This window comes from Pseudomonas sp. M2 (genome assembly GCF_015751845.1).
Taxonomy (GTDB): domain Bacteria; phylum Pseudomonadota; class Gammaproteobacteria; order Pseudomonadales; family Pseudomonadaceae; genus Aquipseudomonas; species Aquipseudomonas putida_E.
In genome coordinates, this window is sequence record NZ_JADOUD010000001.1 from 1,645,172 (window position 1) to 1,702,842 (window position 57,671).

The following is a 57,671-nucleotide window of genomic DNA, read 5'->3' on the forward strand; positions in this document are numbered from 1 at the left end:
CGCCGGGGTACGGCCGCCAGTGATGTCGTTCTGCAGTTCGTCCAGGGTGTAACCAATGGCCAGCTTGGCGGCGATCTTGGCGATCGGGAAGCCAGTTGCCTTGGAAGCCAGCGCCGAGGAACGCGAAACACGCGGGTTCATCTCGATCACGACCATGCGGCCGGTGTTCGGGCAGATACCGAACTGCACGTTGGAACCGCCGGTTTCAACGCCAATTTCACGCAGCACCGCCAGCGAGGCGTTGCGCATGATCTGGTATTCCTTGTCGGTCAGGGTCTGCGCTGGAGCAACGGTGATCGAGTCACCGGTGTGCACGCCCATCGGGTCGAAGTTTTCGATCGAGCAGACGATGATGCAGTTGTCCTTTTTGTCGCGGACCACTTCCATCTCGTACTCTTTCCAGCCGATCAGCGATTCGTCGATCAGCAGCTCTTTGGTCGGCGACAGGTCCAGACCACGGGTGCAGATTTCTTCGAACTCTTCACGGTTGTAAGCGATACCACCACCTGTGCCACCCATGGTGAACGACGGGCGGATGATGCATGGGAAGCCAAGCTTCTCAAGGACCGCATTGGCCTCTTCCATGCTGTGGGCGATACCGGAGCGCGGGCACTCCAGGCCGATGTCCTTCATGGCCTTGTCGAAGCGCGAGCGGTCTTCGGCCTTGTCGATGGTGTCGGCGTTGGCACCGATCATCTCTACGCCGAACTTCTCCAGAACGCCGTGGCGCTCCAGGTCCAGGGCGCAGTTCAGTGCGGTCTGGCCACCCATGGTCGGCAATACGGCGTCCGGGCGCTCTTTTTCGATGATCTTGGCCACCGACTGCCACTTGATCGGCTCGATGTAGGTGGCGTCGGCCATGGCCGGGTCGGTCATGATGGTGGCTGGGTTGGAGTTCACCAGGATGACGCGGAAACCTTCCTCGCGCAGGGCTTTACAGGCCTGGGCGCCGGAGTAGTCGAATTCGCAGGCCTGGCCGATCACGATCGGGCCAGCGCCGAGAATCAGGATGCTTTTGATGTCTGTACGTTTTGGCATGGTGGTCACTCAAATCCGGGGTCAGTCGGCAAGCCGCTTTGAACAATCTGGGTCAGGCGCTTCCGGGCGCGGCATGTGCCGGCCCGGGGCCTTGAAGCAGGATGCTCAGCGGCGCTTGGCCATGGCATCGGTGAAACGATCGAACAGTGGCGCGACGTCGGTCGGGCCCGGGCTCGCTTCAGGGTGGCCCTGGAAGCTGAACGCGCTCTTGTCGGTACGCTCGATACCCTGCAGGGTGCCGTCGAACAGCGACTTGTGGATGGCGCGGACGTTACCCGGCAGGGTGGCTTCGTCTACGGCGAAACCGTGGTTCTGGCTGGTGATCATGACCACACCGGTGTCCAAGTCCTGGACCGGGTGGTTGGCACCATGGTGGCCGTGGCCCATTTTCACGGTCTTGGCGCCAGAGGCCAGCGCCAGCAGCTGGTGGCCCAGGCAGATGCCGAACACCGGAATATCGGTGTCGAGGATCTCTTTGATCGCCTGGATTGCGTAGTCGCATGGCTCCGGATCACCAGGGCCGTTGGACAGGAACACACCATCGGGGTTGAGCGCGAGCACTTCGCTGGCCGGGGTCTGGGCAGGCACCACGGTCACGCGGCAGCCACGGGCGACCAACATGCGCAGGATGTTCAGCTTGACGCCGTAGTCGAAGGCAACAACGTGGTACGGCAGCTCGGAAGCTTCCAGGGTCGGGTGGCTGTCGGTTTTCAGCTCCCACACGCTGGAGCGCCACTCGTAACGCTCCTTGGTGGAAACGACCTTGGCCAGGTCCATGCCCTTGAGGCCAGGGAAGGCGCGGGCAGCGGCGATGGCGGCTTCTTCGCTGATGTTGTCACCGGCGAGGATGCAGCCATTCTGAGCGCCCTTTTCACGCAGGATACGGGTCAGGCGACGGGTGTCGATGCCGGCGATGGCAACGACATTGTTGGCCTTGAGGTAGTCAGGCAGCGACTGGGTGTTACGCCAGTTGCTGGCCAGCAGCGGCAGGTCACGGATGACCAGGCCAGCGGACCAGACACGGTTCGACTCGGCGTCTTCCGGGGTGGTGCCGGTGTTGCCAATGTGCGGGTAGGTCAGAGTAACGATTTGCTGCGCGTAGGAAGGGTCTGTAAGGATTTCCTGGTAGCCGGTCATAGCGGTGTTGAACACCACCTCACCAACGGTCTGACCGTCGGCTCCGATGGCTTCACCGCGAAAAATACTGCCGTCGGCAAGGGCGAGTATGGCTGGCTTTGTCAAGAAGACCTCCCGTAAATCAAGCATGAAAGGGCGATCGCAGGTTGCAAAAAAGCGGAGTGACGTATGGACACGTCACCCCGCTTCTATGTGCTGAATTCAATTCGCTGCGCGCTTTTAGTGGACACACTAAAGCTGTAGCTTACAGAAAAGTGCTTTTTTGGTCTACCGCAAATGTGCCTCTAAAACACATGATTGCGACAGACTGACCTTCTTGGGCAATGAACACGCGTGTAGGAGCGGCCTTGTGTCGCGAAAGGGTCGCAAAGCGGCCCCAGGGATCTCGGCAGCGCCGCAGAAAGCTGGGACTGCTGCGCAGTCTTTTCGCGACACAAGGCCGCTCCTACCAGGGATCACATGTACCCCGAGGGAACGGCTTAACGCAGCTCCAGCACATCCTGCATGTCGTACAAGCCCGCCTCACGCCCATCCAGCCACAGCGCGGCACGCACCGCACCCTTGGCGAAGGTCATGCGGCTGGAAGCCTTGTGGGTGATTTCCAGGCGCTCACCTTCAGCGGCGAACAGCACGGTGTGGTCACCGACCACATCGCCGGCACGCACAGTCGCAAAGCCGATGGTCTGGCGATCACGCGCGCCCGTCTGGCCCTCACGACCATACACCGCCACTTCCTGCAGATCACGGCCCAGGGCATTGGCAACCACCTCACCCATGCGCAGCGCAGTGCCTGACGGCGCATCGACCTTGTGGCGGTGGTGCGCCTCGATGATCTCGATGTCGACATCATCGCCCAGCACCCGCGCCGCCATGTCCAGCAACTTCAGGCTGAGGTTGACGCCTACGCTGAAGTTGGCGGCGAAGACGATCGGGATGTCCTTACCCGCCTCGGCCAGCAGCTGCTTCTCCTCGCTGGTGAAACCGGTGGTGCCGATGATCATCGCCTTGCCATGTTTGCGGCAAAACGCCAGGTTCTTCAGGGTCACCGAAGGGTGAGTGAAGTCGATCAGCACATCGAAATCGTCGGCAACCTTGGCCAGGTCATCCGACAGCAGCACGCCGATACGACCGAGCGCCGCCAACTCACCGGCATCCGCCCCCACCAGCGAGCTGTCCGGGCGATCAATCGCCGCCGTCAGCCCAGCACCCTGGGTTTGCTGCACGGCTTCGATCAGGGTCTTGCCCATCCGCCCTGCCGCGCCCATCACTGCAATACGTCGCATAGCCTGTTCCTTGTCAGAGATCGCCGAAGAAGCGCTTCACGCCATCGAACCAGCCATTGGCCTTGGGCGAGTGGGAGCTGTCGCCTTCGAGCGAGTCGCGCAGCTCTTCGAGCAGTTCACGCTGGCGACGGCTGAGGTTGACCGGGGTCTCGACCGCAACGCGGCACAGCAGGTCACCCGCACCACCACCACGCACCGGTGCCACACCCTTGCCACGCAGGCGGAACTGCTTGCCGGTCTGCGTGCCTTCCGGGATCTTCAGCTTCACACGACCATCGAGGGTCGGCACTTCCAGCTCGCCACCCAGAGCGGCATCGGTATAGCTGATAGGCACTTCGCAATACAGGTGCTTGCCGTCACGCTGGAAAATCTCGTGCTCACGCACGTTGATCACCACGTAAAGGTCGCCGGTCGGGCCACCATGGGTGCCTGCCTCGCCTTCGCCGGACAGGCGGATGCGGTCGCCAGTGTCGACGCCGGCCGGCACCTTGACCGACAGGGTCTTGTATTCCTCGACACGGCCTTCACCGTGGCACGAACCGCAAGGGTCGGTGATGATCTTGCCTTGGCCATGGCAGCGCGGGCAGGTCTGCTGCACCGAGAAGAAGCCCTGCTGCATGCGCACCTGGCCGATACCGCCGCACGTCGGGCAGGTCGACGGGGTCGAACCCTTCTTCGCACCACTGCCGTCACAAGGCTGGCAGTTGACCAGGGTCGGCACCCGAATGCTGACCGTGGTGCCGCGCACGGCTTCTTCCAGGTTCAGCTCCAGGGTGTAGCGCAGGTCGCTGCCGCGCGAAGCACCACCACGACCACCGCCACGACCACCACCGAAGAAGTCACTGAACACATCGCCAAAGATGTCGGAGAAGTTGGCGCCACCGAAGCCTGCACCGCCGCCACCCATGCTCGGGTCGACGCCGGCGTGACCATACTGGTCGAACGCCGCACGCTTGCTCGCGTCAGACAGTACTTCGTAGGCCTCGTTGGCCTCCTTGAACTTGTCTTCGGACTCTTTGTCGCCCGGGTTGCGGTCCGGGTGGTACTTCATCGCCAGGCGGCGATAAGCCTTTTTCAGGTCTGCTTCACTGGCGCCGCGCTCGACACCCAGGACCTCATAATAATCACGCTTGGACATAGGTCATTTGCACCTTGTTGGGCGTTCGGCATCCGCGCCGCGCCGTCAGCACCCGCCTGAAGACCCGATGCGGCCCAGACAAATGCTGTAAAAATTCTCGAATTCCAGATACGCCAACGCGGGAGCAAGCCCCCGCGCGGCGACATCCTACCAGCTCACCGCCAAACGGCGGTGGGCTGGCCGACAACATGCAACGATTACTTCTTGTCGTCGCCTTTCACTTCTTCGAACTCGGCGTCAACCACGTCATCGTGCTTGGCTTCCGGCTCGGCCTGCTGAGCGCCGCCCTGAGGCTGTTCGGCCGACTGCTCGGCGTACATCTTCTGGGCTACCGGCGCGGAGACCTTGGACAGCTCTTCGACCTTGGCATCGATGGCAGCCTTGTCGTCGCCTTTCACAGCAGCTTCCAGGGCAACCACGGCCGCTTCGATGGCAGTCTTCTCTTCGGCAGTGACCTTGTCACCGGCGTCAGCGACCATCTTGCGGGTCGAGTGAACCAGCGCATCACCCTGGTTGCGGGCAGCGGCCAGCTCTTCGAACTTGCGGTCTTCCTCGGCATTGGCCTCGGCGTCACGCACCATTTTTTCGATCTCTTCGTCGGACAGACCGGAGTTGGCCTTGATCACGATCGACTGAGTCTTGCCGGTGGCCTTGTCTTTGGCGCCGACGTGCAGGATGCCGTTGGCGTCAATGTCGAAGGTCACTTCGATCTGCGGAACACCACGCGGTGCTGGCGGGATGTCAGCCAGGTCGAACTTGCCCAGCGACTTGTTCTGCGAAGCCTGCTTGCGCTCACCCTGCAGCACATGAATGGTCACTGCGCCCTGGTTGTCGTCGGCAGTCGAGAACACCTGCGACTTCTTGGTCGGAATGGTGGTGTTCTTCTCGATCAGCGGGGTCATCACGCCGCCCATGGTTTCGATACCCAGGGTCAGCGGGCTGACGTCCAGCAGCAGTACGTCTTTCACGTCACCGGCCAGTACGGCACCCTGGATGGCAGCGCCCATGGCAACTGCTTCGTCCGGGTTGACGTCCTTGCGGGCTTCCTTGCCGAAGAAATCGGCAACGGCCTTCTGAACCAGCGGCATACGGGTCTGGCCACCGACCAGGATCACGTCGTCGATCTTGCTGGCGTCGATGCCTGCGTCTTTCAGGGCGATGCGGCAAGGCTCGATGGTACGGTTGACCAGGTCTTCCACCAGCGACTCCAGCTTGGCGCGGGAGATCTTCACGTTCAGGTGCTTCGGACCGGTCGCATCTGCAGTGATGTACGGCAGGTTGACGTCGGTCGACTGAGCGGAGGACAGTTCGATCTTGGCCTTTTCCGCGGCTTCTTTCAGACGCTGCAGGGCCAGAGGGTCGTTCTTCAGGTCCATGCCCGACTCTTTCTTGAACTCGTCGACGAGGTAGTCGATCAGGCGCATGTCGAAGTCTTCGCCACCCAGGAAGGTGTCGCCGTTGGTGGCCAGCACTTCGAACTGGTGCTCACCGTCGACTTCGGCGATTTCGATGACCGATACGTCGAAGGTACCGCCACCCAGGTCATAAACGATGACAGTGTGGTCGCCCTTGGCCTTGTCCATGCCATAGGCCAGCGCAGCAGCGGTCGGTTCGTTGATGATGCGCTTTACGTCCAGACCCGCGATGCGACCGGCGTCTTTGGTGGCCTGACGCTGGCTGTCGTTGAAGTAGGCCGGAACGGTGATGACCGCTTCGGTGACTGGCTCGCCGAGGTAGTCTTCGGCGGTCTTCTTCATCTTTTTCAGAACTTCGGCGCTGATCTGCGGCGGCGCCATTTCCTTGCCGGCAGCCTCGACCCAGGCGTCACCGTTGTTAGCCTTGACGATCTTGTACGGCACCAGCTTGATGTCTTTCTGCACGACATCTTCTTCGAAGCGGCGGCCGATGAGGCGCTTCACTGCGAACAGGGTGTTGTGCGGGTTGGTGACGGCCTGGCGCTTGGCCGACTGGCCAACCAGGATTTCGCCATCATTGGCGTAGGCCACGATCGAAGGGGTGGTACGCGCACCTTCGGCGTTTTCGATGACCTTGACGTTACCGTTTTCCAGAATGGAGACGCACGAGTTGGTGGTCCCCAGGTCGATACCGATGATTTTGCCCATGTTTACTCTCCCGAAACTTGAATTTGGTAGCAGCGACTACTTTGGCCAACTGCGGTAATACTTGAAGGCTTGACACCTAGATGGGGATGGCCCGTCAGATTTCAAGCCTTTTCATCGATAGAAGGCTGCGGCGCGCTCGGCGCCTTGCTGACCACCACCATGGCAGGGCGCAGCAGGCGGCCGTTGAGCAGGTAGCCCTTCTGGAACACGTTCAGCACGCTGTTGGGCTCTACCTCGGCGCTTTCCTGCATGGCCATGGCCTGATGGTGCTCGGCATTGAACGGCTGGCCGTGCGGGTCGATGGCTTCGAGGTTGTAACGCTTGAGGGTGTCCTGGAACATCTTGAGGGTCAGTTCGACGCCTTCACGGATCTTCTTGACCTGCTCATCTTCAGCGCTGGAGTGCGCCAGAGCCAGCTCCAGGCTGTCGATCACCGGCAACAGGTCGCCGGCAAACTTCTCCAGGGCGAACTTGTGCGCCTTCTCGACATCCTGCTCGGCGCGGCGACGCACGTTCTGCAGGTCGGCGACGGCACGCAGGGACTGATCCTTGGCGGCGGCCAGCTGCTCCTCGAGCTCTTGAACGCGGGCGCCGTTATCCACTGCACCAGCCTCTTCGGCGTTAAGGTCTTTCTCATTCAGCTGTTCGTCAGCCATGGGGTCTCTCCTCCGCAATCTCTGTAGTACGAGCAAAGCTCGCCGTGTCTGCCGGCTATATGGGGCCGGAAAAATCAGCTTCAAGGGGCAAAGCGGTTTTCAGGTCGACGATGGAAACTGCGAGCAGGCATTGGCAGGCTCGAAAAAAGTACTGTATAAATAACCAGACCTGACTTCTCGGGAGCCGCCCCATGCTGGTGCATCTGTCCATTCACAACTACGCCATCGTCGAACACCTCGATCTCGAACTCGCCCGCGGCATGTCCGTCATCACCGGCGAGACCGGCGCAGGCAAATCGATCATGCTCGACGCCCTCGGCCTGGCCCTTGGTGATCGCGCCGACAGCGGCGTGGTGCGCCCTGGCGCGGACAAGGCGGACATCCTGGCCACCTTCGATCTGGTGGATATCCCCGAAGCGCACACCTGGCTGGCCGAGCGCGACCTGGACGACGGCGGCCCGTGCATCCTGCGCCGCGTCATCACGGCCGAAGGCCGCAGCCGCGGCTATATAAACGGCACGCCCTGCCCACTGGGTGACCTGAAGGCGCTCGGTGAACTGCTGATCGACATCCACAGCCAGCATGAGCACCAATCGCTGCTCAAGACCGACACCCACCGCCGCCTGCTCGACGAATATGCCGGCGCCATCGACCTGTCCCGCCAGGTCCAGCTCGCAGCCAAGCGCTGGAACCAGACCCGCCTGGAGCTCGAGCGCCTGTCCAACTCCGGCGATGAGCAGCGCGCCCGCCAACAGTTGCTCAGCTATCAGCTGGAAGAGCTCGACAACCTTGGCCTGGGTGAAAACGAACTGGAGCAACTGGAGCAGGAGCACAAGAACCTGACCAACGCCGAGGCCCTGTTCGGCATCTGCCGCCAGGTCATCGACCAATGCAGCGAAAGCGACTCAGGCAATGTGCTCGGCGCCCTCACCTCCAGCCTCAATCGCCTGGGCGCCGCAGCCAACACCCCCAAGGCGCTGGGTGAAGCCGCCAACCTCATCGCCAGCGCACAGATCCAGATAGAAGAAGCCGTAGGCGAACTCAACCGCTTCCTCGACAATTTCGACGCCGACCCCATGCGCCTGCAGGCCCTGGAAGAGCGCCTCGACACCATCTACACCCTGGCGCGCAAACATCGCGTGCACCCGACCGAACTGCCCCACCTGCAGCAGCAGTTGATGGAGGAGCTGGAAGGCCTGAATGCCAGCGACGAATCCATAGAGCGCCTGGGCGAAGAACTGTCGGCCTATGCCAAGCACTATCAGGAAAGGGCGATCGAGTTGAGCGCCCTGCGCCAGCAGGCGGCCCAGCAGCTCGCCATCGCGGTCGAACAGGAGATCCAGCGCCTGGGCATGCCTGGCGGGCGGTTCTGCATCGAACTCACACCCAACGAAAGCAGCGACCTGTCGCCACACGGCCTGGAGCAGATAGAACTGCTGGTCAGCGCCAACCCCGGGCAGCCGCTCAAAGGTTTGGCCAAGGTGGCCTCGGGCGGCGAACTGTCACGGATCAGCCTGGCGATCCAGGTCATTACGGCGCAAACCTCACGCATCCCGACACTGGTCTTCGATGAGGTTGACGTGGGCATCGGTGGCCCGACGGCCGAGATCGTCGGCCAGCTGTTGCGCCGCCTCGGTGAGCGCGGCCAGGTGCTGACCGTCACCCACCTGCCGCAGGTCGCGGCGCAGGGCCATCATCATTTGTTCGTGCACAAGGTGCGCAACAGCGACACCACGCACACTGCCGTGGCCAGCCTTGGCAAGCGCGAGCGGGTCGAGGAAGTGGCGCGGATGCTGGGCGGGATCGACCTGACCAAGGAATCGCTGGCGCATGCGCGCAAGATGGTGGTGTCCGGTAAGGCGTGATACTTGGCGTCATCGCCGACAGCCGGCTCACGCAGCTACCCCTGCAGCAGAAAGCACAAAGGCGACCCCAGGGTCGCCTTTGCTCTTAATAACGACCGCAATCGTTACTTTTTCTTACGCACGTAGAGGACCAGATTGTGGTCCACCAGCTCGTAGCCATGCTCGGCCACGATCTCTTTTTGGCGCCGCTCGATTTCGGCGTCCATGAATTCGATGACTTCACTGGTCTCCACGTTGACCATATGGTCGTGGTGACCGCCGTCCGCCAGCTCGAAAACTGCGTGACCGCCATCGAAGTTGTGCCGTACCACCAGCCCAGCAGCCTCGAACTGGGTGAGTACGCGATAAACGGTTGCCAGACCGACGTCCTCGCCAGCCTCCATCAGCGCCTTGTAGACATCCTCGGCGCTCATGTGACGTTGCTCGGTCGAGTCGAGCATCTGAAGGATCTTGACTCGAGGCAGTGTCACCTTGAGACCGGCTTTGCGCAATTCGCTATTTTCAACCATGGTCAGCTTTCTCGCCGATGCTGCTTCGCAGCTTCTCTTAATACGGGTATGATCGGGGTTTACGTTGTCCAGCCAAGATAGTGGAAGTCGCCCACCGATGCAAAACAACACCAAGCTCTTGCTAACCAGCCTCACCTTCGTGGGACTGCTCGCACTCGCCGGTTGCTCGTTTCCCGGGGTTTACAAAATCGACATCCAGCAGGGCAATGTCGTTACGCAAGACATGATAGACCAATTACGCCCCGGAATGACCCGCCGGCAAGTAAGGTTTATCATGGGCAACCCTCTGCTCCAGGATACTTTCAACACCAATCGTTGGGATTACCTGTACAGCCTGCAACCCGGTGGCGGCCAACGCCAGCAGGAGCGCATGAGCATATTCTTCAACGACAGCGACCAACTGGTCAGCCTGTCGGGCGACTTCATGCCAGGCGTGAGCCGCGACCAGGAAATCCTGGGCGGCAGCAGCGATACCACTGTCAGCCCGGCCACCCAGCCAGGCCAGCCAGCATCGCAGCCGGAAGAGGCGCCGGCCAAGCCAGGCTCGGTGGAGGAATCCATCCAGCGCGAGATCGACACCATCGAGACCACACCGGTGCCGACACCTGCCCCGCTGGATACCTCGCCGCAGTAAATGCAGGCGTAAAAAAGCCCGGATCAGTCCGGGCTTTTTTGTGCCTGATGACTTGGCAGCATCACGTATTGAGCTGTTTGGCACGCTGGCAGAACGCATCCACCAGCGTGTTGGCGGCCTGGTTGAACAGCGGCCCCAAGGTCGCCCGCACAATCGGCCCGGCGTAATCGAAGGACAGGTCCAGGCTGATCTTGCAGGCTTTTTCACCCAGCGCCTTGAATACCCACACGCCATGCAACTGGGTGAACGGCCCTTCCTCCAGGTTCATCTCGATGGACTGCCCGGGCACCAGCACATTGCGGGTCACGAACTGCTGGCTCATGCCACCTTTGGCCACCTCCAGCTTGGCGCGCATGTGCGTGTCACTGGCTTCGAGCACAGTCGAGGCCGAGCACCAAGGCAGGAACTGCGGGTAGCTGGCTACATCATTGACCAGGTCGTACAGCGACTGGGCAGGGTACGGCAGCAGGGCGGAGCGTTGAATATGGGTAGTCATCCAGGCGTCACTTCCAAGGCTGGGTGGCGGGCTTCGCAGCGTGCCAAAAACAGGTTCTGTGCGTAAGACAGGGCCTGTATTGTCCGGTATTCATTGCGGTGGCTCAAGCGCACCTAAATCCCGTAGCCGACCACGCGGTGACTTGCCTATAATGCCGCCCCTATGGCTAAACAAAAGAAACATCCGACCGGGACCATCGCGCAAAACAAAAAGGCGCGACACGATTACTTCATCGAACACAAGTTCGAGGCCGGGCTGGTCCTGTCCGGTTGGGAAGTAAAAAGCCTGCGGGCCGGCAAGGCGCACCTGACCGACAGCTACGTGCTGCTCAAGGATGGCGAAGCCTGGCTGTTCGGCAGCCACATCACCCCGCTGACCACTGCCAGCACCCACGTCATCGCCGACCCTATCCGCTCGCGCAAGCTGCTGCTGAACAAGCGCGAGCTGGAGCGTGTGGAAGCTGCGGTGGCGCAGAAGGGCTACACCTGTGTGGCCCTGGCGCTGTACTGGAGCAAGCACCTGATCAAGTGCGAGATTGCGCTTGGCAAGGGCAAGAAGGAATTCGACAAGCGCGACACCGTGCGCGAACGCGATTCCAACCGCGAGCTGCAGCGTGCGGTGCGCAACAAGGGCAAGGAAGACTAATTCCCGCCCTTGCGCGGCCGCCGTAGGAGCGGCCTTGTGTCGCGAAAGGGCTGCGTAGCAGCCCCAGCTTTCTGCGGCGCTGCCGAGATCCCTGGGGCCGCTTTGCGGCCCTTTCGCGACGCAAGGCCGCTCCTACAGGGCGCGCATTCAGCGGCAACCGATCAGCGCCCGCTGCGCCGCTCTGCCCGCGCTACGCGCTGGGCTTCGTTCTGCGCCTCTTCCAGCACCTCCTGCACATACAGAATGTGCCGGCTGGACACCTCCCGCGCATCGTCCGCCCTGCCCTCGACAATCGCCTGGTACAACTCACGGTGCTGGCTGATCAGCATGTCCCGCGTTTCGGTACGCTGCTGGTACATGCCCCCGATGTTGGTCACCACGTTGCGCTTAAGCAGGTCGAACAACCCGCGAATAGTATGCAGCAGCACGGCATTGTGGCTGGCTTCGGCAATCGCCAGGTGGAATCGCGCATCCGCCGCGCCCTCCTCTGCACGCGTGACCTGGTCAGCCCGCGCATAACAGTCCTGCAGGGTGTCGAATGCAGCCTTGAGGCGCGCCCGATCTGGCTCGGTGGCGCGCTGGGCAGCGTAGTAGGCGCATGACGCCTCCAGGGTGTGACGGAACTCCAGCAAATCGCGCTGCGCCTCGGCGCTGTGCTCCAGCAGTTGCAGCAATGGGTCACTGAAGGTTGAACCGAGCGATTCGGCCACATAGTTACCGCCACCCTGCCGGCTGACCAACAGCCCCTTGGCCACCAGCTTCTGGATCGCCTCGCGCAGTGAGGGGCGCGACACACCGAACTGCTCGGCCAGGGCGCGCTCGGCCGGCAGCCGCTGGCCTGAGGTCAGCGTGCCTTCGAGAATCATCCCTTCCAACCGATCGACGATGTCGTCGGACAGGCGCCGCTGGCGGACCTGATCAAAAACCATCACATGCTCTCCACAAACCCCCGGCAAAGTTCAGGGGGCGTCTATTCTCGCCGATCCGGGCCACGCCGACACCCGTCAGGCGACGATTTTCAAACACCATCAGCCGCCCGCTCATCGGCACACGACCAAAGTTTTGCACGGGACAAATTGACACACCCATGACAGCGCTTTTAACCTAGCGTCCAGCCATTGTAAATTGGTCTTACCAATTATCCAATGCCAGTGCCTGACCAACAACAATTAGGGGCTACCCCATATGCAAACCTGGCAACAACTCTATTCCCCGCTTGGTAGTCTTGGCCTGTCCGCACTGGCGGCGGTCATACCCATCGTGTTCTTCTTCCTGGCCCTCGCCGTGTTCCGCCTCAAAGGCCACGTCGCCGGCAGCATTACCCTTGGATTATCGATGCTGGTGGCGATCTTCGCCTTCCAGATGCCGGTCGACATGGCCCTCGCTGCCGCGGGCTATGGCTTCCTCTACGGCCTCTGGCCAATCGCCTGGATCATCGTAGCCGCGGTGTTCCTGTACAAACTCACGGTCAAGAGCGGCCAGTTCGAGGTGATCCGCAGCTCGGTACTGTCGATCACCGACGACCAGCGCCTGCAGGTGCTGCTGATCGGCTTCTGCTTCGGTGCCTTCCTCGAAGGCGCGGCCGGCTTCGGCGCACCAGTGGCAATCACTGCCGCGCTGCTGGTGGGCCTGGGCTTCAACCCGCTGTACGCCGCCGGCCTGTGCCTGATCGCCAACACCGCCCCCGTGGCGTTCGGCGCCCTGGGCATCCCGATCATCGTCGCCGGCCAGGTCACGGGCATCGACGCCTTCCACATCGGCGCCATGACCGGCCGCCAGCTGCCTCTGCTGTCGTTGTTCGTGCCGTTCTGGCTGGTGTTCATGATGGACGGCCTGCGCGGCGTCAAAGAAACCTGGCCTGCAGCCCTGGTGGCCGGCCTGAGCTTCGCCGTCACCCAGTACTTCACCTCCAACTTCATCGGCCCGGAACTGCCGGACATCACCTCGGCCCTGGCCAGCCTTGTCGCCCTGACCCTGTTCCTGAAGGTCTGGCAGCCCAAGCGCTCGTTCGCCGAAGCCAAAGGCAGCGTCGGCGCCGCCGTGGTCAGCAGCGGCGGCAGCCAGCCAAGCCCTTACAGCTTCGGTGAAATCTTCAAGGCCTGGTCGCCGTTCCTGATCCTCACCGTGCTGGTCACCATCTGGACCCTGAAACCGTTCAAGGCGGCGTTCGCCCCGGGCGGCGCGATGTACAACTTCGTGTTCAACTTCGCCATCCCGCACCTCGACCAACTGGTGATCAAGACCGCGCCGATCGTCGCCGCGCCGACCGCCATGCCAGCGGTGTTCAAGCTCGACCCGATCTCCGCCACCGGCACAGCGATCTTCCTGTCCGCGCTGATCTCCATGGCCGTATTGAAGATCAACTTCAAAACTGGTCTTACCACTTTCAAGGAAACCTTCTGGGAGCTGCGCTGGCCGATCCTGTCGATCGGTATGGTCCTGGCCTTCGCCTTCGTCACCAACTATTCGGGCATGTCTTCGACCATGGCCCTGGTACTGGCCGGCACCGGCGCCGCGTTCCCGTTCTTCTCGCCGTTCCTGGGCTGGCTGGGTGTGTTCCTCACAGGCTCCGACACCTCGTCCAATGCCCTGTTCGGTTCGCTGCAGGCCACCACTGCCCACCAGATCGGGGTCAACGACACCCTGCTGGTAGCAGCCAACACCAGCGGCGGCGTGACCGGCAAGATGATCTCGCCGCAGTCGATCGCCGTGGCCTGCGCAGCCACCGGCCTGGTCGGCAAGGAGTCCGACCTGTTCCGCTTCACCGTCAAGCACAGCCTGTTCTTCGCCACCATCGTCGGCCTGATCACCTTGGTTCAGGCCTACTGGCTGACCGGCATGCTGGTCCATCACTAAAGTGAAAGGGGCCGGGCGCCACCGAGCGCCCGGCATCTCCTTCAACCCACGCTGCGAGAATCCATGATCATTTCCGCCTCCACCGACTATCGCGCCGCGGCCCAACGCAAGCTGCCCCCCTTCCTCTTCCACTATGCCGACGGCGGCGCGTACGCAGAGCACACCCTGCGCCACAACGTCTCGGACCTGGCCGGCATTGCCCTGCGCCAGCGGGTGCTGAAGAACATGTCCGAGCTGAGCCTGGAAACCCGGCTGTTCGACGAAACCCTGAGCATGCCCGTGGCCCTCGCCCCGGTCGGCCTCACCGGCATGTATGCCCGCCGCGGCGAAGTGCAGGCAGCCCGTGCGGCAGCCGCCCATGGCATCCCCTTCACCATGTCTACCGTGTCGGTCTGCCCGATCGAAGAAGTGGCGCCAGCCATCGACCGGCCGATGTGGTTCCAGCTGTATGTGCTCAAAGACCGCGGCTTCATGCGCAACGCGCTGGAGCGGGCCAAGGCCGCCGGGGTCAAAACCCTGGTGTTCACCGTCGACATGCCGGTGCCAGGTGCCCGTTACCGTGATGCACACTCCGGCATGAGCGGTGCCAACGGGCCAATGCGCCGCGTGTTGCAGGCCATGACCCACCCCGAATGGGCCTGGGACGTTGGCGTGATGGGCCGCCCGCACGACCTGGGCAACATCTCCAAATACCGCGGCAACCCCACCGGCCTAGCCGACTACATCGGCTGGCTGGGTAGCAACTTCGACCCGTCGATTTCGTGGAAGGACCTGGAATGGATCCGCGAGTTCTGGGACGGCCCGATGATCATCAAAGGCATCCTCGACGCCGACGACGCACGTGACGCGGTCAAGTTCGGTGCCGACGGCATCGTCGTCTCCAACCACGGCGGCCGCCAGCTCGACGGCGTGCTGTCCAGCGCCCGTGCGTTGCCAGCGATCGCCGACGCAGTGAAAGGCGACCTGAAAATCCTCGCCGACTCCGGCATCCGCAGCGGCCTCGATGTAGTGCGCATGATCGCCCTGGGCGCAGACACCGTGCTCATCGGTCGCGCCTTCCTCTGGGCCCTGGCCGTGCATGGCCAGGCCGGGGTGAAGAACCTGCTCGAACTGTTCGAAAAGGAAATGCGCGTAGCCATGGTGCTCACGGGCGCCAAGGCGATCAGCGAGATCAGCCGCGACTCGCTGGTACGCGAACTGGGCGCTTGAGCGCCTGCAAAAACACCGCCTGTATGACCGGGCATGCGGCGCGCCAGACGCCGTGGCCCGGTGAGGAGATAGCATGAGCCTGCCCGCCGCATTCCTGCGTGATGCCGAGCGCCTGATACCCGCCGATCGCCGTTTCGACGACGCCACGTCCACCCTGGCCTTCGGCACCGACGCCAGTTTCTACCGGCTGATCCCCAAGCTGGTCGTGCGCGTGGAGTCGGAAGACGAAGTGGTCGGGCTGCTGCAACTGGCCCAGCGCGAGCGCGTACCAGTGACCTTCCGCGCCGCGGGCACCAGCCTGTCCGGCCAGGCTATCAGTGACTCGGTGTTGATCGTGCTCGGCGATAACTGGGGCAGCAAGGAGATCCGTGGCCAGGGCGAACAGATCCGCCTGCAACCCGGGGTTATCGGTGCCCAGGCCAACGCCTGGCTGGCCCCTTACGGGCGCAAGATCGGCCCGGACCCGGCCTCGATCAATGCCTGCAAGATCGGCGGCATCGTTGCCAACAACGCCAGCGGCATGTGCTGCGGCACCGCACAGAACACCTACCACACCCTGGCCGGCCTGCGCCTGGTGCTGGCTGACGGCACGCGCCTGGACAGCGAGGACCCGGCCAGCGTTGCCGCCTTTGAAAACAGCCACGCCGACCTGCTCGAAGCGCTGGCCCGGCTTGGCCGCGAAACCCGCGCCAACACCGAACTGGCAGAGCGCATCCGGCACAAGTACCGGCTGAAGAACACCACCGGCCTGTCACTCAACGCCCTGGTGGACTACGACAAGCCCCTGGATATCCTCCAGCATTTGCTGGTTGGGTCTGAAGGTACGCTGGGCTTCATCAGCGCCGTCACCTACGACACCGTGCCCGATCACCCGCACAAGGCCAGCGCGCTGCTGGTGTTCCCCAGCGTGGAAAGCTGCTGCCGCGCGGTGACCGTGCTCAAGCGCCAGCCGGTGTCCGCCGTGGAGCTGCTCGACCGCCGCAGCCTGCGTTCGGTGCAAAACATGCCGGGCATGCCGCTGTGGGTAAAAGGCCTGTCGGGCAATGCCTGCGCGCTGCTGATCGAGTCCCGCGCCGCCAGCCAGAGCCTGCTGCACGAACAACTGCAACAGGTCATGGCCTCTATCGCCGAATACCCGCTGGAACAGAAAGTCGACTTCAGCGAAGACCCGGCGGTGTACAACCAGCTGTGGAAGATCCGCAAGGACACCTTCCCCGCCGTCGGCGCCGTGCGCCGGACCGGCACCACGGTGATCATCGAAGACGTCACCTTCCCCGTCGAGCAACTGGCCGAAGGCGTCAACCGCCTGATCCAGCTGTTCGACAAGCACCACTACGACGAAGCGATCATTTTCGGCCATGCGCTGGAGGGCAACCTGCACTTCGTCTTCACCCAGGGTTTCAACAGCGCGCAAGAAGTCGCGCGCTACCAGGCCTTCATGGATGACGTGGCGCAACTGGTGGCCGTGGAGTTCGGCGGCTCGCTCAAGGCCGAGCACGGCACCGGCCGCAACATGGCGCCGTTCGTGGAGCTGGAGTGGGGGCATGACGCCTATCAGCTGATGTGGACGCTCAAGCGCCTGCTCGACCCCAACGGCATCCTCAACCCCGACGTGGTGTTGAGCGAAGACCCGGACATTCACCTGAAAAACCTCAAGCCGCTGCCCGCCGCCGACGAGATCGTCGACAAATGCATCGAGTGCGGCTTCTGCGAACCGGTCTGCCCCTCCAAAGGCCTGACCCTCAGCCCACGCCAGCGCATCGTCATGTGGCGTGACATTCAGGCGAAAAAACGCGCCGGCATCGATACCCGCGCACTGCTGCAGACTTACCAGTACCAAGGCATCGACACCTGCGCCGCCACCGGCCTGTGCGCCCAGCGCTGCCCGGTGGGCATCAATACCGGCGAGCTGGTGAAGAAGTTGCGCAGCCAGGCCGCCGAGCATGCAAAGACCGCCGACTGGCTGGCCGAGCACTTCCCTACTGCACTGGGTGGCGCCCGCCTGACCCTGACCGCCGCCAACACCGCCCGCAAGCTGCTCGGCGCCCCGCGCCTGGGCCGCCTGAGTGCCTCGTTGAGCAAGGCCAGCAAAGGCCGCCTGCCGCAATGGTCCCCCGCCATGCCGCAGCCGTTGCGCAGCATCGATTTCGGCCCGGCGAGCAACGATGCCCGGCCACGGGTGGTGTACCTGGCGGCTTGCGTGTCACGGGTGATGGGCCCGGCCTATGCCGACCGCGAGCAAAGCTCCCTAATGGACAAGACCCGCGCCCTGCTGGAAAAGGCCGGTTACCAGGTGGTGTTCCCCGGCAACGCCGACAGCCTGTGCTGCGGGCAGCCGTTCGCGTCCAAAGGTTACCCCGAGCAAGCGGAGCACAAGCGCCAAGAGCTGATCAACGCGCTGCTGCACGCCAGCCGCGGCGGCCTCGACCCCATCTACTGCGACACCAGCCCCTGCACCCTGCGCCTGGTGCAGGACCTGGGCGACACCCGCCTGGACCTGTACGACCCGGTGCGCTTCATCCGCACCCACCTGCTGGACAAGCTGGAGTTCACCCCACAAAACGAACCGGTGGCGGTGCACGTGACCTGCAGCACCCAGCACCTGGGTGAAAGCCAGGCGCTGATCGACCTGGCACGGCGCTGCAGCACGCAAGTGGTGATCCCGGAAGGGATTCACTGTTGCGGGTTTGCCGGTGACAAGGGCTTTACCACACCAGAGCTCAATGCCCACTCACTGCGCAGCCTGAAGGACGCAGTGCAGTATTGCAGTGAAGGGATTTCCACCAGCCGGACCTGTGAGATCGGGCTGTCCAGCCACAGCGGGATCGATTACCACGGGTTGGTTTACCTGGTGGATCGCGTCACCCGCCCACGTACCCTCTGATCTGTCCTCGATTCGCCGGCAAGCGCTGCCCCCGGTGGTAGCAACTGTCTTGCTCAACCTCTAAAAGCTGGCGCGATCCAGGTGGGAGCCGGCTTGCCGGCGATGGGCCGCAAAGCGGCCCCAGATGCTCGCTGGTCCCGTCGAGCGCGCTCGGGCTATTACAGCTCCGCTATGGGGGCTGCTGCGCAGCCCATCGCCGGCAAGCCGGCTCCCACCGCGACCGCGCAGTTCTTCAGCCCTGCGCTTTACCTGTGGAAGCAACTGTCTTGCTCAACTTCTAAAAGCTGGCGCGCCCCTGGAGCAACAGTCTCACCAATTTCTAAAAGTTAACGCAGCTCCTTGTGGGAGCCGGCTTGCCGGCGATCGAGGGCGCAGCCCTCGCCTACCCCCTCCACCCGTAAGACATTTCCTAACCTGCAACCAAATGCTTCTGGATTAAATGCTTTGGGATTTATCCTACGACCGCCGCTGCCGTTTCGCTGTTGTTGCTCACAACCATCAGGGCTAACTTCCCTGGGTCGTCATCTTTGACGATTTGGGTGTGAGAGCCCGCAAACTTCGGCAGTACTGCTATGGCAGCCGCAACGCGGGCAGGCTTCGGCCTGGCTGGCTTATGCCGATCTTTGCCGGTCTCTCACCCCGCGTTCGGCTGCCACCCTATTCTGTGAGAGGAAGACGAAGGGCAGCTCAAATCCAGCCACGATCGGATCTGCACCATGAAGAAAATCGTACCCGACCCACCCCGCTCCAAACTTCTCACCAACCCTTACTTCTCCATCCACAGCGACATGCCCCCTCCAGACGCCCTGGCCCACGCCAGCGAACTGCTGCGCGGCGTCGCCGAAACCATCGACGAACACTGCCGCACCCACGCCGGCGAACCGGGCCTGAGCATGCTCAGCAACGCCGAGCATGCCTGCGAGACGTCCAGAGCCCTGATCGAGCATGCCTTGACTGGCCTCTACAACGCGCAAAGGCAGAGGTGATTCAATGAATGACGCGTTGAAAAACCTCACCACAGCCGGCAGCGAAACCTTCGACCTGTTTCGCCTGCAACCGGGCGTGCCTTTCGAGCACGCCTTCAGCCAGCTATCAGTACTGCTCGGTTGCATCCGCCATCTCACCACCGAAGCCGAAATGGAACACGACCGCCAGGCCGGCAGCGCGGCGCGCATCCTGAGCGAGATGGCCAAGGCGCTGATCGACGACATCGAGCTTGGGCTGAACAAATCCCACTGATGCCACCCGGGCCGCGCTGCGGCCCAATTGCCGGCGATCGAGGGCACAGCCCTCACCTAAGCCCTCCACCCGTAAGACATTTCCTAACCTGCAACCAAATGCTTCTGGATTAAATGCTTTGGGATTTATCCTACGACCGCTGCTGCCGTTTCGCTGTTGTTGCTCACAACCATCAGGGCTAACTTCCCTGGGTCGTTTTCGAACGACAGGGTGTGAGAACCCCGTAAACATGACAGCAGCCTCGTAATGGCGGCCCTGCGTGGGCAGACCTCGGTCTGGCCGGATTTCCCATGTTTACCGGTTTCTCACCCCACGCATGGCTGCCACCCAATCCCGTGAGAAAGGATCGCGTAGGCAGCTCCTGTTGAGTAATCAAACTGGGATCTGCACCATGAAGAAAATCGTACCCGACCCACCCCGCTCCAAACTCCTCACCAACCCTTACTTCTCCATCCACAGCGACATGCCCCCTCCAGACGCCCTTGCCCACGCCAGCGAACTGCTGCGCGGCGTCGCCGAAACCATCGACGAACACTGCCGCACCCACGCCGGCGAACCGGGCCTGAGCATGCTCAGCAACGCCGAGCATGCCTGCGAGACGTCCAGAGCCCTGATCGAGCATGCCTTGACTGGCCTCTACAACGCGCAAAGGCAGAGGTGACTCAATGAATGACGCGTTGAAAAACGTCACCACAGCCGGCAGTGAAACCTTCGACCTGTTTCGCCTGCAACCGGGCGTGCCTTTCGAGCACGCCTTCAGCCAGCTATCAGTACTGCTCGGTTGCATCCGCCATCTCACCACCGAAGCCGAAATGGAACACGACCGCCAGGCCGGCAGCGCGGCGCGCATCCTGAGCGAGATGGCCAAGGCGCTGATCGACGACATCGAGCTTGGGCTGAACAAATCCCACTGATACAACCCGGGCCGCGCTGCGGCCCAATCAGCGGCCACACCCCGCCGCACACCATCATGTCGCCAAGCCAGCACCCCGATTGAACCCTCGGCAAACCCCAACAGTCCACCCTTACAGGCCCACCTTCCAGAGGCCTTCAAGGAGACACCCATGAAAGGTACCGCGCTTTCGGCCCTCTTCGCGGCCGCTACCCTCCTGGCTTCACCGGTGTTCGCTGCTGACGACCTGTGCACTATCAACCTGCAGAAGATCGACGACCAGATGGCCACCGCCGGCGCCACCTCCGAAGGCCTGGACAAGGCCATCACCGAACACGTCGACAAGGCCAAGGCCGCACAGGCGTCGGGCGACACCAAAGAATGCATTGCCATCTCCACCAAAGTGCTCGAACGCCTGGAAAAAACCGACAAGGGCAGCGGCTCGGCCGGTGGCAGCGGAAGCTAAGCTTTGAGCGGGCGGCAAGAAGCGGCTGTCGACGCCGCCCGCGCAAAGGCGTATACTCAGCAGCACGTGCCGAAAGGTACGTCAGCTAGAGCTGAGTGTGGGGCCGATTAGGATTCGACGCCGGTAGCGAAACTCTAGGTGCATGCCGAGTTGGTAACAGAACTCGTAAATCCACTGTTGCAACTTTCTATAGTTGCCAATGACGAAAACTACGAGGGTTACGCTCTCGCTGCGTAAGCAGCTGAGCCCGCTCTCCTGGTAGCTTCGGCTCCAGCAATCATCAGGGGATGCCTGTAAACCCGAAATGATTGTCATACAGAACAGGATCGTCGTGTAGCACGTTGGGGGCAAAGCGACTAAAACTTACCCAACTCGTCCAAAGCACCCTGCCCGTCGGGCGGCTGCGGATTAACTCAATAGACACGGCTAAGCATGTAGTACCGACAGCGGAGTACTGGCGGACGGGGGTTCAAATCCCCCCGGCTCCACCAAATCCTAAAGAAGAAGACGCCCTCGGGCGTCTTTTTTTGTGCCTGAAATAATCACATCGCACCTGCTTGACGTTACAGATCGTTTCGAAATGCAGCGAAAAAGTCAGATTTATCCCCTTTCTTGTAGTCCATTTCCCAAAGATACTCTACAACCCTGTTTTCCGTTGCGGTCGCTTTTCCAGGGTCTTAGTCTCGGTGCGTCGTTGCACATCAACGGCATGACTTTGACAGGTCGCGACGGTAAACAACAAAACGGTTCGTCGTTATGGCGGCTGTACGTGCGGGCACGCTTGCGTGCGCCGGAACTTGTTGTTTCCGCCGGTCTGTCAACCCGCGTACAGCTGCCACCCTCTGTTTGACAGCAGACGGTGACGGCCCTGAAATGGAAGCAATCATGTTGAAGATAGTCCCCGATCCACCCCACCTACTCCACTCCCTGGAAGACACACTGATGATGGCCGCTGACTACGCCTTGTGCGCCGAAGCCGTCGCCCAGCAGGCGATGCAGATGCAGATGCAGCCCAAGTCACCTGTGTCGTTGTTGATCATGATCTCAATGCACGAGCTCGAGGCGCTACGCACATTGCTTGAAGCGGCGCTGGTCCAAATCCAGAAATCCACCGATCCGCAAACGCTGCACTGACCCGCATCATGACCTGCCTGGCCTGACTCTCCCGCACAACGATGAACTTGTAGGCGTCCGGCTTGCCGGCGATAGGGCTAGGCCAGGCGACTACGACTTCAGGGAGATCAAACAGTGACCACCGAAGAAACCAAATTCACCGTCGGCAAAACCACCTTCTTCCAAGGTGAAAACCAGACCCACGCCCTTTTCCGCATCGCAGCCGGCATCCCATGCCAGGCCGCTCGCGAGCAGGCCTCGGAACTGATGGGCTATGCCCGCGACCTGAGCATCGACGGGCTGATGGAAGACAAACCGCAGTTGCTCTGGGCCTCGCACTACCTCTGCGCCCTGGCCAAGGCCCTGCTCGATGATGCAGAACTGGGGATGATGAAAACTTGAGCGCTACTCTGTGCAGGCCAAGCGTGCTCCCGTCGTAAAAGCTAGCTTGGCCAAGTTGCTCCCCGTGTTTTCCACTACCCCTATCGGGCCAATACAAGCGCTGCCATTGGCGGTTCCCAGGTACCAAAGTCTTCAATACCCATCCCACTCGATGCGGTGGTTCTTCCAAGGGCGATCAGTATTCGACAGCACACCCAGTGACCTCCTCGGTGTTGGGGGCTCTCTAACCTCATGGCCATCGCGCGCCAGCTAAACAGTACAGCACTGCACTGCAGCAACCTCCTCGCTAGGCCGGCTATTGCGCCAACGCCGCCCGTCTCTCTCAGTGGAAAGAGACGGGCGCCTTAACACTGCCGTAGCCCTGATCGCACAGTCCTTTGCGGCAATCCCCCCTCATGACAATCGGCAGGACAAACACCGATGTCACAAGCAACAACTTTGTAGATGATTGTGATGAAGCCACAAGCATGCGCGGTGCGTCCATTTTCAGGCGGTAAGGCGTTGTTTCGATTCCTAGTGACACGCCAGTCAGGTCGGACGCCGCTGGCAGTCGCGATATAGATCTTCGACGATTCCAGTGCGTCGCCGCGGCAGTCAACATCCTGTCGCCAATTGCCAGACCTGAAACGGCGGAGGCTGTCGCTAGACACTGGAAAATTCGCTTAAGGCGACTCACGCGCCCCTCAAATGACGTAACGAATGCAGGCAAGCAATTCGGCTGGCAGGAAGTGAGCGAGAGAAAAACAAAAAGCCTGCGTCAATAGCGAAAGGCCTTACAATGCTAAGCCTGATTTCCTACATGCCTTCGGCCCCTCGCTGATACCCAAGAGATAGTCCCGTGAGTGACTCAGACAGATCATCCACGCCACTGGTTGACACAACGAAGCTCGCCGCATCCCTCCAGCGTTTCGCAGATGATCGCGACTGGCAGCAGTTCCACTCCCCCAAAAATCTCATCCTTGCTCTCACCGGCGAGGTAGGCGAGCTGTGCGAGATTTTCCAATGGATGAGCGATGCCGACTCGATCTCCGCCGCAACAGATCCCGAAATCGGCCAAGCCGTGAAGGACGAACTGGCGGACGTACTGATGTACCTGGTTCGCCTGAGCAGCGTACTCGGCATTGACCTCAACGAGGCCGTGACACAGAAACTCGCCTCGAATGGCCAGAAGTACCCCGTAGAGAAAGCCAGAAGCAACAGCAAAAAGTACGACCGACTCTGACTAACACGCACCTAAGGACAATCCGTGATCGTTTACGCTGCGACCAAACAGCAATTTCTCAAAGACAACGATAACGATGACATTGAGGAGGTGATCCTCAGGCATTACAAGGAAGCAACCGGCAAGAACGTTGGCACCTCGGAAATCAGGTCGTGGCAAGGGTCCCTAACGTACATGGCCAAGGTCCTTAGAGATGATGGCCTGCCGAGCGATGCGGGCCTGGCCATTGAATTGCACATTCCGCAGTCGTCGAAGCGAATCGACTTTCTACTCACCGGTCGCGACGAAAAACAGGCAAAAAAGGCCGTACTGATTGAGCTGAAGCAATGGAGCAAGGCCAACGCCACGACCAAAGACGCCATCGTCAAAACGGCGTTGGGTGGCGGCCTCATTGAGACCATTCACCCGTCCTATCAGGTATGGTCCTATGCAGCGCTGCTGGAAGGCTTCAACGAGGCGGTGTATGACAAAAGCATCGAAATCCGTCCGTGTGCCTACCTTCATAACTATGTCAGCGACGGCATCATAGATTCGGCTCACTACGAGCCCCACATCAGCAAGGCTCCACTGTTCCTGAAAGGCCCGGAAGAGCTCAGTAAACTCCGAAGCTTTCTGAAAAAGCATATAACTCATGGCGACAACAAAGAGGTTCTTTACGAACTGTCCGAAGGAAAAATTCGCCCGTCCAAGGCGCTAGCCGAGGCCCTCGCGGGGTTGATGAAAGGCAAACCCGAGTTCGTATTGATTGACGATCAGAAAGCAATTTTTGAGTCGGCGCTGGCGGCAGCAAGCGAGGCCACGGACCAAGCACCCAAGGTGATGATCATCGAAGGTGGGCCGGGCACCGGAAAAACTGTTCTGGCTATCAATCTGCTGGTGAAGCTCACCGAGTTGAAGCTGATGAGCAAATACGTCTCCAAGAATGCTGCCCCTCGCAAGGTCTACGAAAGCAAACTGGTTGGCACCATCAAGCGCAGCCATTTCTCAAATTTCTTTTCGGGCTCTGGGGCATTCATCGACACTGAGCCGAACACATTCGATGCGCTTATCGTGGACGAAGCTCATCGGCTGAATGAGAAAAGCGGGCTTTATGGAAACCTTGGGGAAAACCAGATCAAGGAGCTGATTGATTCAGCGAAATGCTCCATTTTCTTTATCGATGAAGACCAGCGGGTGACCTTGAGCGATATCGGCAGCAAGCAGGCGATTCGCGCCTTTGCGAAAGCCAAGGGCGCTGTGGTTGAAGAATACGTGTTGTCTTCGCAGTTTCGCTGTAGTGGCTCTGACGGTTACCTGGCATGGCTGGATGACACGCTTGGCATTCGCTCGACGGCAAATCCGACGCTTGAGACCCAAGAGTACGAGTTTAAGGTGTTCGACTCACCTCAGGCGATGCATGACGCGATCAACGAGAAAAACCACGGAAACAAAGCTCGTGTGGTCGCGGGCTATTGCTGGCCTTGGTTGAGCAAGAAAGACCCCACCGCTGCTGATATCGTGATTGGTGACTACAAACGCCAATGGAACCTGGATCAGGATGGCAGCCTATGGATCATCGCTGAAAACTCCATCGAGCAGGTTGGCTGCATTCATACCTGCCAAGGTTTGGAAGTCGACTACATCGGGGTGATTATCGGACCAGATCTGGTCGTACGTGACGGTCAGGTAGTGACATCCCCGGATGAGCGCGACAAGCACGATAAATCGATTCGCGGCTGGAAAAAAATGATGAAAGAGCAACCTGCCCTCGCGAAAAGTGAAACAGACCTGATCATCAAAAATACGTATCGAACCCTGATGACACGCGGGATGAAGGGTTGCTACCTGTACTGCACCGACAAAGAGACTGCGCGATACTTCGAGAGTCGGCTTAGCCAACACAGCAATCATTGAAAGTATCGTTCGCCAAGAGCCCCTGTACCTACGGGCGCAGGGGCGACACAAACACGTCTCCGGCAGTCTTTTTTGACTGCCTCCAATCCATGTTTATGTCCGAACCTAAACCTTTGGCGTATCCCCCACCCCATCCCCAACTATCCTAACCATCCAAGCCCCCACCCCCGCCCTCCCCTTGGAGAACCAACCGTGCCCAACGCAGGAAGCGCCCCCCACCGCCCCGGCGCAGTAATCTGGCTAACCGGCCTCTCCGGCAGGCAAATCTTCCTTGGCCAACGCCCTAGCACTCCGCCTGAACCAATTAGGCCACCCCTGCTACGTTCTCGACGGCGACGTCCTGCGCAACGGCCTAAACGCCGACCTTGGCTTCTCCCCCGCCGACCGTCATGAAAACAACCGCCGTACCGCCGAGGTGGCTGCGCTGTTCGCCGATGCCGGGCTGATCTGCATCGCCGCGCTCATTTCGCCTTACCGCGCCGACCGCGCAGCCGCGCGCCGGGCGTGCAAGGCCGGGTTCCATGAAGTGCATGTCAAAGCAGACCTGGCCACCTGCGAAGCGCGCGACCCCAAGGGGCTATACCGTCGGGCACGGGCGGGCGAGCTGAAGGGGTTCACGGGCATCGATGCCCCCTATGAAGCGCCGCAGCACCCCGAACTGGTAGTGGATACCGCTGGCACCACGCTGCAAACGGCGCAGGACCTGCTGTTGGGTTATGTCCTCAAGCAGGTCTTGGCGCCCCAAGGTCTCATGACTCCGGCGTGATCTCGCCACGCTGCCAGCGGGCCTCGCTGTTGCCCAGCGCCTGGGCGATGTCGGCCAGCTTGTCGGACGGCAAGGTTTCCGGCAGCGGATCAAGGCCGGCACTGGCGAACAGTTGGCCGTAGCTGTTGCGCAACTCGGCGTAGGCCAGGTCGCGGCGCAAGTCTGCCTGCAAGGCGTTGAGCTCACCCTGGATCAGTTCCAGCTCGCCAATACCCTGGGCCTGGTGGCGGTTGCGCAGCTGCTCGACGATCTGTTGATCAAGGGCGACCATCTGCTGGCTGGTGGCGAACTGGCGACGCGCCTCGCTGTAGTTGGCGTTGGCCACGTAAAGTTGGGCCAGAATGGCCATCGACATGGCCTGGCGGCGTGCCTCTACCACCTGCTCACCGGCCTTGGCCACATCGATCGAGGCAGGGCCGGACAACACATTGAACAGGTTCCAGGTGACCTTCACGCCGTAGTCGGCCCAGTGCTGGTTGGTCAGGAAGCTGTTGCTGTCGTAATGGCCGCCAGCGGAGAACTCCAGGCCAGGCAACATGCGTAGCATCGACTTACGCACCTCGGCGGCGCTGATGCGTGCCTGGTAGTCCTGTTCGCGCAGTTCGGGGCGTGAGGCAAGCGCCTGCTGCTCAAGGCTGTCCAGCCCGACCTTGAGCTCGGGCACGCTGTAGTCGTCGCTGGCCGCCAGGGTCAGCTCGGTGCCCGGCGGCAAGTTGATCAGCGCGCCCAATTCGGTCTTGGCCAGCGACAAGGCGCGGCGCTGTTCCTCCAGTTGGCGTGTGGCTTCTATCAGCGAACGCTGGTAGTTGAGTGCCTGGATCTGGTCGCCAATGCGCTGCTCGCCCATACGCTCGCTGTTGTCACGCGCCTGCTCGACCCGCACCATCAGCGCATCGATCTGCTTGAGCAGGCGTTCAGCGGCAACCGCCCGCCAGTAGGCCGAGCGCACGTCCTGGATGATGGTCTGCACCACCTTGCGCCGGCGTTCCTGCACGATCAGGCGCTGGTCGCCCTGCTGTTTGGCGCTGACATAGCTGACACCGAAGTCCAGCACGTTCCACACCATGGTCAGGTCCGCCACGTCGCGGTCGCGGTCCTGGGAGGTGGAGGGTTCCAGCGACTGGGTGTTGGTCAGCACGCTGCGGCTGCTGGCGGCGCTGGTGTTGCTGCGCCCTGCATACCCCGCCGACATCGCCATGCGTGGCAGCATGTCGAACGTGGCCAGGTCTACCTGGCGCTGGGCCAAGGCTTCTTCCATCACCTTCAGGCGCGCCTCCAGGTTGTACTTGACCGCGCGGGCCATTGCCTGGTGCAGGGTCAGCGGACCTTGCAGTGCCTCCTGGCCCTTGAACATGCTGGCTAGGTCGTCACGCGCGCGCTGTTCGCTGACGCTGCGCTCGATCGGCTGGGTCTTGACCGCACAACCGGTCACTGTCAGTGCCAACATGCTGATCGCAAATATCCTTGATGCCTTGCTCATCCCCACCGCCCCCTGGTACTGCTTTTTGATATCCATTGTGTTGTTATCCGCCATGGCTCCGGCTCACGCCTCGGGCACGGGTGTATTGATCTGCCCGAGCGCCAGCGCCAGCTCCCTGACCTGGCGCTGCTCGCTCTCCTTGAAAGCCTGCAACTGCTGCCCCAGCGTCGGCGCACCTGACTGCCCTTCGCCACCCTGGCGCCAGGGTTTGCCACCGCTGAGCTCATACTGGCCGCCATCGTCCGGCAGCGTCTTGTCGAAAATATTGGCCAGGCTGCTAGCGCCGAACACGCTGGCATCACCACCGCCAAAGCCGAGGAAACCTGCCCCGGTGCCGTTGCCGATGGCGGAGCCGCCCTGCTGACCTGCGAACACCTGGGCAAGGTAGCTAGGCGCCAGGGCCCCCTCGCGGATAAAGATGCTGCCCAGCGGCGGCAGCCCACCGCCAGCACTGGGCACTTCGAACAACGGTACTGGCAGCAAAGGTGACTGGAACGCCGAGAACGCTGGTGCGGGTGTACCGGGCAGTGGTAGAGGCTGGCCGGCCAGACTTGGCGGCGTGGCCGGGTAGGCCAGGAACTGCGGGTCACCGCCCGTGCTCTGCAGCACACTGCCCTGGCCGACGAAACCGCCCTCCAGCCCGTTGCCAGCCATGTCACTGATAGCCGTGCCGCTGGTGTTCAAGGCCAATGCCAGGCTGCCGCTGCCGGCAACCCCGGCGATATTCACCTGCCAGGTACGGCTGTCGAGCTGCACCAGTGATTGCAGGGTGCCGCTGGCGTTGCCGCTCGATACCAGTTGGAAGTCGCTCAAATCAACGCCGCGAACCTCTTCACTGAAGGTCACGGTGAACCCCTGGCTGCCGTTGCCATTGGCAGGCGTCGGCACGATCGACTCGACGCTCGGCAAGCGTGTATCGACGATGATTCCAGCACTATCGCCAACCGCCCCCAGCCCTGGCTGCAAGGCATTGCCGGTAGCGTCGTGCAAGGTCGCGCCATTGGCTGCCAGCCCCACTACCTGAATGCCGTCGGCATCGTTGTCGCCAGCCTGGATGCGGTACTGGAACACCAGCGTCGGCGTGCCGGAGCCAGCGACGAAATCGGCATACACCGTACGCCCACCAACATCCAGTGCCAGTTGCGGGGCGCCATCGACGATCACCGCTTCGCTGGTATCGACCACGAAGGTCAGCGTATCGCCGGTGTTGTAATGCACTCCCACCGGCACGCTGACGCTATTCACCGTGGGGGCGTCATGGTCGATGTTGTACACCGCGCCGGTCAGGCCACCCGTCAGCACGTTGCCGGCCACATCGCTGATCGCAGTGCCAGCGGCCTTCAGGTTCAAGCCCAGGGTACCGGTGCCGCTGACACCGCTGGCGGTGATCTCATAGACGCCATCGCTTATCTGGCGCAGGCCACTGAGCGTAGCGCTGGCGGTACCGCTGGCGACCAGGCTGAAGTCGGCCAGGTCAACGCCGTTGACGCGTTCGCTGAAGGTGACGGTGACGCGTACGCTCTGCGCGTTGCTCGGGGATGGGTCGAGGGTGACGATGCCGACGGCTGCAGGTGCCAGTGTATCGACCAGCACCTTGCTGGTGTCGGCGACGCCATTCAAGGCCAGGTTCATTGCATTACCCTGGGCATCGCTCAGGGTGGCTCCATTGGCCGACAGGCCGGTCACGCGGATGCCGTCGCTGTCATTGTCGCCGGCCTGGACGATGTACTGGAACACCAGCGTCGGCGTGCCAGCACCCGCCATCAACTCGGCGAACACCGTGCGCCCGCCGACTTCCAGCGCCAGGCGTGGCGAACCGGCCACCTGCACTGCTTCACTGGCATTGACCACGAACACCAGCGCATCGCCGGCGTTGTAGGAAACGCCCGCCGGCCCACCGACGCTGGTCACGCTAGGGACGCGTGTGTCGATGGCGTAGTTGTTGGAAATGCTGCTACCCACACCGGCGTTGCCAGAGGCCGTGGCAACTACGCCACTGTTGTCCAGAGAAACAAGGTTACTGGTGTCTTCGACATTGCTGGTCGGTGTCAGCGTTGCGGTCCAGGTGATGCCACCGTCCTGGCTGCTCAGATTGGTCAGCACACCATTGGCCGCGCTCATGTCAGCCAAGGTAAAGCCGCTGACCGCTTCGCTGAACGTGATGGTCACCAGGCTAGATTCGCCCGCCCGCAACGCGTTGTCGGCCACCACGATGGTCGCGGTAGGGACAATGGTGTCGACCGCGTAGTTGCCCGACGAGGTAGTGCCGCTGCCAGTGTTGCCGGCAAGGTCGGCGATGCCCGTGTTGGCCAGGGTGATGACATTGCTGGTATCGCGCACACCCACGGCCGGGGTGAAGGTGGCTGTCCAGGTGATGCCGCCGTCGGCACTGGAAAGCGCGCTCAAGGTGCCATTGGCAACAGTCAGGTCGGCATTGCTCAAGCCCGTCACCGCTTCGCTGAAGGTGATGGTCACCTGGCTGGTTTCGCCCACGGTCAGGTTGCTGTCGGTGACCACGATGGTGGCGGTCGGGCGCTGGCTGTCGATGGCGTAGTTGTTCGAGTCGGTACTGCCGGAACCTGCGTTGCCCGCAAGGTCCGCCACGCCGGTATTGTCCAGGGTGATCAGGTTGCTGGTATCGCTGATACCAGCTGAGGGTGTCAATGTCGCCGTCCAGGTCACGCCACCGTCGCTGCTGGAGAGCCCGCTGAGGGTACCGTTGGCCCCGCTCAGGTCGGCCAGGCTGAGGCCGACCACCGCCTCGCTGAAGGTGATGGTCACCAGCGACGTCTCGCCTGCCGCCAGTTGGCTGTCGGCCACCACGATGGTTGCCGTCGGGCGCTGGGTGTCGATGGCGTAGTTGTTCGAATCGGTCGTGCCGACACCGGCGTTGCCGCCCTGGCCGACCACTCCGGTATTGTCCAGGCTGATCAGGTTGGTGGCATCGGTGATATTGCCGGTAGGCGTGAAGGTGGCGGTCCAGGTGATGCCGCCATCGGTACTGGAGACCGTGCTCAGGGTGCCGTTATTCACCGTCAGGTCGGCATTGCTGAAGCCGCTCACCGCCTCGCTGAAGGTGATCGTTACCACGCTGGTTTCGCCAATGCGCAAGGCAGTGTCGGCCACCACGATGGTCGCGGTAGGGACAATAGTGTCGACCGCGTAGTTGCCCGACGAGGTAGTGCCGCTGCCAGTGTTGCCGGCAAGGTCGGCGATGCCCGTGTTGGCCAGGGTGATGACATTGCTGGTATCGCGCACACCCACGGCCGGGGTGAAGGTGGCTGTCCAGGTGATGCCGCCGTCGGCACTGGAAAGCGCGCTCAAGGTGCCATTGGCCACCGTCAGGTCGGCATTGCTCAAGCCCGTCACCGCTTCGCTGAAGGTGATGGTCACCTGGCTGGTTTCGCCCACGGTCAGGTTGCTGTCAGCGACCACGATGGTGGCGGTCGGCCGCTGGCTGTCGATGGCGTAGTTGTTCGAGTCGGTGCTACCGGTGCCGGCGTTGCCAGCCGAGTCCATCACGCCGGTATTGTCCAAGGTGATCAGGTTGCTGGTATCGCTGATGCCAGTTGTGGGCGTCAGTGTCGCAGTCCAGGTCACGCCACCGTCAACGCTGGAGAGCGCGCTGAGGGTACCGTTGGCCACGCTCAGGTCGGCATTGCTGAAGCCGACCACCGCCTCGCTGAAGGTGATGGTCACCAGCGACGTCTCGCCAATCGCCAGTTGGCTGTCAGCCACCACGATGGTTGCCGTCGGGCGCTGGGTGTCGATGGCGTAGTTGTTCGAATCAGTCGTGCCGACACCGGCGTTGCCGCCCTGGCCGACCACTCCGGTATTGTCCAGGGTGATCAGGTTGGAGGCATCGGTGACATTGCCGGTGGGCGTGAAGGTGGCGGTCCAGGTGATGCCGCCATCGCTGCTGCTCACCGCGCTGAGGGTTCCGTTGGCCACGGTCAGGTCGGCATTGCTGAAGCCGGACACCGCCTCACTGAAGGTAATGGTCACCAGCGACGTCTCACCAAGGCGCAACGCAGTGTCGGCCACCACGATGGTTGCTGTGGGGACGATGGTATCGACCACGTAGTTACCCGAGGAAGTGGTGCCGCTGCCAGTGTTGCCGGCCAGATCAGCCACCCCTGTGTTGCTCAAGGTGATGACGTTGCTGGCATCCTGCACGTTGCTCGACGGCGTGAAAGTGGCCGTCCAGGTGATGCCGCCGTCGCTGCTGGTCAGCCCGCTCAGGCTGCCGTTCGGCGCCGACAGGTCGGCCAGGGTGAAGCCGGCCACCGCTTCGCTGAAGGTGATGGTCACCAGGCTGGTTTCGCCCACGGTCAGGTTGCTGTCAGCGACCACGATGGTGGCGGTCGGGCGCAGGCTGTCGATGGCGTAATTGTTCGAGTCGGTGCTACCGGTGCCGGCGTTGCCAGCCGTGTCCATCACGCCGGTATTGTCCAAGGTGATCAGGTTGCTGGTATCGCTGATGCCAACTGTGGGCGTCAGTGTCGCAGTCCAGGTCACGCCGCCGTCACCGCTGGAGAGCGCGCTGAGGGTACCGTTGGCCACGGTCAGGTCGGCATTGCTGAGGCCGACCACCGCCTCGCTGAAGGTGATGGTCACCAGCGACGTCTCGCCAATCGCCAGTTGGCTGTCGGCTACCACGATGGTTGCCGTCGGGCGCTGGGTGTCGATGGCGTAGTTGTTCGAACTGGTGGTGCCGAAGCCCGCGTTGCCACTGCTCTGGCCCACCACACCGCTGTTGTCGAGGGTGATCAGGTTGGAGGCATCGGTGACATTGCTGGTGGGTGTGAAGGTGGCGGTCCAGGTGATGCCGCCGTCTGCACTGGCAAGCGTGCTCAGGGTGCCGTTGGCCACTGTCAGGTCAGCAGTGGTGAAGCCGGCCACCGCCTCGCTGAAGGTAATGGTCACCTGACTGGTCTCGCCGATACGCAGGGCCGCATCGCTCATCACGATCGTCGCCGTGGGTTGCAGGGTGTTGACCGTGTAGTTGCCGGAGTCGGTGCTGCCGCTGCCAACGTTGCCGGCAAGGTCGGCGATGCCCGTGTTGGCCAGGGCAATAACGTTGCTGGCGTCCTGCACGTTGATCGACGGCGTGAAGGTGGCCGTCCAGGTGATGCCGCCGTCGCTGCTGGTCAGCCCGCTCAGGCTGCCGTTCGGCGCCGACAGGTCGGCCAGGGTGAAGCCGGTCACCGCTTCGCTGAAGGTGATGGTCACCGTGGTGGTTTCACCCACGGTCAGCGTCGTGTTGGCCATCACGATGGCCGCAGTTGGCCGCTGGCTGTCGATGGCGTAATTGTTCGAGTCGGTGCTACCGGTGCCGGCGTTGCCAGCCGTGTCCATCACGCCGGTATTGTCCAAGGTGATCAGGTTGCTGGTATCGGTGACATTGGTAGCGGGCGTGAAGGTGGCGGTCCAGTTGATGTTGTCGCTGGTGCTCAGGCCGCTGAGCGTGCCGTTCTGTACCGTGAAGTCGGCCAGGGTCAGGCCGGTGACGGGTTCGTTGAAAACGATGGTGACGGTGCTGGTTTCGCCAATGGCCAGGCCGCTGTCGGCGACCACGATGGTCGCGGTCGGCCGCACGGTGTCAACAGCGTAATTATTGGAGTCGGTGGTGCCGCTACCGCTATTGCCGGCAGCGTCGGCCACGCCGGCGTTATCCAGGGTGATCAGGTTGGTGGCGTCAGTGACAGTGCTGGCGGGCGTGAAGGTGGCGGTCCAGGTAATGCCGCCATCGCTGCTGCTCACCGCGCTGAGGGTTCCATTGGCCACGGTCAGGTCGGCATTGCTGAAGCCGCTCACCGCCTCGCTGAAGGTGATGGTCACCAGGCTGGTTTCGCCAATGCGCAAGGCGGTGTCCGCGACGACGATTGTCGCTACCGGGCGTTGGGTATCGAGGCTGTAGTTGTTCGAGTTGGTAGTGCCGGAGCCGGCGTTGCCAGCACTGTCAGTCACCCCCGTGTTGTCCAGGGTGATGAGGTTGGTCGCATCGGTAATGTTGCTGGTCGGCGTGAACGTCCCGGTCCAGGTGATGCCGCCATCGCTGCTGCTTATCGCGCTCATAGTACCGTTGGCCACGGTCAGGTCGGCATTGCTCAAGCCGGTCACTGCCTCGCTGAACGTGATCGTCACCAGGCTGGTTTCGCCGATGCGCAAGGCATTGTCGGCGACCACGATAGTGGCGGTGGGGCGCTGCGTGTCGATGCTGTAGCTCGGCGACACTGTGGCGCCACTGCCAGCATTGCCCGCCAGGTCAGAGACGCCGGCATTGTTCAGGGTAATCGTCGCACTGGCGACAGTGGTGTTGGCGGAGGGGGTAAAGGTCGCACTCCAAGTGAGGCCACCATCACTGCTGCTCACTGCCGACAACGTACCGCCCATCACCGTGAGGTCAGCATTGCTGAAGCCAGCCACCGCTTCGCTGAAGGTGATGGTCACGTTCGATGTGTCGCCGACTTTCAGTGCGGTGTCACTGAGGCTGATGGTAGCGGTCGGCGGCACCGTCTCGCGGACACTGACCTGCACCGTGGCGGTACTGGAGGTAGCGCCATCGCCGTCGCTGACGGTTACCGAAACTGATCGGCTGGCCTGGCCGATGCCATTGCCGGCATTACCGTTGTCATACGTGATACTGCGCACCAGCGCCTGTACCGACGCGGCCGTGGCATTGGCGTTGAACGTCACCACCAGGCTGGCGCCGCCGGTGCCGCCGGCAACGGTGCCGATGGCCACCCCGCCGTAACTCACCGTATTGCCGCTGAGGCTGATCTGCCCGGCGCCGTTACCCACGCTGAGGATGCCCAGGGTATCTTCCCCGGCTACGCCATTGGCGCTGACCGAGGCCGTTAGGTTGCCACCGCCGAAGTCGGCCGAGTCACTGTCGCTGACCGTGGCATTGCCGTTCGCGTCGATCAGTATCGCGCCATTGCCCTGGGTGAATGCCGTGCTGTCGCCGTTGAGGTTGCCGATCACCGGTGCGCTGTTCTGCGCCAGCACGACCACCGAAGCGGTACGCGTAGTACTGCCCATGTCATCGTTGACGCTGACGGTCACGCTGCGCGTGCCAGTGGTATAGGCAGCCGCCGCGTTGCCATAGGCCACCGATGCAAGAATCGCCCGGTACTGGGCCAGGGTGGCGACACCGCTCAGGGTAAGCACGGCGCTGCCCGAGCCGCTTACCGTGATGCCGAACCCGGCGGCCGTGGCGATCTGCGCTGCGCTGAGCGACAAGGTTTCGTTGGCACCATCGGCCACACCGCTCAATGCCAGCGAGGCACCGCTCACCTGGGTGTCGCCGTCAGTCTGGGTCAGGGAGATGTTCGGCACGATCGCCACTGCGGTGCCGCTGAAGTTGACCGTGCTGTCGTTGCTGCCAGTAGTGGTGTCCAGGTCGACCACCGGTGGTGCCGAATACAGTACCTCGTAGGCACCGATATCCACACCGCCACCGCGTGGCCGCTCGAAACCGCGCAGGTCGGTGGCCGGGGCGCCACTGCTGGTGCCCTGGTCGATGGCGTTGCTGGCCGTGGAAGCCAGGCGGTAATCACCCCCGGCAGCATCGACGAAGTTGACCGTGGTGCCGATCAGGTTGGTGATGCTGGTGTAGCTGCTGCCGGTGATGGCATCGGCCGCAGCGCCGTTGACGGTGTTGCCGGTGAGGATGGAGTTCTGCACCGTGATCGTACCGACCTGGCCGCTGGCCCAGCCAAGGCCGGCGGAGGTGATGCTGCCGCTACCGGTATTGAGGAACACGTTGTTGGCAATGGTGCTGTTGACGATGTTCACCGAGCCGCCCACGTTGCTCAGGACGATCACCGCGCCCCCCGCGATGGTGCCGGTAAAACTGTAGGTGCCGGTGTTGTTGTAGATCGCCACGTTTTCCAACACATGGTTATTGGCGCCACCCAGGCGCACCAGCGATGACATCGCGGTGCCTCCGACGATACTGGCGCTGTTGTCATGAATGGTGGTGTTGCGCACCACTACCGTGGAGCCGACACTTAGCGCCGAGTTGATCACCGCACCGGCGTTGTTCTGGAAGTTCGAATCTTCAACGGTGATCGAGCCACCGTTGGCACGGATCGCGCCACCGGTGAGGTTGCCCGAGAAGTCACGGAAATCGAGGTTGCGCACCGTCAGCACGCCGCCGCTGTTGCTCTGCAGCCCCGACGCCTCGGCCGCATCACGTACGCCGTTGTTGTTGACGTCGCCACTGAGGATGATATCGCCTCGGCCGTCGCCATCCACATCACCGTTGATGGTGATGTTGCTGGTGACCAGCAAGGCCGAAGCGGTGGACCAGCGGATGGTCTGGCCACTCAGCGATTGATGGAACACGATGATGTCGCTGCCACTGCCGGCGGCGGAGCCGTTCACCGATGTGTCGGTGTTGGCGGCCTGGATCGCCTCGGCCAGCGAGACAAAGCTATCAACCGCAGTGGACGTGGCATTGGTGTCGGTTACCGTGATGGTCGCCAGCGACGTATTGAACGCCGTCAGGTCACCACGTTGCACACCAACGCCCGCAGCGACCTCGCCGGAGACAGTCTCCAGCTCCCAGTCCTCGCCCTCGCGGTTGCCGGTCGAGTCGGAAGACGCGCCTACATCGGCACCGCTCAGCCTTGCCACTTCATCGACGAACAGCTCGCCATCACTGCCTTCGCCGGTGTTGCAGGCGAAAAAGCGGATGTCGCCCCCCTCGGCCAGGCTGGCACCGATGCGCGCCAGGTCGGCCTGATGGCTGGCCAGCTGATTGGCCCAAATGGCGTTGCCGGCCAGGTACACATAGCCGCTGTCACCGTGGCTGATGATATCGATGGAAGTGACATCGGTACGGCCGTCGAGGTAATCAGCGATCTGCTTGAAACCGTCCTTGCCGTTCTCCAGCACCACCACCTCGACGCCGGCGGGCAGGCCGGCGATGAGCTTTTGATAGTCACTGACGGCGGAGTCGACGAACACCACTTCGTGGCGCTCGGCAGCCAGGGTAGCCGGCGCCGTAGCGGGTGCGGCCTGCTGCGCGCTTTCATGGCTCGCGCTGTCCTGGGTACTGGACGTATCGCTCGCGGTAGCGGTGTCCTTGCTGGTGGCCGTGGCAGCGGCTACCTCAGCGGCCTGGGCGCCCTGGTCGGCGACCACGGCCACCGAAGCATCGAACATCATGCGGGGTTCCAAGGCCTGAATCAGGCTCGGCCGGCTCATGGAAACGCTGGGGTTTTGGTTCTTCTTGTTTCGCTTCCAGAATGCCATGCCAACCTCATTCAGCCCTTGGGCTGGTTGATCCTGTAACTGCGCCAGGCAAAGGCGCATCCTTGTCGAAAAATCCTGACGCACCGCGGGGAGCCGACATGCTCCCCGCGATGAACTGCACTGCCTTGACTCAGTTACGGCTCGGGAAGATGCCTTCCAGGGCGATGATGAAGTTCATGCCCAGGTAGGGGTTTTGCACAGAAACAGGCAGCGAGGCACCACCCAAGTTGACGCTGGTTTGAGGCACCGTGACGTTGAACGGCTTGAGGCTGGTGTTGGGCACGTCACTGGAATAGATATCCGCCGCCGCCCCTGCCCCCGAACTGTCAAAAGACTTGGCCAGCACGTTGCCAGACGAAGGTGCCGCAGCGTTGGCATCGCCTTCCACCGCCGGTATGGCCACCGAAACGGTCTGGGCAGGGATCACCGCCTGCTGCATCGGCATGTTCGACTGCAACAGCGTGACATCGTTGACACCGCCAGCTTCGCCCTGCACCACATCGGCCAGGCCTGGCCCGGTGCCGAAACCGATTGGCCCGCGACCGCGCAGGTCTGGCAGGGCGAAGGTGGTCCGGCCATCACCGCCATACATGGTGCCAAGCAGTGCGAACAACGCGTTGTTCTGGGCAATGCTCATCAGCTGACCTTGGCAGAATGCCCAACCGCGAGGCGCAAAGTTGCCTGCGAACATCTTGATCTCACCGAGAAACGGATCCATTTGCTGCTCTCCTATGACTACCTGCAAGGCGGACCTGGTGGCCCGCGAAATGGGTTCAGGAACGATGCATCTTCAGGTACAGACCATTGTCCTCGACAACCGCGAAGCCACTGCGCCGATACAGGCGCACTGCCGGGCTGTGCGAAGTGACGTGCAAACCGGCGCTCAGGCCCTGGCGGTCAGCCTGTGCCAGCCACTGGCGCAGCAGACGAGAGCCGATACCCTGGCCCTGCCAGGCGGGCAAAATTGCCATATCAATGATCTGCAGGTGGCTGTCGGCCCATTGCAGGGAAGCACGGCCGATACGTTCGTTGGCGGTTTCGATGATCAGAAAGCAGGCGTCGGGGTACTGCGCCTGGTAATGCAAGTGCTGGGCACGCCACTGCTGGTCGAGAAAATGCTCGATCGTTGCCTGGTCCCACGCCAGCGCGGCCATTTCGGCGGCCCGGGTGGTACCGTACAAGGCGCGCAGAAACACTTGGTCAGCGTCCACCACGGGACGGAGAAGCACTTCAGAGGTCGACATCGGGTCACGCTTCCCTGCTGTAGTTACCCCATGGTGGGGGAGCACTTCCAAGTGGATTGTCCTACACGATGGCGTAGAGCGTAGTCGATTGGCGAGGCAAATCGCCACCACTGTGTCGTGCGATTTACACAGTTTCCTCAAACAGGTGTTCGAAGCCTTTTGGCGCCAGTTTTCAGGCGTTATGCAAGCGTATGAATTCCAAGCACTTATAGGGTTCTAGCGCCCATTTACGCACACCTTCAAGTACTTGCTCGCTGGCTTGTGCTCGCTTGCGCTGGCTGTCAGCACTGAAGTTCATGCTCGGTTGCTTGGCATCGAACGCTGCCACTTCACGCAACCTCGGCACATCGCTGGGCATCACCCCGAACACTGGGGCCAGGCGCCCCCAGATGGCCTCAGGCAGTTCACTGTAGTTGACGGCAATGCCGCCGTGTTCCCGGCATAGCTGCAGGCCGGCCTTGAGGATCTCGCCTACCACCCGGCAGGTGTATTGCACCGTGTCCATGCCCTTGCCGCTGCCCAGCAAGGTGTCCAGCAGCGAGGCGCCAAGCAGGCCCGGCACCCGGTGCATGCCGGCCTGGCGCAACTGCGAGACAACGATCTCCAATGGGTCGCGATACAGGAAGACCCTCGGCACTTCGGGGTACAGTTCGGCCAGTAAGGGCGCTTCGAACACGTTCCAGGCATCAAGTTTGATCACCAACTGGCGCTCATCGCCCTGGCGCCGCTGGCCGTAGGCTGAAAGCAGTGCGCGCACGCCTTCGGCCTGCCAGTCCTTGGCGCCTGGGTCCTGCAGCGATGCCCTCAGCAGGTTGTCCAGGGGTGGCGGCTCGCTGAGCACGATGTTGCGCGCCTGGCTGGCCAACAGTTGTGCGATCAGCGTGGAGCCGCATCGCGAGGCATGGAACACCAGCACCGAAGGTGCCAAGCCCGGGCTGCGCACTTGCCAGTCCAACAGTGCCTGCAAGTTGGTGTCGCGGCGCAGGGCCTGGTTGAACGGCAGGCGTAAGGCCTGATCGACGTCGTCTCGGAAAAACGGCCTGGTCAGGGGCTGCTGGCCAAACCAGCACCAGTCCAGGCGCCACTCAGCCTTGTCACGCCACAGGCGAATGGGCATCCAGCCGTGAAAACTGCCTGACGCATTCAGATTCGCCATTGATCGCTCCATGCTTGCTTGCCTTGGCGCATGGCACTCAGCACTTCGGCATCGGAAAACACCAGGCCCATGGTTGCACCGAGGGCAATGGCCGCGGCCACGAATGCCCGTGGATCGTCCAGTGCCTGCAGCCTGGTTGCCAGTGCAGGGGCATGCGCCACTTGCTCACGAAAGCGCTCGAAAGCCTGCACTGCCCGCCCCGGGCTCAATGCCGGGGTTAGTGCCCGCCCCTGTTCGATCAACCCGAGCAGCCAGTTGTCGGCCAAGCAGTCGAGCACCAGGTGGATACGCTCACCGGGGCCGGGGTTGTGCACCCGATGCGCACGTGACAGGTCAACGAACCAGCACTCGCCAGCCTGCATGGGGACCTGCAGGCCGTCGACGATAAATTCAACACCAGGTGGGCTCAGCAATGGCACATGCAGGCGCAGGCAGCCTCCAGGGCGGCCCAGGTCCGGGTCGCGGTGCTCGTGAATCCGCGCGCCCTCGCCCAGGCGCAGCAGACGTGCGGCCTGCAGGGATGCGCGAAATGGCCCCAGCGCGGCCTGCCACGCCGTCTCATGGCGCCACCAGTCCTGCCTCACGGGCGCGCCCCGGCCCGGTGCAAGCGGCACAGGAGCATCCTCGGCACTGACCAGCGCCACACCGCTCCAGTCGCCCTCGTGATAACCGCGGTTGAAATGCGCCTGCCAGGCCCCTGCCTCCACCCGTGCCAAAGCCTGCAGCAATGCCGGCAGGTCCATGGCAAGGGGCAGTCGGGAACATAGCGGCAGCGAGACTTCGCTCATGGCTGCTCCTTGCAGTGAATTCGCACTAGAAACCACTCTCACGCACGCCCAAGGCCGCCAACCGGCGCCAGGCAGCGCCCAGCAGCGACTCGCGGGCACCCTCGAGCACCACCACCCCACGCAACGGCTGGGCCACATCAGCCACATCCGTCAGCGGGCTCAGGCGCACCCCGTACTGCGCCTGCAGCGGCTGGGCCCGCTGTTGGCCATCGCGGCGCACGGCCACCGGGCCATGCCGGTCAGACGCCAGCGCCTGCAGTTCCAGCGCGGCAACCCCGGTAGCATCCACCTGCTCCACGCGCACGGGCAACGCCGCCCGCGCCGGGTCATCGGCAATGAAGCGCCCTTCACTGCCAGCCGCCACGCGCCACAGATCGGCCTCGCCCAAGTAACCACGCAGGCGCACCCCCGGTTCGACGACCCGCCCCAGGGCCTGGCCGGTATTGACCCACTGCCCGGCCTGCAGGTCCCTGGGCATGTCGCGCCACACTCCCGCCCCCGGCGCGCGCAATTGCAAGCGTTCACGCTGCGCGGCAAGGCCACGGTACTCGGCCACTGCCTCGGCCAACTGCTGCTCGAGCACACCGGCATCGCTGGCGGTGGCGCTGCGCCCGGACTGACGGCGCAACAGCAACTGTAGAATTTCTATTTCGCGGCGCACAATCTTCAGGCGCGAATCCAGGTCCGGCGATTCCAGCGCCAGCAGCAACTGCCCCTGAGCGACCGCCTGGCCATCGTGCACCTGCAACTGCTTCACTCGCGCCGCCACAGGTGCATGCAAGGCACTCACCCGCGACGCCTCGAGCATCGCCGGCACCTCCACTGCACCGCGCCAAGGCACGGCCAGCAGCGCCAGCAGCAGCATCAACCCCAGGCCAAGCCCCAGCGTTTTGCGCGGCTGGGCCTGGTCACGGCGCAGCCACCACTGCTGCAGCTCCTTGCATACCGGCAAGCCGATGAACCACACCAGTTCCACCAGCATGAGGAAAATGCCCAGCACCTTGAAGAACAGGTGATACACCGCCAGGGCGATACCAAAGAACAACAGCGCCCGCCAGAGCCAGGCGCCATAGCCCCATAGCAGCAGGCGCTGGCGCATCACCGGTGGCCACGGCTCGGGCATCGTCTCGCCATAGCCGAACAACGCCTCGCGCAAGCGCCACCGGCACAGTGCAAACGCGCGTTGCTGCAGGTTTTCCACACCTAACAGGTCACTGACCAGAAAGTACCCGTCAAAGCGCATGAACGGGTTGAGGTTGACCAGCAAGGTGGTGATCCACGTGGCACTGGCCAGCATGAACGCCGCGGTGCGCAGCGGCCCATCGGGCAGCAGCGACCAGGCCAGCAGTGCCAACACCGCCAGTACCAGCTCGGCGAATACGCCACCTGCATCTATCAGCAGCCGTGAGCGCCGGTCGCTGACGCGCCAGGCATCGCTGACATCGGTGTAGAACATAGGCAGCAGCACCATGAACGCCAACCCCATGCTCTGCACACGGCAACCCGCGCGCTTGGCCATGTAGGCATGGCCGAACTCGTGGCAAAGCTTGGCGAAAGCCAGGGCCAGGCCAAAGGCGAGCATGCCGCCGAGGCTGAACAGGTGCGGGAACGTGGCGATGAAGCGCGACCAGTCACGAATCACCAGGAACAGGCCAAGCACCAGCAGCGCCGGCAGGCCAACGCGCAGCAGCCAGCCACCATGGCGCTCGAGCAGCGGCCAGGTACGGTTGAGAAAGGCATCCGGGCGCCACAGCGGGATGCGGAAGAACAGGTACTGGTGCAATGCTTTGTGCCACAGCCCCTGTTGGCTGGCGGCGGCCTTCACGGCATAGCTCTGGCGCTGCCCCGGGTCCTTGGCGCTAAGCAGGTCGTGGTGGCCGAGAAACGCCAGTAGGTCCTCTACCGCCTGAGTATCCAGGGGCAGGCCCGGCTCGGCATTGGCAGCTGCCAGCACCCGTTGCGGCTCACCCAGCGGCCAGTGGCGGAGCAAACGCACCGCTGCCGCGCCGAGCTTGAAATAACGGCCGCGCAACGGGTCGGCCAAGGTCCATTGCGGGGCACCGTCCAACGCCGGTGCCGCTGGCGAGAGCTGCAGGTCCGCACGCAGCGCCGGCAACATTACAGGCCCAGCCCTTGGCGCAGGGCCGCCAGAGGCCGGCGCAGCAGGTAATAGGCCAATGGCGCGCGTTCGCCGTACAGCTTTGCCGTACCGCGCAGGCCGATGCGTGGTGAGGCCTCGACGAAGGTCGCATCCAGCCGGTAGGCAAGCTGCCCGGCGGCGGTGGTTTGCGCCTCGTAGGCAGCACGTTCAAGCTGCGCCACGTGCCGATGCAGTGGGTCACTGTCAAGGAACAGCGCCACCTCGGCCCCCGGCTGCAGGGCGATGGCATCGCCGACCGGCAATTCCAGGCGCAGTTCGGCCTGCACTGGGTCGGCCAGTTGCATCAGCCGCTCGCCGGTCTGCACCGGTTTGCCAGTCCAGCGCTCGGCATCGGCGAACACCGCGATGCCGTCACGTTCGGCGCGGATCTCGCTGCGCGCCAGCAACTGGTGGGCATAGTCGAGTTCGGCGCGTTTCTGTTCCACGCGTGCGGCCAGCAAGTCCAGGCGCGCGCTGGAGTCGGCATCGGTAAAGGCGCGCTGGGTACTGACCTTGAGTTCGGCCTCTGCCACGCCCAAGGTGCGTGCGGCAACATCGGCCTGGGCCTTGAGGGCGGTGGCATCGAAGCGCACCAGCAAATCCCCCGCCGTCACACGCTGGTTGGGTTTGACCAGGAACTCGGCCGCCACCCCGTCCAGCGGCGCCGCCACCACCCAGCCACCGCGCGGCACCACCTCGGCCGGCGCCAGCACCGACTGGCGCACCGGCAGCAACAGCAACAGCAGCGCTGCCGCCAGCACCGCCAGCAAGCGCCGCCGCGGCCAGCGCAGGCGCCATGGGCGCACCGGGTTCAGCGCCTGCCAGGCATGCGCATAAGTTTCCCCCAACTGCACCAGCAAGGCCTGCTCGGCGGCGTTGAACGCCTGCTCGCGGGCCAGCCACAAGCCGCCGAAGGCCTCACCCTTGCGGTCGTGCAATGGCAACCAGAAGGCTTGCCCTGCCGACAACGCCTGCCAGTCGGCGAGGGTCTGGGCATCCAGCACGCTTGGTTCCACCTCGCCGGCTTGCCCTGCGACACCCGCTGCCTGCAACTTGCCCACGGCACGTTCGACAAAGGCCACGAACGGTGCATTGGCTTCCACCACGCTGATGCCTGTCAGCGCCTGCACCTTGCCGGCGATCAGTAACGCGGCATGGCGAAAACCAAACATCGCCTGGCCGTCGTTGACCATGGCATACGCCAGCTGCTCGGTACTGGTGGCCTGGCGCGCCTGGCGCTGCAGCCCCAGAAACAAGGCGAAGGCCCGCTCCGCCGTACCATGGGCAGCGGCGGTCATGGCTGCTGCGCAAAGCTGGCCGTACCGCTCATGCCCGCCAGCAAACCGTGAGCATCTGCGGGCAGTTCGCCGATCAGCAGCAGCGTCTGGCTGCCTTCATCGATTCGCGCGCCCACACGCTTGACCGTGGCGCCCAGCGGCTGACCGGTTTCATCCGGGGTGAACTGAAAGCTTTGCCCAGGCTTGAGCCTGGCCAGCCAGCGCGAAGGCACCAGCAGCTGGATTTCCAGCGAACGATTGTCCACCACCTCCACCAGCGGTGCGCCGTTGGCGACGCTTTCGTGAGGCTGGGCACGGCGTTGTACCACTCGCCCGTCGAACGGGGCGGTGACCACACAGCGCTTGACCTGCACTTGGTAGACTTGGGCTTCGGCCTGGGCCTGGGCTTGCTTGGCCTCAGCCAGCGATACCTCGAACTGCCCCACCGATTTCAATGCGGCCAGTTGACGGTTGTGGTTGAGCTCTTCGCGGCTTGCGCGCACCGCCGCTTGAGCGGCATTGAGCTGGGCCTGGTAGGCCGAGCAGTCGAAGCGCGCCAGGGTGCTGCCCTTCTTGAAGGCCTCGCCATCAGCATAAGGCATCTCGACGATACGCCCGGCCAGCTCACTGGCCAGCACTGCCTGGTGACGCGCGCGCAACACGCCACGGGCGCTGTGCTCGGCGCCCGTGTTACCGACGCTCGGCGTGTCCAGCAGCGGGTCGCCTGATGCTTCATTGGCCAGCGCCAGTGGCAGGTGCAACATACTCAAGGCCAAAGCCAGTCGAATCCCACGACACATGTTGCACACTCCCTTGCAAGCTAGGAGACCGGAGTGTACGAAAAAAGTGATGGCACGGATACATCACGCCGATCGGGCCATGGTGGCCGATCAACCCGGCCACCATGGAGGCGTCACAGCCGCCACTCAACCGAGCGAGCGCACCACCGCCGCCTGTCGTTCATGCCCCCGCGAAGTGACAATCCCAAGGAAGGAAATCACGATCGCCAAGCCCAAGGTCGAACTCACCTCCACCCGGTGCTCAGGCGTATACATCATCACCGCCAGCGCCCCGCCAATGAAAATGATCACCGCCCAGGTCAGCCACGGGAACAGCCACATGCGGAATTTCAGTTCCGCGTTTTCGCGCTCCAGGCGGCGGCGCATGCGCAGCTGGGAGATGGCGATGACCATGTAAACCAGCAGCGCAATGGCGCCGGAGCTGGCCAGCAGGAACTCGAACACACCCTTGGGTGCGAAGTAGTTGAGGATGGCGATGGCCGCGCCGATCAGGGTGCTGCCGAACACGGCAGCGCGTGGCACGCCGACCTTGGAGGTCTTGTTGAGGAAGGCCGGTGCATCACCGCGCTTGGCCAGTGAGTACATCATCCGCGAAGCGATATAGATCGACGAGTTCATGCAGCTGGTCACGGCCACCAGTACCACCAGGTCGACCATGAAGGCGGCATTGGGGATGTTCATGATTTCCAGCGCACGCTGGTAAGAACCCACCACCGCAAGCTGCGGGTCGTTCCACGGCACGATCGAGATGATCACGAAGATCGACAGGATGTAGAAGGTACTGATGCGCCAGATCACCGAGCGCGTGGCCTTGGCGATGTTACGCGACGGGTCGCTGGATTCGGAGGCGGCAATGGTCACCGCTTCAGTGCCGATGAAGCTGAACATCACGGTGATGAATGCACCAATCACGGCAGACCAGCCGTTGGGCGCAAAGCCGCCGTAGGCGCTCATCAAGCCGCTCAACCCGCTGACTTCGCGGTTGGGCAACCAGCCCATCAGGGCCGCAAAGCCCAAGCCGATGAAGCAAAGGATTGCCGTGACTTTGAGAATGGCGAACCAGAACTCGAACTCACCGTACTTGGCCACGCTGAACAGGTTGGTGCACGCCAGTAGCAGTACGGAACCGAGGGCGAAGATCCAGCTGTCCACCTGTGGGAACCAGGCGTTGAGCACATGCCCGGCGGCCAGTGCTTCGATCGGGATCACCAACACCCAGAACCACCAGTACAGCCAGCCGATGGTGTAGCCGGCCCAGCGGCCGATGGCCTGGTCGGCATAGGTGGAGAACGAACCGGTGTCGGGGTGCGCCACGGCCATTTCGCCGAGCATGCGCATGACCAGCACCACCAGGGTCCCGGCCACGAAGTAAGAAACAATGGTGGCTGGCCCGGCTGCCGCGATGGCGTGCCCGGAGCCGACGAAAAGACCGGCGCCGATGATGCCCGCGATGGACAGCATCGTTACATGACGTGGCTTGAAACCTTGTGCAAGGTTGCCATCAGTTCCCACGGTGTTCATTGATGTTGTTCTCTTTTTGCTGACACAAGGAAGGACGGGCAGGCGTAGGCGAAAATATCTCCTTTGGATTCAATGAGTCGACACCTTGCTTGCGCGCTGTTGTTGATCTTTGGCGCGCGTCACAAAGCAGGGCGTCAGTGCGGTTCGGGGTTCATTTAAGCCGGCTGAGGCTGCAGGAAATTACACGAGAACGCCTCGCAACTGTTCGATCACGACAGCGCTTTTCCATAAACGTCAGATGTCGTGGATGGCATGTCCAGACGCGCCTGATGGCCATTTGAGGGTTTTGTTTTTCATCTGGGTATGCGTAACAGGTACAAAAAAGCCCCGGTCACCCAGGGCCTCTGTTGCTCAGGCGTCTGCCTACGCCTGCCCCGTCCGTTCGAAGCGCCGGGCCAGCAACAGGTAAGCGAAGATCCCCAGCACGCCGTGGGCGGCTACGAACCAAAGTGCGTTGTCGAAGGAGCCGGTGCTGGCCACTACGTAGCCGATCACCAGCGGGGTGACGATGCCGGCAATGTTGCCGATGCCGTTGAACACGCCACCGCACAGGCCGACCATTTTCTTCGGCGCCACATCCGACAGCACCGCCCAACCCACCGCTGCCAGGCCCTTGCCGAAGAATGCCAAGGTCATCAGGGCAATTACCGCCGCGTTGCCATCCACGTAATTGGCCAGCACCAAGGTGGTGGACAACGCCATGCCGATCACGAACGGCGTCTTGCGCGCCCTGGACGGGTGCACCCCACGGCGGATCAGCCAGTCGGACACGAAGCCCCCAAGAATGCCGCCGGTAAAGCCGCAGATGGCCGGCAACGCGGCCACCCAGCCGGCCTCCATGATGGTCATGCCACGGCCCTTGATCAGGTAGATCGGGAACCAGGTGATGAAGAAATAGGTGAGCGCGGTAATGCAGTACTGCCCCAGGTAGACCGCCCACAGGTTGCGGCTGGTGAACAGCTGCGCAAGCTCCGCGCGGGTCGGTTTGCTCTTGGCCGTCTTGCGCTCTTTTTCCAGGTCGACCAGCGCTCCGCCTTCACGCATGTAATCGAACTCTTCACGGCTCAACCCTGGTGCGCTGTGCGGCTCATGGTAAAGGCGGAACCACACCACGCTCAGCAGCAGGCCGAGCACGCCCATCCAGATGAATACCTGCTCCCAGCTCATCGTGTGGGTCATCCACGCCATCAGCGGCGCGAACACCACCACCGCCATGTACTGCGCCGAGTTGAACAGCGCCGATGCGGTACCGCGCTCGCGGGTGGGGAACCAGCAACTGACGATGCGCGAGTTGGCCGGGAATGCCGGTGACTCCACCAGGCCGAGCATGAAACGCATGGAGAACAACGCCACCGCAGCCGACACACCGGCCAGGCCCAGCCAGCCCACTGTGCCTTGCAGCAGGGTGAACAGCGACCAGAGAATCAGGCTGATGCCATATACGCGGCGTGCACCGAAGCGGTCCAGCAACCAGCCGCCTGGCACCTGGCCGAGGGCATAGGCCCAGGCGAAGGCAGAAAAGATCATGCCGAGCATGACCGGGTCCAGGCCAAGGTCTTTGAGTACCTCGGTGCCAGTGATCGACAGGGTGGCGCGGTCGGCATAGTTGATGACCGTGATGACAAAGATCAGCGCCAGGACAAGGAAGCGATGGCGGCCGATTGCGGCGACGGCCTGCGGTGCGGCGACGGCGGATTTGCTGTTCATGTGTACCCTCTTGCTTCTCGATGGAAGCGATTGTTCTTGTGCAGAGAAGGTGTGGCCTTGTGGTGTCGCTAGTGGCCCTATCGCCGGCAAGCCGGCGCCTACAGGTACATCACCGGGCTGTAAAGCAGTGGGCTCCCAGTGGGAGCCGGCTTGCCGGCGATGGGGTTACGCGCAGTTCGGCGGCACCTCGCCGCGGAAGCAGGCTGCGAGGTTGTCCAGCACCATTTGCCCCATTTCCAGGCGGGTCTGCAGGGTGGCGCTGCCTCGGTGCGGCTGCAGGCTGACCTGGTTGAGGTCACACAAAGCCGGTGGCACATGGGGTTCATCGACGAACACATCCAGCCCCGCACCGGCAATGCGCCGTTCGCGCAAGGCCTCGACCAGTGCGTCCTCATCCACCAACTTGCCGCGCGCCACGTTGATCAGGTAGCCCTGCGGGCCCAGCGCGTCGAGCACTTCGGCGCTCACCAGCACCTTGCCGCCATCAGCCGAGGCCGCTACCACCAGCACATCCACCGCACGCGCCAGTTCGACCAGGTCAGCGACGAAGCGGTAGCCACAGCCGTGCTGTTCGCGGCGGCCGTTGTAGGCAATGTGCATGTCGAAGGCGGCAGCGCGGCGGGCGATGGCCTTGCCGACTTGCCCCAGGCCAACGATGCCCAGCGCACTACCACTGACCTTGCGCGCCAACGGCAGGTTGACCGTGCCCCACAAGCCGTCACGCACCAGACGTTCACCTTCGCCCAGGCGGCGCAGTGTGTTGATGATCAACCCCATGGCCATATCGGCCACGTCGTCGGTGAGCACCCCCGGGGTCGTGGTGACATGTATGCCGCGCTTCGCCGCGTGGTGCAGGTCGACAGCGTCGGTGCCGATGCCACTGATGGCGATGATCTGCAGCGCTGGCAGTTGATCCATCAGTGCATTGGCCAAGCCTTTGGCGCCACCGGTGACCACCCCTCGAATACGAGGGCCGACTTCATCGAGCAGTTGTTGAGGATTGTCATGTCGATACAGCCGATGCACCTGGTAGGCACTGACCAGTTGCGCATCGATGGCATCCGGTACCGGCTGGGTGAGCAGCAGCTCGACGGCTGCGGTGTTGTCGTTGTTCATCGTTGATATCCGGCAACTTCAAAGGTGTGACTCGATGCTAGGCCGGCATGCGATACAGGTCTAATATTGATGGTGGATCGAATAATTCAGGAATTGAATCATGGAGCTGCACCAGCTGCGCTGCTTCGTAGCGGTTGCCGAGGAGCTGCATTTCGGCCGTGCCGCCAGCCGCCTGCACATGACCCAACCGCCGTTGAGCCGGCAGATCCAGCTGTTGGAGCATTCGCTGGGGGTGCTGCTGCTCGAGCGCAACAACCGCCAGGCGCGGCTCACACTCGCCGGGCAGAGCTTTCTGGAAGATGCCCGGCGCATACTGCAGATTGCCGAATCGGCCAGCCAGTCGGCCCGGCGCATTGCCCATGGCGAGGCTGGCCGACTGACGCTGGGCTTCACAGCGGTCGGGGCCTACAGCATGATCCCGCGCCTGCTGGTGCACGCCGCCAAGACCGTACCCGACATCGAACTGGTGCTCAGCGAGCGCATCTCCGCAACCCAGGTGCATGACCTGGAGGCTGGGCTGATCGATGTCGGTCTGGTGCGCCAGGTACTGCCCAGCGCGCGCGTGGAGTACCTGCCGATCCACCGCGAGCCCTTCGTCGCTGCCCTGCCCGCCGGCCATGCACTGGCAGCGCGCGAGCGGCTCAAGCCGACCGATTTCGATCAGCAGCCGTTCGTGATGTACAGCGCCAACGAGGGGCGCTACTTCCATGACCGCATCGCCAATCTGTTTGCCCGCCACGAGGTGCAGCCGCGTTATCTGCACCAACTGGGGCAGACGCATTCGATTCTGGGGTTGGTGAATGTCGGGCTGGGCTGTGCGGTGGTGCCGGCATCGGCGCAGGCGCTGCGGCTGGAGCAGGTGGTGTTCAAGCCAATGGTGGGGACGGACCAGCAGGCGGAGATCTTTCTGGCGTATTGCCGGGATAATCCGAACCCAGTGCTGGGCGCGTTTGTGGCGATGGCTCGGGCATTTTTTGAGGCGGGGTGAGGGGGCTGCTGCGCAGCCCAATCGCCGGCAAGCCGACTCCCACAGGTACCCCGCTGCTCTCAAGCTCAGCGCAAACCCAGTGGGAGCCGGCTTGCCGGCGATAGGGCACCGGGCTTCAACGCACCAGGCAAGGCCGCTTGTTATCGAACGTCCAGCCGGGGATCAGGAACTGCATCGCCACACCGTCATCCCGCGCTCCCAGCCCCATGCTGCGGTAGCACTCATGGGCCTTGGCCAGTTGGTCTTCATCCAGCTCCACCCCTAGCCCTGGGCGCTCTGGCACGCGCACATGGCCGTCGACGATGCGCAGCGGCTCGCGGGTAAGACGCTGGCCGTCCTGCCAGATCCAGTGGGTGTCGATCGCCGTGATCTCACCCGGCGCCGCCGCAGCTACCTGGGTGAACATCGCCAATGAAATATCGAAGTGGTTGTTCGAATGCGAACCCCAGGTCAGGCCCCAGTCGTTGCACATCTGCGCCACCCGTACCGAGCCCTGCAAGGTCCAGAAGTGTGGGTCGGCCAAGGGGATGTCCACTGATTGCAACTGGATCGCATGGCCCATCTGGCGCCAGTCGGTGGCGATCATGTTGGTGGCGGTGGGCAAGCCGGTGGCACGGCGGAACTCGGCCATCACCTCACGGCCCGAATAGCCGTTTTCGGCACCGCACGGGTCTTCTGCATAGGCCAGCACGTGGTGCTTGTCACGGCACAGGGCGATGGCCTCTTGCAATGACCAGGCGCCATTGGGGTCAAGCGTGATGCGCGCTTCGGGGAAGCGCTCGGCCAGCGCCGTCACCGCCTCCATCTCCTCTTCGCCACGCAGCACGCCGCCCTTGAGCTTGAAGTCGCTGAAGCCATAGCGCTGCTTGGCGGCTTCAGCCAGGCGCACCACGGCCTCAGGGGTCAGTGCCTTCTCGTGGCGCAGGCGGAACCAGTCATCATCGGCGTCGGCCTCATTGCGGTAAGCCAGGTCAGTCTGCTGGCGGTCACCGATATAGAACAGGTAGCCGAGCATTTTCACCGCGTCGCGCTGCTGGCCTTCACCGAGCAGCGCGGCCATGGGCACATTGAGGTGCTGGCCGAGCAAGTCCAGCAGCGCCGATTCGATGGCCGTCACCGCATGCACGGTAATGCGCAGGTCGAAGGTCTGCAGGCCACGCCCGCCGGCATCGCGGTTGGCGAAGGTCTGGCGCATGGCATTGAGCACACGCTGGTAGTGGCCGATCGGCTGGCCGACCACCAGGCTGCGGGCATCTTCCAGGGTCTGGCGGATCTTCTCGCCGCCGGGCACTTCGCCCAGGCCCGTGTTGCCGGCGCTGTCACGCAGCACCACAACGTTACGGGTGAAGAACGGGCCATGGGCGCCACTGAGGTTGAGCAGCATGCTGTCATGGCCGGCTACCGGGATCACGCGCAGGTCGGTGACCACGGGGGTGCTGGTGTGGAGTGCGGGAGTCGTCTGCATGTTCATGATTGTTGTCTCGCAGTCATCAGTGGGTCTGGCCCAAGGCCGAAGGGGCCTTGAGGTCATTGGAGGGGACGCCCTTTGGGCGAGTGCGCACGAAGAACACCGCAATGGCCGCCAGCACCGAGGTCACGGCCAGGCCGTACAGGCCACCCTGGATCGACCCGGTCTGCTGCTCGAGCAGGCCGAAGGTGGTGGGCGCGACGAAGCCGCCCAGGTTGCCCACCGAGTTGATCAGGGCGATCACCGCCGCAGCGATACGCGCGTCCAGATAGCCTTGGGGGATCGGCCAGAACAGTGACGAAGCCGACTTGAAACCGATGGCGGCAAAGCACACCGCGACAAAGGCGAACACCGGCCCGCCCGTGGTCGACATGAACATGCCAATGGCCGCGATCACCAGGGCAGCAGCCACCCAGGCCTGCTGGAACTTCCAGCGTGAGGAGCCAGCGGCGAAGGCATACATGGCCAGAATCGAGATCAGCCACGGGATGGAGTTGAAGAAGCCGACCTGCAGGTCGCTCAGGTCACCCATGCGTTTGATGATGCTGGGCAACCAGAAGGTCGCAGCGTAGATGGTCAGCTGGATGCAGAAGTAGATCAGGCAGAACAGCACGATCTGGCGGTCCTTGAGCAGGCTCCAGGACGATACCTTGACGGCGCCGGTGGCTTCGCGCTCACGTTGCTCGCGGTCGATGGTATCGACCAACGCGTCCTGCTCGGCCTTGCTCAGCCACTTGGCGTCGTGCGGTTTGGAGTCGAGCCAGAAGAACACGAAGAAGCACAGCGTGACCGAGGCCATGCCCTCGATGAACAACATCCACTGCCAGCCATGCATGCCCAGGCCCTGGATCTGCATCAGCGCGCCGGCCAGTGGGCCGGAGATCAGCGAAGCCAGCGCCGAGCCGCTGAGGAAGATGGCAATCGCCTTGCCGCGTTCGGCACCTGGCAGCCAGCGGGTGAAGTAGTAGATCACCCCAGGGAAGAAGCCGGCCTCGGCAACACCGAGCAAAAAGCGCAGCACGTAGAACTGGGTTTCGTTCTGCACGAATGCCATGGCCGTGGCCACCAGCCCCCAGGTGAACATGATGCGGGTCAGCCACAGGCGGGCGCCGACGCGCTGCAACAGCATGTTCGAGGGCACTTCGAACAGCGCATAGCCGATGAAGAACAACCCGGCACCAAAACCATAGGCCGCAGCGCTGATACCCAGGTCGCTTTCCAGGTGTGGCCGGACGAAGCCGATGTTGACGCGGTCGAGGTAGTTGACGATGAACATGATCACGAACAGCGGCAGGACGTGGCGCTTGACCTTGGCCACGGCGCTGGCCAGCACGTCGCCGCCGTTACGGGCAGACGGATCGAGGGTGTCGTTCACTTGTGTATCTCCCACTAATTGTTTTTGTGCGGGTCGAGGTGGTCTGACATGACAGTGGGCAGAGCATATGCGCGGCGAAGTTGTACGACAAGATGGCGATTGTCGTTAAAAACACAAAATACAAGCTTATAGATCGTATAAAAGCGGCGATAAAGCTAATAAGTTCACTTTTCAGGTTGCCCGGCGCTGCGAAAAAACAGGCAGAAAATATTTTTATCGACTAACTTGTCGTACAAGCTAACTCGCCAACCGGAGCAGCCCATGCCCCAGCAGCCCCGCAAAACAGGCCACAGCCGTGCCCACGACCTGGTCTCCAGCCTGACCCAGCAAATCCTGCTGGGCACCATCAAGCCGGGCGACAAACTGCCGTCGGAAAACACCCTGGTGCGCGAGCACGGTGTCAGCCGCACCGTGGTGCGTGAAGCCCTGTCGAAACTGCAGGCCTCCGGCCTGGTAGAACCGCGCCATGGGATTGGTACGTTCGTGATGGCGCGCCCGGCGCAGGCCGGGTTGCGGGTGGGAGTGGAGAATGCCGCAAGCGTGCGCGACCTGCTGGAACTGCGCATCGGCCTCGAAGGCCAGGCAGCCGCCCTCGCCGCCGTGCGCCGCAACGAACAACACCTGGCACGCATGCGCCAGGCACTGGACGATTATCAGGACCTCGCCGCGGCCGGTGACAGTTGCATCGAAGCGGACCGCCGCTTTCACCTGCTGATCGCCGAGGCCACCGGCAACCTGTACTTCAGCGAGATGATGGCGCAGCTGGGCAATGGCCTGATTCCTCGCAACCGCATGGCCATCGCCGAACGCGCCGGGGCCAACCTGGCGCGGCATGCCTACCTGGCCAACCTGGAGCATGAGGCGATTCTCAACGCCATTGCCCGGCAAGACCCGGATGCGGCGCGGGCGGCGATCTGCCTGCATCTGTCCAACAGCCGGGACCGCTTGTTGCCGGACTGAGGCTGGCGATTACCAGGTCAGGCAGATCTTGCCGAAATGCCGGTTGCTCTCCTGGTAGCGGAACGCTTCGACGATCTGCTCCAGTTCGAAATGCTTGTCCACCACAGGCAGCAAGCCGTTGGCGTCGATCGCCCGGACCATCGCCTGCTGCTGCGCGCGGCTACCCACCAGCACACCCTGCAGCCGGATCTGCCGCACCAGCGCCTGAACCAGCGGCAACTGCCCGGCGACACCGGTAAGGATGCCGATCAATGACACATGGCCACCGATCCGTGCGGCAATCATCGACTGCTCCAGCGTCGCCGGCCCGCCTACCTCGATCACATGATCGACGCCACGGTTGCCGGTGAGCTCACGCACCTTCTCGCCCCAGGCCGGGGTGCTCTTGTAGTTGATCAGGTGGTCGGCGCCCAGGGCCTTGAGGCGTTCGAGCTTGGCATCGCTGGACGAGGTGGCGATTACCGTGGCGCCTGCCAGCTTGGCGAACTGCAGGGCGAAGATCGACACGCCGCCGGTGCCCTGCACAAGTACGGTGTCACCGGGCTTGAGGTGATCGTCGCTCATCAGCGCACGCCAGGCCGTGAGGCCGGCGGTGGTCAGGGTGGCGGCCTCGGCGTGGCTGTAGCCCTTGGGTGCCAGCGTGAAGGAGGTGGCGCGGGCGGTGACCTGTTCACGGGCGTAGCCGTCGATGCCGTCGCCCGGCACGCTGGCGAACCCTTCGACCAGTGCCTGGCCATCGAGCCAGTCCGGGAAGAAGGTGCTGACCACGCTGTCGCCGACCTTGAACTCACTGACGCCCGCCCCGACAGCAGTCACTTCGCCGGCGCCATCGGCCATGGGAATGCGCCGCTCGCTCGGCCCCCACATGCCGCTGACCACGGCAAAGTCGTGGTAGTTGAGGGAGCTGGCGTGCAGGCGTACGGTGATCTCGCCGGGCTTGGGCGCAGCCGCCTCACAGGTGCCGACTTCGACCTTGTCGTAGCCGCCGCCGGGTTGCACGTAGATGGCTTTATGGGTCATGGCTGGTTCTCCGTTTGGGAAAAATACTGCGGGTGGGCATAGACAGTAACGGCCCTATCGCCGGCAAGCCGGCTCCCTCAGGTGCTCGGGCAGCTTTCAGCAGCGGTGATCAACTTGCCGGCGACAGGGCAAGCGCAGGCTACCGAAAACTCAGCCCAGCAACGCCCGCAAAGCCCGGCAGTCCACCGCATGCCAGTCCACCAGTTCCGGCCATGGGTTATCCGGCAGGTTCACCAGCACTGTGCGCGCCCCGGCCGCTCGGCCGCAATCCAGGTCGAAGCGGTAGTCACCCACCATCACCAGTTCGCTCGGCGCCACACCCCAGGCACTGGCGATCTTCAGCAGGCCATCGGGGTTGGGCTTGGGCTCCGCCTCGTCACGACCGAGCACGTGCTCGACGGCAAAGCAATCGGCCAGGCCGATCGCCTCCAGCGTGACATGCGCCAGCTCACGCGCATTACGGGTAAGGATGCCCAACCGGCAGCCACGCCCGGCCAGCTCCCGCACCAGCTCCACAGCACCGGTAGCTGCAGTCGAGGCAACCGCCAGGTCGCGCTCGTGCTCCAGCAGCCACGCATGCTTGGCGGCCGCTTGCGCCGCAGGCAATGCCGCCAGGTGGGTGAGGATGTCGTCCTCGGGCGGAATCTCCAGCGCCTCACGAATGGCGGCAAAATCATGCACTGCCACGGTGAGGGTGCCGTCCATGTCGAACACCCAGTTGCGGATATCGGCCAGGCTCATGCCCAGTCCTTGCGGTGACGGATCAAGCCTTCCTGCGAAGACGACGCCACCAGCTGCCCCGCACGGTTGTAGATACTGCCCCGGCAGAAACCACGGGCATTGCCGGCCCATGGGCTGTCGGTGGCGTACAGCAGCCACTCATCGGCGCGCAGGTTGCCGTGGAACCACAACGAGTGGTCGAGGCTGGCGATCTGCATGTCGCGCTGCCACACCGATTTGCCATGGGGCAACAGCGAGGTGGTCAGCAGGCCGAAGTCCGAGGCGTAGGCCAGCAGGTACTTGTGCAGCGCGGGCACGTCCGGCAGGGTGCCGTCGGCGCGGAACCAGGTGTATTTCACCGGGTCGCCGGGCTTGGGGTTGAACGGGTCACGCTCGGTGACCGGGCGTATCTCGATCGGTTTGGCACACAGCACCTTGTCACGAATGCGCTCAGGCAGGTGGTCGGCCATGGCGCGGGCCAGTTCGACCTCGCTCGGCAGGTTCTCCGGCCCGACCACATCAGGCATCTGCGCCTGGTGCTCGAAACCTTCCTCGTCGTACTGGAACGACGCACTGCAAGTGAAAATGGTCTGGCCCTTCTGGATGGCCGTCACGCGCCGGGTACTGAAGCTGCCGCCATCGCGCACACGGTCGACCGAATAGACCACCGGCAGGCTGGCATCGCCCGGGCGCAGGAAGTAGCCGTGCAGCGAATGCACATGGCGCGCGTCTTCGACCGTCTGGCTGGCCGCCGACAGTGACTGGCCCAGCACCTGGCCACCGTACAGCTGGCGGAAGCCCAGGTCCTGGCTGCGCCCACGGAACAGGTTCTCCTCGATCGACTCGAGGCTCAACAGGTCGACCAGGTCGTCCAACACATGACTCATCGGGGGTTCTCCTAGCAAGGCATCACAGCTCTACGGCGCTTTCATGAAGGCAAATGATACAGGGTTTGTCATCGGCACCGCGCATGACCGCTCATTCAGCGCGCAAGGTCTGCTCCCAGCGGGGCCGGTCGATGCGGTACAGCACGTGGGGCCGCAGCGGGTGCCCGGCGGGCAGGCGCGGGTGCTCGAAACTGCCTTGCAGGTCCTGCTCCATGCCGATGGCCTGCATGACCTTCTGCGACGGCAGGTTGGCCTCGGTAGTGAACGACACCACCTCCTCCAGGCGCAATTGGGCGAAAGCACAACGCAGGCAGGTCCACGCCGCCTCGCTGGCAAAGCCCAGGCCCCAGTGGCGCCGGGCAAGGCGCCAGCCGATTTCCACGGCCGGCGCGAACGGCGCATCGAAGTTGACGTTGAGCAGGCCGGTCATGCCGATGAAGGCGCCGCTGTCCTTGCGTTCCAGGGCCCACAGGCCGAAGCCGTATTCGTTGAAATGGCCGCGGATCCTGCCGATCAGTGCCGCCGCCTCCAGCCGCGTCATGGGGGCTGGAAAGTAACGCATCACCTGCGGGTCGGCGCTCATGGCGGCGCACTCGCGCAGGTCGTCGTCATGCCATTGGCGTAACACCAGGCGGGCGCTTTCCAGTTCAAGGATGGGGGTCATGGGGCGTGCTCCGGTTTTGCCGTGCTACAGGTTCAGCGTAGGCGCGGCGCAGCACTTTTACCCACAACCCAACAACTGGCAAGATCAGCACTGGCCCCGATTGCGAACCCACCATGCCGTTGCCGCTGATCTACCACGATGACTACAGCCCGGAGTTCCCACCCGAGCATCGTTTCCCCATGGACAAGTTCCGCCTGCTGCGCGACCACCTGGTCGAGAGCGGGCTGACCACCGACCAGGCTTTGCTGCGCCCGCAAATCTGCCCCAACGACATCCTCGCCCTGGCCCACGACCGCGACTACATCGAGCGCTATATGCACGGCGAACTGTCGCGCGAGGACCAGCGCCGCCTGGGCTTGCCCTGGAGCGAGGCCTTGGCGCGGCGCACCGTGCGGGCAGTGGGCGGCTCGTTGCTGGCTGCCGAAATGGCGCTGCAACACGGCCTGGCCTGCCACCTGGCCGGCGGTACCCACCACGCCCACTTTGACCACCCAGCCGGTTTCTGCATCTTCAACGACCTGGCCGTGATCAGCCGCTACCTGCTTGAAGCCGGGCGGGTGCACCGGGTGCTGATCTTCGATTGCGACGTGCACCAGGGCGATGGCACCGCGCGCATCCTGCAGGACACCC

46 protein-coding genes and 1 other RNA gene (2 of these 47 running past the window's edge) are annotated in these 57,671 nt (G+C 62.8%); 20 read left to right on the forward strand and 27 right to left on the reverse strand.

The window, feature by feature from the left end; translation table 11 throughout:
- The 6 genes from carB to grpE form a co-directional block, all read right to left on the reverse strand.
- On the reverse strand, window positions 1–1,038 hold the 5' portion of the coding sequence (gene carB, locus IWW33_RS07725; protein ID WP_012312643.1) for a carbamoyl-phosphate synthase large subunit. Its footprint begins 2,184 nt before the window's first position; the window shows 1,038 of its 3,222 coding nt (coding positions 1–1,038); the start codon lies at window positions 1,036–1,038; its stop codon lies beyond the left edge, outside the window.
- A 105-nt stretch (window positions 1,039–1,143) separates the two neighbouring features.
- Window positions 1,144–2,280 (reverse strand): glutamine-hydrolyzing carbamoyl-phosphate synthase small subunit, encoded by a 1,137-nt coding sequence (gene carA / locus IWW33_RS07730; protein ID WP_039602472.1) that lies wholly within the window; start codon window positions 2,278–2,280, stop codon window positions 1,144–1,146.
- Window positions 2,281–2,654: 374 nt separating this feature from the next.
- Window positions 2,655–3,458 carry a 4-hydroxy-tetrahydrodipicolinate reductase gene (gene dapB, locus IWW33_RS07735; RefSeq protein ID WP_012312641.1) on the reverse strand — a complete coding sequence of 268 codons (804 nt, stop codon included), beginning with the start codon at window positions 3,456–3,458 and terminating at the stop codon, window positions 2,655–2,657.
- 13 nt (window positions 3,459–3,471) lie between these two features.
- Window positions 3,472–4,596: a molecular chaperone DnaJ gene (dnaJ, locus tag IWW33_RS07740; protein WP_039602362.1), complete on the reverse strand. Its 1,125-nt coding sequence runs from the start codon at window positions 4,594–4,596 to the stop codon at window positions 3,472–3,474.
- Between the two features lie 197 nt (window positions 4,597–4,793).
- A complete protein-coding gene (dnaK, locus tag IWW33_RS07745; protein WP_046788149.1) occupies window positions 4,794–6,719 on the reverse strand; it encodes a molecular chaperone DnaK in 1,926 nt (641 codons plus the stop codon).
- Window positions 6,720–6,820: 101 nt separating this feature from the next.
- The gene (gene grpE, locus IWW33_RS07750) at window positions 6,821–7,375 is read right to left on the reverse strand and encodes a nucleotide exchange factor GrpE (RefSeq protein ID WP_012312638.1); all 555 of its coding nucleotides are present in this window, start codon (window positions 7,373–7,375) and stop codon (window positions 6,821–6,823) included.
- A 191-nt stretch (window positions 7,376–7,566) separates the two neighbouring features.
- Between grpE and recN the strand changes: the two genes are divergently transcribed.
- Window positions 7,567–9,240, forward strand: coding sequence for a DNA repair protein RecN (recN, locus tag IWW33_RS07755; RefSeq protein ID WP_174142455.1), 1,674 nt, complete (start codon window positions 7,567–7,569; stop codon window positions 9,238–9,240).
- A gap of 104 nt (window positions 9,241–9,344) precedes the next feature.
- Here the strand turns inward: recN and fur are convergent, their stop codons facing one another.
- Window positions 9,345–9,749, reverse strand: a complete 405-nt coding sequence (gene fur / locus IWW33_RS07760) for a ferric iron uptake transcriptional regulator (protein WP_008096237.1) — start codon at window positions 9,747–9,749, stop codon at window positions 9,345–9,347.
- A 97-nt stretch (window positions 9,750–9,846) separates the two neighbouring features.
- Here fur and IWW33_RS07765 point away from each other — a divergent pair, with 97 nt between their 5' ends.
- Window positions 9,847–10,383 carry an outer membrane protein assembly factor BamE gene (locus tag IWW33_RS07765; RefSeq protein WP_012312636.1) on the forward strand — a complete coding sequence of 179 codons (537 nt, stop codon included), beginning with the start codon at window positions 9,847–9,849 and terminating at the stop codon, window positions 10,381–10,383.
- Window positions 10,384–10,444: 61 nt separating this feature from the next.
- Here the strand turns inward: IWW33_RS07765 and IWW33_RS07770 are convergent, their stop codons facing one another.
- The gene (locus tag IWW33_RS07770) at window positions 10,445–10,879 is read right to left on the reverse strand and encodes a type II toxin-antitoxin system RatA family toxin (protein WP_174142457.1); all 435 of its coding nucleotides are present in this window, start codon (window positions 10,877–10,879) and stop codon (window positions 10,445–10,447) included.
- A gap of 162 nt (window positions 10,880–11,041) precedes the next feature.
- On the opposite strand from IWW33_RS07770, the gene smpB reads away from it, so the two are divergent.
- On the forward strand, window positions 11,042–11,524 hold the full coding sequence (gene smpB, locus IWW33_RS07775; RefSeq protein WP_012312633.1) for an SsrA-binding protein SmpB: 483 nt from the start codon (window positions 11,042–11,044) through the stop codon (window positions 11,522–11,524).
- A gap of 161 nt (window positions 11,525–11,685) precedes the next feature.
- On the opposite strand, the gene IWW33_RS07780 is transcribed toward smpB, so the two are convergent.
- Window positions 11,686–12,453, reverse strand: a complete 768-nt coding sequence (locus IWW33_RS07780; RefSeq protein ID WP_012312632.1) for an FCD domain-containing protein — start codon at window positions 12,451–12,453, stop codon at window positions 11,686–11,688.
- 256 nt (window positions 12,454–12,709) lie between these two features.
- Between IWW33_RS07780 and IWW33_RS07785 the strand changes: the two genes are divergently transcribed.
- The 14 genes from IWW33_RS07785 to cysC all read left to right on the forward strand — a co-directional run bounded on the left by IWW33_RS07785 (window position 12,710) and on the right by cysC (window position 26,466).
- On the forward strand, window positions 12,710–14,380 hold the full coding sequence (locus IWW33_RS07785; RefSeq protein WP_046788144.1) for a lactate permease LctP family transporter: 1,671 nt from the start codon (window positions 12,710–12,712) through the stop codon (window positions 14,378–14,380).
- Between the two features lie 63 nt (window positions 14,381–14,443).
- Window positions 14,444–15,589, forward strand: a complete 1,146-nt coding sequence (gene lldD / locus IWW33_RS07790) for an FMN-dependent L-lactate dehydrogenase LldD (protein WP_012312630.1) — start codon at window positions 14,444–14,446, stop codon at window positions 15,587–15,589.
- A gap of 73 nt (window positions 15,590–15,662) precedes the next feature.
- Entirely contained in the window at window positions 15,663–18,473 is a 2,811-nt protein-coding gene (locus IWW33_RS07795) for an FAD-binding and (Fe-S)-binding domain-containing protein (RefSeq protein WP_174142459.1), read from the forward strand.
- Window positions 18,474–19,189: 716 nt separating this feature from the next.
- Window positions 19,190–19,459 carry a hypothetical protein gene (locus IWW33_RS07800; protein ID WP_115273537.1) on the forward strand — a complete coding sequence of 90 codons (270 nt, stop codon included), beginning with the start codon at window positions 19,190–19,192 and terminating at the stop codon, window positions 19,457–19,459.
- Between the two features lie 4 nt (window positions 19,460–19,463).
- Complete coding sequence (locus IWW33_RS07805) at window positions 19,464–19,712, forward strand: DUF3077 domain-containing protein (protein WP_161871123.1); 249 nt, start codon at window positions 19,464–19,466, stop codon at window positions 19,710–19,712.
- A 391-nt stretch (window positions 19,713–20,103) separates the two neighbouring features.
- Window positions 20,104–20,373 (forward strand): hypothetical protein, encoded by a 270-nt coding sequence (locus IWW33_RS07810; protein WP_115273537.1) that lies wholly within the window; start codon window positions 20,104–20,106, stop codon window positions 20,371–20,373.
- Window positions 20,374–20,377: 4 nt separating this feature from the next.
- Complete coding sequence (locus tag IWW33_RS07815) at window positions 20,378–20,626, forward strand: DUF3077 domain-containing protein (protein WP_115273536.1); 249 nt, start codon at window positions 20,378–20,380, stop codon at window positions 20,624–20,626.
- A 150-nt stretch (window positions 20,627–20,776) separates the two neighbouring features.
- On the forward strand, window positions 20,777–21,070 hold the full coding sequence (locus IWW33_RS07820; protein WP_174142461.1) for a hypothetical protein: 294 nt from the start codon (window positions 20,777–20,779) through the stop codon (window positions 21,068–21,070).
- A 99-nt stretch (window positions 21,071–21,169) separates the two neighbouring features.
- Window positions 21,170–21,561: a transfer-messenger RNA gene (ssrA, locus tag IWW33_RS07825) on the forward strand.
- Between the two features lie 394 nt (window positions 21,562–21,955).
- Entirely contained in the window at window positions 21,956–22,204 is a 249-nt protein-coding gene (locus IWW33_RS07830) for a hypothetical protein (protein WP_174142462.1), read from the forward strand.
- A gap of 114 nt (window positions 22,205–22,318) precedes the next feature.
- A complete protein-coding gene (locus tag IWW33_RS07835) occupies window positions 22,319–22,585 on the forward strand; it encodes a DUF3077 domain-containing protein (protein ID WP_125923549.1) in 267 nt (88 codons plus the stop codon).
- Window positions 22,586–23,423: 838 nt separating this feature from the next.
- Window positions 23,424–23,807, forward strand: a complete 384-nt coding sequence (locus IWW33_RS07840; protein ID WP_161872191.1) for a nucleotide pyrophosphohydrolase — start codon at window positions 23,424–23,426, stop codon at window positions 23,805–23,807.
- A gap of 24 nt (window positions 23,808–23,831) precedes the next feature.
- Window positions 23,832–25,700: a DUF2075 domain-containing protein gene (locus tag IWW33_RS07845; protein ID WP_174142463.1), complete on the forward strand. Its 1,869-nt coding sequence runs from the start codon at window positions 23,832–23,834 to the stop codon at window positions 25,698–25,700.
- A 271-nt stretch (window positions 25,701–25,971) separates the two neighbouring features.
- Window positions 25,972–26,466 carry an adenylyl-sulfate kinase gene (cysC, locus tag IWW33_RS07850; RefSeq protein ID WP_231386146.1) on the forward strand — a complete coding sequence of 165 codons (495 nt, stop codon included), beginning with the start codon at window positions 25,972–25,974 and terminating at the stop codon, window positions 26,464–26,466.
- On the opposite strand, the gene IWW33_RS07855 is transcribed toward cysC, so the two are convergent.
- From IWW33_RS07855 to IWW33_RS07910, 12 genes are all read right to left on the reverse strand, one after another.
- On the reverse strand, window positions 26,450–27,946 hold the full coding sequence (locus IWW33_RS07855; RefSeq protein WP_174141107.1) for a TolC family protein: 1,497 nt from the start codon (window positions 27,944–27,946) through the stop codon (window positions 26,450–26,452). The genes cysC and IWW33_RS07855 overlap by 17 nt on opposite strands.
- A 63-nt stretch (window positions 27,947–28,009) precedes the next feature.
- The gene (locus IWW33_RS07860; protein ID WP_196914261.1) at window positions 28,010–37,210 is read right to left on the reverse strand and encodes an Ig-like domain-containing protein; all 9,201 of its coding nucleotides are present in this window, start codon (window positions 37,208–37,210) and stop codon (window positions 28,010–28,012) included.
- Between the two features lie 130 nt (window positions 37,211–37,340).
- Window positions 37,341–37,928 (reverse strand): tail fiber protein, encoded by a 588-nt coding sequence (locus tag IWW33_RS07865; RefSeq protein ID WP_174140965.1) that lies wholly within the window; start codon window positions 37,926–37,928, stop codon window positions 37,341–37,343.
- A 55-nt stretch (window positions 37,929–37,983) separates the two neighbouring features.
- Window positions 37,984–38,454, reverse strand: coding sequence for a GNAT family N-acetyltransferase (locus IWW33_RS07870; protein WP_119688228.1), 471 nt, complete (start codon window positions 38,452–38,454; stop codon window positions 37,984–37,986).
- A 172-nt stretch (window positions 38,455–38,626) separates the two neighbouring features.
- A complete protein-coding gene (locus IWW33_RS07875) occupies window positions 38,627–39,610 on the reverse strand; it encodes a sulfotransferase family protein (protein WP_174140966.1) in 984 nt (327 codons plus the stop codon).
- Window positions 39,598–40,398 carry an aspartyl/asparaginyl beta-hydroxylase domain-containing protein gene (locus IWW33_RS07880; protein WP_174140967.1) on the reverse strand — a complete coding sequence of 267 codons (801 nt, stop codon included), beginning with the start codon at window positions 40,396–40,398 and terminating at the stop codon, window positions 39,598–39,600. The genes IWW33_RS07875 and IWW33_RS07880 overlap by 13 nt, the downstream gene beginning before the upstream one ends.
- A 25-nt stretch (window positions 40,399–40,423) precedes the next feature.
- Window positions 40,424–42,517: a biotin/lipoyl-binding protein gene (locus IWW33_RS07885; protein ID WP_174140968.1), complete on the reverse strand. Its 2,094-nt coding sequence runs from the start codon at window positions 42,515–42,517 to the stop codon at window positions 40,424–40,426.
- Window positions 42,517–43,836, reverse strand: a complete 1,320-nt coding sequence (locus IWW33_RS07890; RefSeq protein WP_196914262.1) for an HlyD family efflux transporter periplasmic adaptor subunit — start codon at window positions 43,834–43,836, stop codon at window positions 42,517–42,519. The genes IWW33_RS07885 and IWW33_RS07890 overlap by 1 nt, the downstream gene beginning before the upstream one ends.
- A complete protein-coding gene (locus IWW33_RS07895; RefSeq protein WP_231386316.1) occupies window positions 43,833–44,579 on the reverse strand; it encodes an efflux RND transporter periplasmic adaptor subunit in 747 nt (248 codons plus the stop codon). The genes IWW33_RS07890 and IWW33_RS07895 overlap by 4 nt, the downstream gene beginning before the upstream one ends.
- 162 nt (window positions 44,580–44,741) lie before the next feature.
- Window positions 44,742–46,136 (reverse strand): amino acid permease, encoded by a 1,395-nt coding sequence (locus IWW33_RS07900; protein ID WP_174140970.1) that lies wholly within the window; start codon window positions 46,134–46,136, stop codon window positions 44,742–44,744.
- A gap of 363 nt (window positions 46,137–46,499) precedes the next feature.
- The gene (locus IWW33_RS07905; protein ID WP_046785158.1) at window positions 46,500–47,843 is read right to left on the reverse strand and encodes an MFS transporter; all 1,344 of its coding nucleotides are present in this window, start codon (window positions 47,841–47,843) and stop codon (window positions 46,500–46,502) included.
- Between the two features lie 165 nt (window positions 47,844–48,008).
- Window positions 48,009–48,959, reverse strand: coding sequence for a 2-hydroxyacid dehydrogenase (locus IWW33_RS07910; RefSeq protein ID WP_115273509.1), 951 nt, complete (start codon window positions 48,957–48,959; stop codon window positions 48,009–48,011).
- A gap of 100 nt (window positions 48,960–49,059) precedes the next feature.
- Between IWW33_RS07910 and IWW33_RS07915 the strand changes: the two genes are divergently transcribed.
- Window positions 49,060–49,947 carry a LysR substrate-binding domain-containing protein gene (locus tag IWW33_RS07915; protein ID WP_080952079.1) on the forward strand — a complete coding sequence of 296 codons (888 nt, stop codon included), beginning with the start codon at window positions 49,060–49,062 and terminating at the stop codon, window positions 49,945–49,947.
- A 115-nt stretch (window positions 49,948–50,062) separates the two neighbouring features.
- On the opposite strand, the gene gudD is transcribed toward IWW33_RS07915, so the two are convergent.
- Together gudD and IWW33_RS07925 are read right to left on the reverse strand one after the other, a co-directional pair.
- A complete protein-coding gene (gene gudD, locus IWW33_RS07920) occupies window positions 50,063–51,418 on the reverse strand; it encodes a glucarate dehydratase (RefSeq protein WP_012312599.1) in 1,356 nt (451 codons plus the stop codon).
- A gap of 19 nt (window positions 51,419–51,437) precedes the next feature.
- A complete protein-coding gene (locus tag IWW33_RS07925) occupies window positions 51,438–52,790 on the reverse strand; it encodes an MFS transporter (protein WP_046785155.1) in 1,353 nt (450 codons plus the stop codon).
- Window positions 52,791–53,051: 261 nt separating this feature from the next.
- On the opposite strand from IWW33_RS07925, the gene IWW33_RS07930 reads away from it, so the two are divergent.
- The gene (locus IWW33_RS07930) at window positions 53,052–53,750 is read left to right on the forward strand and encodes a FadR/GntR family transcriptional regulator (RefSeq protein ID WP_039603559.1); all 699 of its coding nucleotides are present in this window, start codon (window positions 53,052–53,054) and stop codon (window positions 53,748–53,750) included.
- 9 nt (window positions 53,751–53,759) lie between these two features.
- On the opposite strand, the gene IWW33_RS07935 is transcribed toward IWW33_RS07930, so the two are convergent.
- The 4 genes from IWW33_RS07935 to IWW33_RS07950 form a co-directional block, all read right to left on the reverse strand.
- Window positions 53,760–54,770, reverse strand: a complete 1,011-nt coding sequence (locus IWW33_RS07935; protein WP_039603560.1) for an NAD(P)-dependent alcohol dehydrogenase — start codon at window positions 54,768–54,770, stop codon at window positions 53,760–53,762.
- A gap of 150 nt (window positions 54,771–54,920) precedes the next feature.
- Window positions 54,921–55,511 carry an HAD family hydrolase gene (locus tag IWW33_RS07940; protein ID WP_174140971.1) on the reverse strand — a complete coding sequence of 197 codons (591 nt, stop codon included), beginning with the start codon at window positions 55,509–55,511 and terminating at the stop codon, window positions 54,921–54,923.
- A complete protein-coding gene (gene tesB, locus IWW33_RS07945; RefSeq protein ID WP_012312594.1) occupies window positions 55,508–56,377 on the reverse strand; it encodes an acyl-CoA thioesterase II in 870 nt (289 codons plus the stop codon). Before tesB ends, IWW33_RS07940 begins: the two co-directional genes overlap by 4 nt.
- 91 nt (window positions 56,378–56,468) lie before the next feature.
- On the reverse strand, window positions 56,469–57,041 hold the full coding sequence (locus IWW33_RS07950) for a GNAT family N-acetyltransferase (RefSeq protein ID WP_174140972.1): 573 nt from the start codon (window positions 57,039–57,041) through the stop codon (window positions 56,469–56,471).
- A 113-nt stretch (window positions 57,042–57,154) separates the two neighbouring features.
- Here IWW33_RS07950 and IWW33_RS07955 point away from each other — a divergent pair, with 113 nt between their 5' ends.
- Window positions 57,155–57,671, forward strand: partial view of a histone deacetylase gene (locus IWW33_RS07955; protein WP_174140973.1) — the 5' portion only. 398 nt of this gene lie beyond the right edge of the window; only the first 517 of its 915 coding nucleotides appear in the window; its start codon is at window positions 57,155–57,157; its stop codon lies off the right edge, out of view.

Excerpts from the sequence above, each read along its gene's own strand:
- dapB (WP_012312641.1), bottom strand. The coding sequence starts at position 3,458 with ATGCGACGTATTGCAGTGATGGGCGCGGCAGGGCGGATGGGCAAGACC.
- dnaJ (WP_039602362.1), bottom strand. The coding sequence starts at position 4,596 with ATGTCCAAGCGTGATTATTATGAGGTCCTGGGTGTCGAGCGCGGCGCC.
- dnaK (WP_046788149.1), bottom strand. The coding sequence starts at position 6,719 with ATGGGCAAAATCATCGGTATCGACCTGGGGACCACCAACTCGTGCGTC.
- grpE (WP_012312638.1), bottom strand. The coding sequence starts at position 7,375 with ATGGCTGACGAACAGCTGAATGAGAAAGACCTTAACGCCGAAGAGGCT.
- recN (WP_174142455.1), top strand. The coding sequence starts at position 7,567 with ATGCTGGTGCATCTGTCCATTCACAACTACGCCATCGTCGAACACCTC.
- fur (WP_008096237.1), bottom strand. The coding sequence starts at position 9,749 with ATGGTTGAAAATAGCGAATTGCGCAAAGCCGGTCTCAAGGTGACACTG.
- IWW33_RS07765 (WP_012312636.1), top strand. The coding sequence starts at position 9,847 with ATGCAAAACAACACCAAGCTCTTGCTAACCAGCCTCACCTTCGTGGGA.
- IWW33_RS07770 (WP_174142457.1), bottom strand. The coding sequence starts at position 10,879 with ATGACTACCCATATTCAACGCTCCGCCCTGCTGCCGTACCCTGCCCAG.
- smpB (WP_012312633.1), top strand. The coding sequence starts at position 11,042 with ATGGCTAAACAAAAGAAACATCCGACCGGGACCATCGCGCAAAACAAA.
- IWW33_RS07780 (WP_012312632.1), bottom strand. The coding sequence starts at position 12,453 with ATGGTTTTTGATCAGGTCCGCCAGCGGCGCCTGTCCGACGACATCGTC.
- IWW33_RS07785 (WP_046788144.1), top strand. The coding sequence starts at position 12,710 with ATGCAAACCTGGCAACAACTCTATTCCCCGCTTGGTAGTCTTGGCCTG.
- lldD (WP_012312630.1), top strand. The coding sequence starts at position 14,444 with ATGATCATTTCCGCCTCCACCGACTATCGCGCCGCGGCCCAACGCAAG.
- IWW33_RS07795 (WP_174142459.1), top strand. The coding sequence starts at position 15,663 with ATGAGCCTGCCCGCCGCATTCCTGCGTGATGCCGAGCGCCTGATACCC.
- IWW33_RS07800 (WP_115273537.1), top strand. The coding sequence starts at position 19,190 with ATGAAGAAAATCGTACCCGACCCACCCCGCTCCAAACTTCTCACCAAC.
- IWW33_RS07805 (WP_161871123.1), top strand. The coding sequence starts at position 19,464 with ATGAATGACGCGTTGAAAAACCTCACCACAGCCGGCAGCGAAACCTTC.
- IWW33_RS07810 (WP_115273537.1), top strand. The coding sequence starts at position 20,104 with ATGAAGAAAATCGTACCCGACCCACCCCGCTCCAAACTCCTCACCAAC.
- IWW33_RS07815 (WP_115273536.1), top strand. The coding sequence starts at position 20,378 with ATGAATGACGCGTTGAAAAACGTCACCACAGCCGGCAGTGAAACCTTC.
- IWW33_RS07820 (WP_174142461.1), top strand. The coding sequence starts at position 20,777 with ATGAAAGGTACCGCGCTTTCGGCCCTCTTCGCGGCCGCTACCCTCCTG.
- IWW33_RS07830 (WP_174142462.1), top strand. The coding sequence starts at position 21,956 with ATGTTGAAGATAGTCCCCGATCCACCCCACCTACTCCACTCCCTGGAA.
- IWW33_RS07855 (WP_174141107.1), bottom strand. The coding sequence starts at position 27,946 with ATGAGCAAGGCATCAAGGATATTTGCGATCAGCATGTTGGCACTGACA.
- IWW33_RS07860 (WP_196914261.1), bottom strand. The coding sequence starts at position 37,210 with ATGGCATTCTGGAAGCGAAACAAGAAGAACCAAAACCCCAGCGTTTCC.
- IWW33_RS07865 (WP_174140965.1), bottom strand. The coding sequence starts at position 37,928 with ATGGATCCGTTTCTCGGTGAGATCAAGATGTTCGCAGGCAACTTTGCG.
- IWW33_RS07870 (WP_119688228.1), bottom strand. The coding sequence starts at position 38,454 with ATGTCGACCTCTGAAGTGCTTCTCCGTCCCGTGGTGGACGCTGACCAA.
- IWW33_RS07875 (WP_174140966.1), bottom strand. The coding sequence starts at position 39,610 with ATGGCGAATCTGAATGCGTCAGGCAGTTTTCACGGCTGGATGCCCATT.
- IWW33_RS07880 (WP_174140967.1), bottom strand. The coding sequence starts at position 40,398 with ATGAGCGAAGTCTCGCTGCCGCTATGTTCCCGACTGCCCCTTGCCATG.
- IWW33_RS07885 (WP_174140968.1), bottom strand. The coding sequence starts at position 42,517 with ATGTTGCCGGCGCTGCGTGCGGACCTGCAGCTCTCGCCAGCGGCACCG.
- IWW33_RS07890 (WP_196914262.1), bottom strand. The coding sequence starts at position 43,836 with ATGACCGCCGCTGCCCATGGTACGGCGGAGCGGGCCTTCGCCTTGTTT.
- IWW33_RS07895 (WP_231386316.1), bottom strand. The coding sequence starts at position 44,579 with ATGTTGCACCTGCCACTGGCGCTGGCCAATGAAGCATCAGGCGACCCG.
- IWW33_RS07900 (WP_174140970.1), bottom strand. The coding sequence starts at position 46,136 with ATGAACACCGTGGGAACTGATGGCAACCTTGCACAAGGTTTCAAGCCA.
- IWW33_RS07905 (WP_046785158.1), bottom strand. The coding sequence starts at position 47,843 with ATGAACAGCAAATCCGCCGTCGCCGCACCGCAGGCCGTCGCCGCAATC.
- IWW33_RS07910 (WP_115273509.1), bottom strand. The coding sequence starts at position 48,959 with ATGAACAACGACAACACCGCAGCCGTCGAGCTGCTGCTCACCCAGCCG.
- IWW33_RS07915 (WP_080952079.1), top strand. The coding sequence starts at position 49,060 with ATGGAGCTGCACCAGCTGCGCTGCTTCGTAGCGGTTGCCGAGGAGCTG.
- gudD (WP_012312599.1), bottom strand. The coding sequence starts at position 51,418 with ATGAACATGCAGACGACTCCCGCACTCCACACCAGCACCCCCGTGGTC.
- IWW33_RS07930 (WP_039603559.1), top strand. The coding sequence starts at position 53,052 with ATGCCCCAGCAGCCCCGCAAAACAGGCCACAGCCGTGCCCACGACCTG.
- IWW33_RS07935 (WP_039603560.1), bottom strand. The coding sequence starts at position 54,770 with ATGACCCATAAAGCCATCTACGTGCAACCCGGCGGCGGCTACGACAAG.
- IWW33_RS07940 (WP_174140971.1), bottom strand. The coding sequence starts at position 55,511 with ATGAGCCTGGCCGATATCCGCAACTGGGTGTTCGACATGGACGGCACC.
- tesB (WP_012312594.1), bottom strand. The coding sequence starts at position 56,377 with ATGAGTCATGTGTTGGACGACCTGGTCGACCTGTTGAGCCTCGAGTCG.
- IWW33_RS07950 (WP_174140972.1), bottom strand. The coding sequence starts at position 57,041 with ATGACCCCCATCCTTGAACTGGAAAGCGCCCGCCTGGTGTTACGCCAA.